50 protein-coding genes and 3 tRNA genes (2 of these 53 only partly in view) are annotated in these 57,223 nt (G+C 72.1%); 21 read left to right on the top strand and 32 right to left on the bottom strand.

Features of this window, described 5'->3' with window-relative positions:
- The 3 genes in view from ABT095_RS22010 to pdhA are tightly spaced (each overlapping or abutting the next) and all read right to left on the bottom strand, a layout consistent with a single transcriptional unit that may run on beyond the window.
- A protein-coding gene (locus ABT095_RS22010) for a dihydrolipoamide acetyltransferase family protein (RefSeq protein WP_350531165.1) crosses the window boundary here: on the bottom strand, window positions 1-1,218 show its 5' portion. 84 nt of this gene lie to the left of the window's left edge; only the first 1,218 of its 1,302 coding nucleotides appear in the window; the start codon lies at window positions 1,216-1,218; its stop codon lies off the left edge, out of view.
- A complete protein-coding gene (locus tag ABT095_RS22005; protein ID WP_350531150.1) occupies window positions 1,218-2,219 on the bottom strand; it encodes an alpha-ketoacid dehydrogenase subunit beta in 1,002 nt (333 codons plus the stop codon). Before ABT095_RS22005 ends, ABT095_RS22010 begins: the two co-directional genes overlap by 1 nt.
- Window positions 2,219-3,358, bottom strand: coding sequence for a pyruvate dehydrogenase (acetyl-transferring) E1 component subunit alpha (gene pdhA, locus ABT095_RS22000; RefSeq protein WP_502884958.1), 1,140 nt, complete (start codon window positions 3,356-3,358; stop codon window positions 2,219-2,221). Before pdhA ends, ABT095_RS22005 begins: the two co-directional genes overlap by 1 nt.
- 229 nt (window positions 3,359-3,587) lie before the next feature.
- Here pdhA and ABT095_RS21995 point away from each other — a divergent pair, with 229 nt between their 5' ends.
- Window positions 3,588-4,052, top strand: coding sequence for an Lrp/AsnC family transcriptional regulator (locus ABT095_RS21995; protein ID WP_350531148.1), 465 nt, complete (start codon window positions 3,588-3,590; stop codon window positions 4,050-4,052).
- 12 nt (window positions 4,053-4,064) lie between these two features.
- Here ABT095_RS21995 and ABT095_RS21990 read toward each other — a convergent pair whose 3' ends face one another.
- Window positions 4,065-4,649 (bottom strand): TetR/AcrR family transcriptional regulator, encoded by a 585-nt coding sequence (locus ABT095_RS21990; RefSeq protein WP_350531147.1) that lies wholly within the window; start codon window positions 4,647-4,649, stop codon window positions 4,065-4,067.
- Window positions 4,650-4,710: 61 nt separating this feature from the next.
- Complete coding sequence (locus tag ABT095_RS21985; protein WP_350531146.1) at window positions 4,711-5,718, bottom strand: glycosyltransferase family 2 protein; 1,008 nt, start codon at window positions 5,716-5,718, stop codon at window positions 4,711-4,713.
- Window positions 5,719-5,927: 209 nt separating this feature from the next.
- Here ABT095_RS21985 and ABT095_RS21980 point away from each other — a divergent pair, with 209 nt between their 5' ends.
- Window positions 5,928-7,157 (top strand): putative hexosyltransferase, encoded by a 1,230-nt coding sequence (locus ABT095_RS21980; RefSeq protein WP_350531145.1) that lies wholly within the window; start codon window positions 5,928-5,930, stop codon window positions 7,155-7,157.
- An 8-nt stretch (window positions 7,158-7,165) separates the two neighbouring features.
- Here the strand turns inward: ABT095_RS21980 and ABT095_RS21975 are convergent, their stop codons facing one another.
- The 4 genes from ABT095_RS21975 to ABT095_RS21960 are packed head-to-tail and all read right to left on the bottom strand — an operon-like array spanning window position 7,166 to window position 10,173.
- On the bottom strand, window positions 7,166-7,870 hold the full coding sequence (locus tag ABT095_RS21975) for a hypothetical protein (RefSeq protein ID WP_350531144.1): 705 nt from the start codon (window positions 7,868-7,870) through the stop codon (window positions 7,166-7,168).
- On the bottom strand, window positions 7,857-8,531 hold the full coding sequence (locus ABT095_RS21970; RefSeq protein WP_350531143.1) for a hypothetical protein: 675 nt from the start codon (window positions 8,529-8,531) through the stop codon (window positions 7,857-7,859). Before ABT095_RS21970 ends, ABT095_RS21975 begins: the two co-directional genes overlap by 14 nt.
- Window positions 8,528-9,589: a hypothetical protein gene (locus tag ABT095_RS21965; protein ID WP_350531142.1), complete on the bottom strand. Its 1,062-nt coding sequence runs from the start codon at window positions 9,587-9,589 to the stop codon at window positions 8,528-8,530. Before ABT095_RS21965 ends, ABT095_RS21970 begins: the two co-directional genes overlap by 4 nt.
- Window positions 9,586-10,173 (bottom strand): WXG100 family type VII secretion target, encoded by a 588-nt coding sequence (locus ABT095_RS21960; protein ID WP_350531141.1) that lies wholly within the window; start codon window positions 10,171-10,173, stop codon window positions 9,586-9,588. Before ABT095_RS21960 ends, ABT095_RS21965 begins: the two co-directional genes overlap by 4 nt.
- Window positions 10,174-10,298: 125 nt before the next feature.
- On the opposite strand from ABT095_RS21960, the gene paaN reads away from it, so the two are divergent.
- The gene (gene paaN / locus ABT095_RS21955) at window positions 10,299-11,999 is read left to right on the top strand and encodes a phenylacetic acid degradation protein PaaN (protein ID WP_350531140.1); all 1,701 of its coding nucleotides are present in this window, start codon (window positions 10,299-10,301) and stop codon (window positions 11,997-11,999) included.
- A 144-nt stretch (window positions 12,000-12,143) separates the two neighbouring features.
- Complete coding sequence (locus ABT095_RS21950) at window positions 12,144-13,622, top strand: FAD-dependent monooxygenase (protein ID WP_350531139.1); 1,479 nt, start codon at window positions 12,144-12,146, stop codon at window positions 13,620-13,622.
- A gap of 91 nt (window positions 13,623-13,713) precedes the next feature.
- Here ABT095_RS21950 and ABT095_RS21945 read toward each other — a convergent pair whose 3' ends face one another.
- Window positions 13,714-14,250, bottom strand: a complete 537-nt coding sequence (locus ABT095_RS21945) for a CGNR zinc finger domain-containing protein (protein WP_350531138.1) — start codon at window positions 14,248-14,250, stop codon at window positions 13,714-13,716.
- 204 nt (window positions 14,251-14,454) lie between these two features.
- On the opposite strand from ABT095_RS21945, the gene ABT095_RS21940 reads away from it, so the two are divergent.
- The 6 genes from ABT095_RS21940 to ABT095_RS21915 all read left to right on the top strand — a co-directional run bounded on the left by ABT095_RS21940 (window position 14,455) and on the right by ABT095_RS21915 (window position 21,510).
- Window positions 14,455-16,881, top strand: a complete 2,427-nt coding sequence (locus ABT095_RS21940) for a protease pro-enzyme activation domain-containing protein (RefSeq protein WP_350531137.1) — start codon at window positions 14,455-14,457, stop codon at window positions 16,879-16,881.
- Window positions 16,882-17,140: 259 nt separating this feature from the next.
- A complete protein-coding gene (locus ABT095_RS21935; protein WP_350531136.1) occupies window positions 17,141-18,118 on the top strand; it encodes a helix-turn-helix domain-containing protein in 978 nt (325 codons plus the stop codon).
- A gap of 113 nt (window positions 18,119-18,231) precedes the next feature.
- Window positions 18,232-18,666 (top strand): VOC family protein, encoded by a 435-nt coding sequence (locus ABT095_RS21930; protein WP_350531135.1) that lies wholly within the window; start codon window positions 18,232-18,234, stop codon window positions 18,664-18,666.
- Window positions 18,667-18,852: 186 nt separating this feature from the next.
- Complete coding sequence (locus tag ABT095_RS21925) at window positions 18,853-19,671, top strand: pyridoxamine 5'-phosphate oxidase family protein (protein WP_350531134.1); 819 nt, start codon at window positions 18,853-18,855, stop codon at window positions 19,669-19,671.
- A gap of 5 nt (window positions 19,672-19,676) precedes the next feature.
- Complete coding sequence (locus tag ABT095_RS21920; protein WP_350531133.1) at window positions 19,677-20,147, top strand: SAM-dependent methyltransferase; 471 nt, start codon at window positions 19,677-19,679, stop codon at window positions 20,145-20,147.
- A 94-nt stretch (window positions 20,148-20,241) separates the two neighbouring features.
- Complete coding sequence (locus ABT095_RS21915; RefSeq protein ID WP_350531164.1) at window positions 20,242-21,510, top strand: peptidoglycan-binding protein; 1,269 nt, start codon at window positions 20,242-20,244, stop codon at window positions 21,508-21,510.
- A 69-nt stretch (window positions 21,511-21,579) separates the two neighbouring features.
- Here the strand turns inward: ABT095_RS21915 and ABT095_RS21910 are convergent, their stop codons facing one another.
- The 5 genes from ABT095_RS21910 to ABT095_RS21890 form a co-directional block, all read right to left on the bottom strand.
- Entirely contained in the window at window positions 21,580-22,209 is a 630-nt protein-coding gene (locus tag ABT095_RS21910) for a TrmH family RNA methyltransferase (protein ID WP_350531163.1), read from the bottom strand.
- A gap of 26 nt (window positions 22,210-22,235) precedes the next feature.
- Window positions 22,236-24,356, bottom strand: coding sequence for an FUSC family protein (locus ABT095_RS21905; protein WP_350531132.1), 2,121 nt, complete (start codon window positions 24,354-24,356; stop codon window positions 22,236-22,238).
- A gap of 10 nt (window positions 24,357-24,366) precedes the next feature.
- Complete coding sequence (locus tag ABT095_RS21900) at window positions 24,367-25,398, bottom strand: HTTM domain-containing protein (RefSeq protein WP_350531131.1); 1,032 nt, start codon at window positions 25,396-25,398, stop codon at window positions 24,367-24,369.
- Entirely contained in the window at window positions 25,395-26,048 is a 654-nt protein-coding gene (locus ABT095_RS21895; protein WP_350531130.1) for a DUF5819 family protein, read from the bottom strand. The genes ABT095_RS21900 and ABT095_RS21895 overlap by 4 nt, the downstream gene beginning before the upstream one ends.
- A 70-nt stretch (window positions 26,049-26,118) precedes the next feature.
- Entirely contained in the window at window positions 26,119-27,291 is a 1,173-nt protein-coding gene (locus ABT095_RS21890) for a rhodanese-like domain-containing protein (protein WP_350531129.1), read from the bottom strand.
- 260 nt (window positions 27,292-27,551) lie between these two features.
- On the opposite strand from ABT095_RS21890, the gene ABT095_RS21885 reads away from it, so the two are divergent.
- A complete protein-coding gene (locus ABT095_RS21885) occupies window positions 27,552-30,263 on the top strand; it encodes an ATP-binding SpoIIE family protein phosphatase (RefSeq protein ID WP_350531128.1) in 2,712 nt (903 codons plus the stop codon).
- Window positions 30,264-30,428: 165 nt separating this feature from the next.
- Here ABT095_RS21885 and ABT095_RS21880 read toward each other — a convergent pair whose 3' ends face one another.
- Window positions 30,429-31,202 (bottom strand): hypothetical protein, encoded by a 774-nt coding sequence (locus tag ABT095_RS21880; protein WP_350531127.1) that lies wholly within the window; start codon window positions 31,200-31,202, stop codon window positions 30,429-30,431.
- Window positions 31,203-31,427: 225 nt separating this feature from the next.
- Window positions 31,428-33,209, bottom strand: coding sequence for a phosphatidylglycerol lysyltransferase domain-containing protein (locus ABT095_RS21875; RefSeq protein ID WP_350531126.1), 1,782 nt, complete (start codon window positions 33,207-33,209; stop codon window positions 31,428-31,430).
- Between the two features lie 210 nt (window positions 33,210-33,419).
- On the opposite strand from ABT095_RS21875, the gene ABT095_RS21870 reads away from it, so the two are divergent.
- Window positions 33,420-34,091 (top strand): response regulator, encoded by a 672-nt coding sequence (locus tag ABT095_RS21870; protein WP_350531125.1) that lies wholly within the window; start codon window positions 33,420-33,422, stop codon window positions 34,089-34,091.
- Complete coding sequence (locus tag ABT095_RS21865) at window positions 34,088-35,284, top strand: sensor histidine kinase (protein ID WP_350531124.1); 1,197 nt, start codon at window positions 34,088-34,090, stop codon at window positions 35,282-35,284. The genes ABT095_RS21870 and ABT095_RS21865 overlap by 4 nt, the downstream gene beginning before the upstream one ends.
- A 53-nt stretch (window positions 35,285-35,337) precedes the next feature.
- On the opposite strand, the gene ABT095_RS21860 is transcribed toward ABT095_RS21865, so the two are convergent.
- Window positions 35,338-38,334, bottom strand: a complete 2,997-nt coding sequence (locus ABT095_RS21860) for a S53 family peptidase (protein ID WP_350531123.1) — start codon at window positions 38,332-38,334, stop codon at window positions 35,338-35,340.
- A gap of 251 nt (window positions 38,335-38,585) precedes the next feature.
- Window positions 38,586-38,669: transfer RNA gene (locus tag ABT095_RS21855), tRNA-Leu, on the bottom strand.
- A 369-nt stretch (window positions 38,670-39,038) separates the two neighbouring features.
- Here ABT095_RS21855 and ABT095_RS21850 point away from each other — a divergent pair.
- The 6 genes from ABT095_RS21850 (at window position 39,039) to pknB (ending at window position 47,276) form a co-directional block, all read left to right on the top strand.
- Window positions 39,039-39,920, top strand: a complete 882-nt coding sequence (locus ABT095_RS21850; RefSeq protein WP_350531122.1) for an FHA domain-containing protein — start codon at window positions 39,039-39,041, stop codon at window positions 39,918-39,920.
- A 12-nt stretch (window positions 39,921-39,932) separates the two neighbouring features.
- Window positions 39,933-40,457 (top strand): FHA domain-containing protein FhaB/FipA, encoded by a 525-nt coding sequence (locus ABT095_RS21845; RefSeq protein ID WP_350531121.1) that lies wholly within the window; start codon window positions 39,933-39,935, stop codon window positions 40,455-40,457.
- Window positions 40,458-40,517: 60 nt separating this feature from the next.
- Window positions 40,518-42,077: a PP2C family protein-serine/threonine phosphatase gene (locus ABT095_RS21840; protein WP_350531120.1), complete on the top strand. Its 1,560-nt coding sequence runs from the start codon at window positions 40,518-40,520 to the stop codon at window positions 42,075-42,077.
- Window positions 42,078-42,134: 57 nt separating this feature from the next.
- Window positions 42,135-43,529 carry an FtsW/RodA/SpoVE family cell cycle protein gene (locus tag ABT095_RS21835; protein WP_350531162.1) on the top strand — a complete coding sequence of 465 codons (1,395 nt, stop codon included), beginning with the start codon at window positions 42,135-42,137 and terminating at the stop codon, window positions 43,527-43,529.
- Window positions 43,526-44,983 carry a peptidoglycan D,D-transpeptidase FtsI family protein gene (locus ABT095_RS21830; RefSeq protein ID WP_350531119.1) on the top strand — a complete coding sequence of 486 codons (1,458 nt, stop codon included), beginning with the start codon at window positions 43,526-43,528 and terminating at the stop codon, window positions 44,981-44,983. Before ABT095_RS21835 ends, ABT095_RS21830 begins: the two co-directional genes overlap by 4 nt.
- Before the next feature lie 223 nt (window positions 44,984-45,206).
- The gene (gene pknB / locus ABT095_RS21825; RefSeq protein WP_350531118.1) at window positions 45,207-47,276 is read left to right on the top strand and encodes a Stk1 family PASTA domain-containing Ser/Thr kinase; all 2,070 of its coding nucleotides are present in this window, start codon (window positions 45,207-45,209) and stop codon (window positions 47,274-47,276) included.
- Between the two features lie 212 nt (window positions 47,277-47,488).
- Here pknB and ABT095_RS21820 read toward each other — a convergent pair whose 3' ends face one another.
- The 5 genes from ABT095_RS21820 to ABT095_RS21800 form a co-directional block, all read right to left on the bottom strand.
- Window positions 47,489-48,211: a class E sortase gene (locus tag ABT095_RS21820; RefSeq protein WP_350531117.1), complete on the bottom strand. Its 723-nt coding sequence runs from the start codon at window positions 48,209-48,211 to the stop codon at window positions 47,489-47,491.
- 22 nt (window positions 48,212-48,233) lie between these two features.
- Entirely contained in the window at window positions 48,234-49,109 is an 876-nt protein-coding gene (locus ABT095_RS21815; protein ID WP_350531116.1) for a class E sortase, read from the bottom strand.
- A 4-nt stretch (window positions 49,110-49,113) separates the two neighbouring features.
- Entirely contained in the window at window positions 49,114-49,764 is a 651-nt protein-coding gene (locus ABT095_RS21810; protein WP_350531115.1) for an aminodeoxychorismate/anthranilate synthase component II, read from the bottom strand.
- Window positions 49,765-49,796: 32 nt separating this feature from the next.
- A complete protein-coding gene (locus ABT095_RS21805; RefSeq protein WP_350531114.1) occupies window positions 49,797-49,967 on the bottom strand; it encodes a hypothetical protein in 171 nt (56 codons plus the stop codon).
- A 74-nt stretch (window positions 49,968-50,041) separates the two neighbouring features.
- Complete coding sequence (locus tag ABT095_RS21800; RefSeq protein ID WP_502884957.1) at window positions 50,042-50,812, bottom strand: DUF881 domain-containing protein; 771 nt, start codon at window positions 50,810-50,812, stop codon at window positions 50,042-50,044.
- A 148-nt stretch (window positions 50,813-50,960) separates the two neighbouring features.
- Between ABT095_RS21800 and crgA the strand changes: the two genes are divergently transcribed.
- Window positions 50,961-51,218 carry a cell division protein CrgA gene (gene crgA, locus ABT095_RS21795; protein WP_350531113.1) on the top strand — a complete coding sequence of 86 codons (258 nt, stop codon included), beginning with the start codon at window positions 50,961-50,963 and terminating at the stop codon, window positions 51,216-51,218.
- A gap of 254 nt (window positions 51,219-51,472) precedes the next feature.
- On the opposite strand, the gene ABT095_RS21790 is transcribed toward crgA, so the two are convergent.
- Entirely contained in the window at window positions 51,473-52,363 is an 891-nt protein-coding gene (locus ABT095_RS21790) for a rhomboid family intramembrane serine protease (RefSeq protein ID WP_350531112.1), read from the bottom strand.
- Window positions 52,364-52,458: 95 nt separating this feature from the next.
- Complete coding sequence (locus tag ABT095_RS21785; protein ID WP_350531111.1) at window positions 52,459-52,983, bottom strand: peptidylprolyl isomerase; 525 nt, start codon at window positions 52,981-52,983, stop codon at window positions 52,459-52,461.
- A gap of 142 nt (window positions 52,984-53,125) precedes the next feature.
- Between ABT095_RS21785 and ABT095_RS21780 the strand changes: the two genes are divergently transcribed.
- Window positions 53,126-53,911, top strand: a complete 786-nt coding sequence (locus tag ABT095_RS21780) for a DUF5324 family protein (protein ID WP_350531110.1) — start codon at window positions 53,126-53,128, stop codon at window positions 53,909-53,911.
- Window positions 53,912-53,971: 60 nt separating this feature from the next.
- Here the strand turns inward: ABT095_RS21780 and ABT095_RS21775 are convergent.
- The 6 genes from ABT095_RS21775 to gyrA all read right to left on the bottom strand — a co-directional run.
- Window positions 53,972-54,044, bottom strand: a tRNA-Ala gene (locus ABT095_RS21775).
- A gap of 110 nt (window positions 54,045-54,154) precedes the next feature.
- Window positions 54,155-54,283, bottom strand: a complete 129-nt coding sequence (locus ABT095_RS21770; protein ID WP_217368170.1) for a DLW-39 family protein — start codon at window positions 54,281-54,283, stop codon at window positions 54,155-54,157.
- A gap of 138 nt (window positions 54,284-54,421) precedes the next feature.
- A tRNA-Ile gene (locus tag ABT095_RS21765) sits at window positions 54,422-54,495 on the bottom strand.
- Between the two features lie 49 nt (window positions 54,496-54,544).
- A complete protein-coding gene (locus tag ABT095_RS21760; RefSeq protein WP_350531109.1) occupies window positions 54,545-55,900 on the bottom strand; it encodes a class I SAM-dependent methyltransferase in 1,356 nt (451 codons plus the stop codon).
- 238 nt (window positions 55,901-56,138) lie between these two features.
- Window positions 56,139-56,849 (bottom strand): DUF3566 domain-containing protein, encoded by a 711-nt coding sequence (locus ABT095_RS21755; RefSeq protein WP_350531108.1) that lies wholly within the window; start codon window positions 56,847-56,849, stop codon window positions 56,139-56,141.
- Window positions 56,850-56,986: 137 nt separating this feature from the next.
- Window positions 56,987-57,223 carry the final stretch of a DNA gyrase subunit A gene (gyrA, locus tag ABT095_RS21750; protein WP_502884956.1) on the bottom strand. It continues 2,361 nt past the right edge of the window, so 237 of the gene's 2,598 nt are visible here — the last part of the coding sequence; its start codon lies off the right edge, out of view; its stop codon occupies window positions 56,987-56,989.

The raw sequence follows: 57,223 nt of genomic DNA, 5'->3' as shown, positions 1-57,223 counted from the left end.
GACGCGGTGGTCGAAGGTGAACGACAGCTGGGTCACCTCGCGGACAGCCAACTCGCCCTGGTGGACCCAGGGTTTGGCGACGATCCGGCCGACGCCGAGCATCGCGGCCTCGGGGTGGTTGAGGATCGGGGTGGAGCCGTCCACGCCGAAGACGCCGTAGTTGTTCAGGGTGAAGGTGCCGCCGGTCAGCTCGGCCAGGGTGGCCGAACCGTTGCGCGCCGACTCGGTCAACCGGCCGAGCTCCTCGCCGAGTTGCTCGGTGGTGAGGGATTGAGCGTTGCGCACCACCGGCACCACCAGACCGCGCTCGCCCTGGGCGGCGAAGCCCAGGTGCACCGCGGAGTGCCGGATGATCCCCGAACCGTCCTCGGTGACACTGGAGTTGAGCTCCGGGAAGCGCGCCAGCGCGACCGTGCAGATCCGGGCGAGCAGCGCGAGGACGCTCAACCGCGGGCCCGGCGTGGCATTCAACTGCCGTCGCAGCGCCATCAGTTCGGTGGCGTCGGCGTCCACCCAGCAGGTCGCGTCCGGGATCTCCCGACGGCTGCGGCTGAGCTTCTCCGCCACGGCCTTGCGCAGCCCGCGCAGCGGCACGATCTCGTCGCCCGCCGCGAGCGGAGCGGCCACCGGAGTCGGCGCGGCGACCTTGGCCGCCACCGCCCGCTCGACATCCGCCCGCATGATCAGCCCGTCCGGCCCGCTGCCGGTCACGGCGGTCAGGTCGACCCCCTGCTCCCGGGCCAGCCGCCGCACCAACGGCGAGATCACCGGCACCACGACGGGCACCACCGGAGCAGCCGGAGCAGCCGGAGCAGCCGGAGCAACGGGAGCAGCCGGAGCGGCCACCGTGGCGGCGACCCCGACCCCGACCCGGGCCCGACGCCCGCCCTTCGAAGGCTCGGCCACGCCGTACCCGACCAGCGGCCGCTCCACCGCCGCGGCCGCCTCCACGACAGCGGCGGCGCCGTCCTCCGGTGCCACCGCCACGGTGATCAGCGGCGCGCCGACGGCGACCTCCTCGCCCACCGCGCCGTACAGCGCGGTGACCACCCCGCCGTACGGGCAGGGCACCTCGACCACGGCCTTGGCCGTCTCGACCTCCACCACCGGCTGGTCGATCGCGATCACCTCGCCGACCTCGACCATCCAGCGCACCACCTCGGCCCCGGTGAGTCCCTCACCGAGGTCGGGCAGCTTGAACTCCCGGACCACCGCCATCATCGACCGTCCTCCCACTGCAGCCGCGCCACGGCGTCCAGGATGCGGTCCACCCCGGGCAGGTGGTGGTGCTCGAGCATGGGCGGCGGGTACGGGATGTCGAAGCCGGTGACCCGCAGCACGGGCGCGGCCAGGTGGTGGAAGCAGCGCTCGGTCACCCGGGCGGCGATCTCCGCGCCGACCCCGCCGAAGCCGGTGGACTCGTGCACCACCACGGCCCGGCCGACCGAGCGGACCACCCGGGCGACGGTCTCGTCGTCGAAGGGCACCAGGGTGCGCAGGTCGAGCACCGCGAGGTCCCAGCCCTCGGCCTTGGCGGCCTCGGCGGCCTCCAGGCAGACCGGCAGCGAGGGCCCGTAGGTGATCAGCACGGCCGAGCGGCCGTCCCGTCGCAGTGCGGCCCGGCCGACCGGCGGCACGGCAACCGACGGATCCCACTCGGCCTTGCCCCAGTAGAGCCGCTTGGGCTCGAGGAAGATCACCGGATCGTCCGAGGCGATCGAGGCCCGCAGCAGGCCGTACGCGTCCTCGACGGTCGCCGGGGTCACCACGTGCAGACCGGGGGTCTGGGCGTAGTAGGCCTCGGAGGAGTCGCTGTGGTGCTCGACGCCGCCGATGCCGCCGCCGTAGGGGATGCGGATGGTGATCGGCAGCGGCAGCTTGCCGGCCGTGCGGTTGCGCATCTTGGCGACGTGCGAGACGAGCTGCTCCATCGCCGGGTAGGCGAAGGCGTCGAACTGCATCTCCACCACCGGGCGCAGGCCGTACATCGCCATGCCGATCGCGGTGCCGAGGATGCCCGCCTCGGCCAGCGGGGTGTTGAGGCAGCGGTCCTCGCCGAACTCGGCGGTCAGACCGTCGGTGATCCGGAAGACGCCGCCGAGCGCGCCGACGTCCTCGCCGAGCACGTGCACCGTCGGGTCGGCCCGCATCTCGTCCCGCAGCGCGGAGTTGAGCGCCTGGGCCATCGTGCTGGTACGGGTCGAAACAGCGGTCGTCATCACGCCTCCACCTCGGCCTCGGCCGCCAGCTCCGCCGCCAACTGCGCTGCCTGCTCACGCAGTTGCGGAGTCATCTCGGCGTAGACGTGGGTGAAGAGCGACTGCGGGTCGAGCACCGGCTCGGCGTGGAACTCGGCGCGCATCCGGGCCGCGAGCGCCTCGGCCTCCTCGGCCGCCTCCTGCACCAGCTGGTCGTCGATCACCCCGGCGGGGCGCAGGTGGCGCTCCATCATCAGGATCGGGTCGTGCTCGCGCCAGGCGGTGACTTCGGCGTCCTCGCGGTAGCGGGTGGCGTCGTCGGCGTTGGTGTGCGCCTCGACCCGGTAGGTGAGCGCCTCGATCAGGGTCGGGCCGCCGCCGGAGCGGGCCCGCTCGACGGCCTCGCTCAGCACGGCGTGCATCGCGGCGGCGTCGTTGCCGTCCACCAGGCGGCCCGGCATGCCGTAGCCGACGGCCTTGTGGGCCAGGCTGGGGGCGGCGGACTGCTGGGTGAGCGGCACGGAGATGGCGTAGCCGTTGTTCTGCACCAGGAAGACCACGGGGGCGTGCAGCACGGCGGCGAAGTTCAGCGCCTCGTGGAAGTCGCCCTCGCTGGTGCCGCCGTCGCCGAGCATGGTGAGCGCGACGACCTGCTCGCCGCGCAGCCGGGCGGCGTGCGCCAGGCCGACGGCGTGCGGGGCCTGGGTGGCCAGCGGGGTGCTGAGCGGGGCGGTACGGGTGGCGACGGGGTCGTAGCCGGTGTGGGCGCTGCCGCGCAGCAGGGTGAGCGCCTCCAGCGGGTCGACGCCCCGGGAGACCACCGCGAGGGTGTCGCGGTAGCTCGGGAACAGCCAGTCCTGCGGGCGCAGCGCGAGCGCGGCGGCCACCTCGCAGGCCTCCTGGCCGGTGGAGGCGGGGTAGACGGCCAGCCGGCCCTGCTTGGTCAGGGTGGTGGCCTGCTGGTTGTAGCGGCGGCCCACCACCAGGCGGCGGTAGAGCTCGCGCAGCAGGGCGGGGTCGGTCTTGGCCTGGGCCTCGGTGCCGAGAATGCGGAGCGGTGAAGCATCGGGCAGCAGCGGGGCCGGGTCGGTCCGCGGGCCGGTCGCTCCGGGCAGCCAGCCCGGAACGGTGTCCGGGTGTCTGTGGTCGAGAACGGTCATCTCGGGCACCTCCGGGGGGTGAGGGGGGTGCGGCAGGGGAGCCGTGGATCAGCTGGGGGTGGAGGTACGCCGGATGGTCGGTCCGGAGTGCTCCTCCCTACCGATTGTTCGGTTGACTGGTCATTCTGGCCATAGTTGCGTCGCGGTGGTGGACATACGGCCGAGTTGACGGTCTCCTGGTGGCATTACGTCCATAGCGGGAGGGTGGGGGGCCATGTCGGGTGAACAGATGTCCAGGTCTGAGCGGTCGGACCGTCTGGACCGGGTGGACCGTGCCATCCTTCGGTTGCTGCAACAGGACGGCCGGGCCTCGATCCGCTCGGTCGCCGAGCGGGTGCACGTGTCCCGGGCGAACGCGTACGCCCGCATCTCCAGGATGGTCGAGGACGGCGTCATCCGCGGCTTCACCGCCCGGGTCGACCACGAGCGGGCGGGCCAGGGCGCAACGGCCTACCTGACCCTCAAGATCGTCCAGAACTCCTGGCGCACCGTGCGCGAGCAGTTGCTCGGCCTGCCCGGGGTGGCGCACATCGCACTGGTCGGCGGCGAGTTCGACGTCCTGCTGCTGGTGCACGCGGCCGACAACCAGGCCCTGCGCGAGCTGGTGCTCGGCCGGATCCAGTCGATCCCGCAGGTGCTCAGCACCCAGACCATGCTGGTCTTCGAAGAGACCGACCAGGTGCCCCCGGTATAGCGGCTCCCCGGCTCAGGCCTTCAGCCCGTCGAAGGCCAGGTGCACGACGGCCTCGGCGACGCCGTCCGTCCCCCGGCCTCCCGGCCGGTACCACTCCACCACCGAGTTGATCATCCCGAACAGCAGCCGGGTGGCCAGCCGCGGCTCAAGGTCCGAGCGCAGCTCCCCCGCGACCACGGCGGCCCGCAGCAGCTCGGCCACCTGGTGGTCGAAGTCCCGGCGGCGCTCCAGCGCCCACTGCTCGGCCGCGGTGTTGCCGCGCACCCGCAGCAGCAGCGTCACGTACGGGAGCTCGGCCAGCAGCACCTCGGTGGTGCGCCGCACCACGTGCTCCAGCCGGTCCACCGGCCGGCCGTCCACCGCGCCGGGCTCGGCCAGGATGCCGAAGAGCGCGTCCAGCGCCCGCCCGACGGCGAGCCGCAGCAGCTCCTCCTTGCCACGCACGTGGTGGTAGATCGAGGACTTCGAGATCCCGGCCGCCCGCGAGAGGTCCTCCATCGAGGTGCCGTCGTAGCCCCGCTCGTTGAAGACCTCGACCGTGACGGCGAGCAGCGAGTCGACGGTGTACGCGGTGCGGGTGGTGTTGGTCTCGGCCATGTGAACGAGTATCCCCGCCCGGCCGACATGACGTCAGCCGGGGCGGGGACAGTGAGGCGGATCAGACGCCCGCGCGCTCGCTCTCGTGGCGCGGGGCTATGACGGTGGCCGAGGCGGCCGGCTCGTCCTTCGCGGAGTCGTAGCCGATGAAGTAGGTCGGCCGCTTCTGCACGGCGGTGTAGATCCGGCCGATGTACTCGCCCAGCAGGCCGACGCAGATCAGCTGCACCGCGCCGATGAACAGCATGGCGACGAAGAGCGAGGTCCAGCCCGGCACGGTGTGGCCCGAGACGTACGCCACGACGGTGAAGACCAGCAGCGCCAGGCAGGCGAAGAAGCTGGTCACGCCCAGCCAGGTGGCGATCCGCAGCGGGGCGGCGGAGAAGCCGGTGATGCTGTCCACCGCGAGGCGGATCATCTTGCTCAGCGGGTACTTGGTCTCACCCGCGACGCGCTCCTCGCGCTGGTAGTACACCTCGCCGCTCGGGAAGCCCAGCCACGGCACCAGCAGGCGGTAGACCTGCTGCTGGTCCGGCAGCGCCTTGAGCGCCTCGACGGCCTCCCGGCTGAGCAGGCGGAAGTCACCGGCCTGCGAGGGCATCTGCTTGCCGACCAGGCGGCGCATCAGGCCGTAGTACAGGCCCGCGGTGCGGCGCTTGAAGCCGGTGTCGGTGGAGCGGTCGTTGCGCACGCCGTAGACGATGTCGAGGCCGTTCCGCTGGGCGAGCTCCAGCATCTCGGCGATCTTCTCCGGCGGGTCCTGCAGGTCGGCGTCGATGCTGGCGACGTACGCGCCGACCGAGCTGTGCAGGCCGGCCGTGAGCGCGGCCTGGTGGCCGGAGTTGCGGCGCAGCTTGACGACCCGCAGCTCGGCCCAGTCCGCGCGGAAGTCCTGCAGGACGGCGGCGGTCTTGTCCTTGCTGCCGTCGTCGACCGCGACGACCTCGTACGTGCAGCCGATGCCGTCCAGTGCCGGGCGCAGGCGCGCGACCAGGGCGGGGAGGGCCTCTTCTTCGTTGTACATGGGGATGACCACGGAGAGCGTGATCTCGGTACGTGCTGAAGTCATCAGGGTTTTCCCCGCCGCAGGCTTAGTTAATGAGCTGGTCGGATTTTACACGCGCCCCGGTGAGAACCCACTGAGAGCAGCACCCCTCGACCACCGCCCATGACCTAGGCTCGTGAGGTCGGCGCGCCATCCTTCGTGGCCAGTGAAGCAACTACGGGCGGGGACGGGATCAGATGAGTTCAATATCCAGCTGTCCGGTGGATGAACGTTTGCCACAGGTAGGCGCTGGTCAGGACGCATCCGGTACCGGCCAGGGCCACTGGGCCCGGCAGGCCGCCCACCGCTTCGGGCCCTCGCTGGCGGTGTACGGAGTGGTCAAGCTGCTCGGCTTCACCGTCTTCATGTACCTACTGAACTCCTCAGGAGATTTCAAGCACAGGGAGCCCCGGTACGGCGGCGGCGCCCACGCCTGGGACGTGCTGCAGAGCTGGGACGGCTGGTGGTACCAGCAGGTCGCCGTCAACGGGTACCGCCCCCAGCTCGTGCTGCTCCCGGCCGGGCAGTGGATGACGCACGACCAGAACTCGGCTGCGTTCTTCCCGCTCTACCCCGGCCTGATGCGCCTGGTCTCCGACTTCACCGGCCTGGGCACCTACGGCGCGGGCATGGCCGTCTCCGTGCTCTCCTCCTTCGTCGCCGCCGCCGGCGTCTACGCCCTCACCGCCAGGCTCACCGACCACCGCACCGGCATCATCGCCGCCGCGATCTGGGGCTTCTTCCCCGGCTCCGGCGCGGAGTGGGCCGTCTACTCCGACTCCCTCTTCGTCGCCCTCGCCGTCTGGGCCTGCCACGCCGTGCTCACCCGCCGCTGGCTCACGGCGGGGCTGCTCACCCTGGTCGCCGGCCTCAACCGCCCGACCGCCACCGCCCTGATCGCCGCCCTCGGCCTGGCCGCCCTGATCGCGCTGTACCAGCGCCGCGACGGCATCTGGCGCCCGCTCGCCGCCCTGCTGCTCGCCCCGCTCGGCCTGTTCGGCTACGTGGCCTGGGTCGGCTGGCGGATGGGCGAGTGGACGGGGTACTTCACCCTGCAGCGCGGCGCCTGGCTGCACTTCTTCGACTACGGGCAGCACACCGGCTCGGTGCTGCGCGGCGTGCTGTTCGGGCACACCGACTACCTCTTCGCCTTCCCCACCGAGGACCTGATCGGCGTCCTGCTGGTCCTCACCCTGCCGGTCCTGCTCTTCCTGCTGCTCCGGCTCCGGGTGCCGGCCTTCCTGGTCGTCTACACCCTGGTGACCGTCGTCCTGGTGCTCGGCAGCCAGCAGATCTTCGGCAACACCTCCCGCTACCTGCTGCCCGCCTTCCCCCTCTTCGTCCCCCTCGCGGTCGCCCTGCGGCGGCTCAGCGTCCCCTCGCTCACCACCGTGCTCGGCTTCACCGCGATCGCCTCCGGCTGGTACGCGGGGTACGTCCTCTTCGAGCTCGGCGTGCCGTAGACCGCCCGCTACTGCGGTGCGACCGGCATCGCGTCGTAGCCGTCGAACAGGTATGCGTACACCTGCGCCAGGTAGTACCCGAGCGCCTTGCGGTCCGGGAACGGCACATAGGTGAGCGCGTACCACCGCTCCACCGGCATCGGCTGCCGGGCCAGGTGCATCAGCCCCACCCGCACCACCTCCCGGTAGTCCGGCCAGGCGCCCTCGAAGGTCTCCTTCAGCATCCCGAGGTCGTCCACCGCCTCCACCCCGAGCACCCCGGCACAGAAGTTCACGAACCGCCGGTCCACCCCCGGCACGTCCAGCCCCAGCTCCGCGAGCGGCACCGTCACCGGGTCCAGCGACCCCCCGGGGTACGGGTACAGCGTGGTGTTCCACAACTCGCCGGGCGCGGAAGGCCCCTGCGGCCCGACCCCCGCCGCCGGCCGGTACACCCCGTACACGTGCGCCTCGGTCAGGAAGTCCCCGTAGACGTAGTTGATCCCCCCGTCCGGCCCGTACGGCTCCGCCGGATCGATCGCGATCGCCGTGGCATTGCCGAGCCCGTCCAGCCACTGCCCGTACACCTCCCCGAACGGCAGCACGGGCGAGAGGTCGCGGTCGCGCAGCGCGGCGGCCCGCAGCGCGTCGTCCGCCTTGACGAGCGCTTCCTCGGTGTCGAACCGGCTGGCCCAGGGGCCGGTACGCGGCGGCAGTTCGTCACGCAGGGGCATGGCGCGGGGGCTCCTCGTCGTAGAAGTACTCGTAGAGATCTACCAGAAACGCATACAGCTCGGCCTCGGACGCGAACTCGGACTCGGTGAACAGCTTCCATTCCTTCACCGAGAACGGCTTCTCCCCGATCAGATACTCCAGACCGGCCCGGACCAGCGGCGCGAGGTCGTCCCTCCGCGCCCAGGTCCAGTACCTGTCCAGATACTTGACCACCCTCGGATGGAACGCCCACATGTAGAATTCCCGGATTTCCTCGCTCTCGCACCACCCGGGAATGTCGCAGGGCGTCGGCTTGAGCAGCGAGATCCACGGCGGATTAATTTCCCTGATGATCTCAGGATCATATTCCGGAACATGTGGAAACTTTTCCGAGCCCGTGAACACGTAGTTGTACAGGTCGAGCAGGAACCCGTACATCGCCTTTTCGGTCTGGAACGACCACCGAGTGAGCCCACTCCAGTCGACCACACCGAACGGCTGCCGCTCGAGGATGAACTCGAAGCTCTGGCGGATCAGCTCGTAGCGCTCGGTTCCCGGAGTCAGCAGCTCGCGCTGCTCGGTCGCACCGTTGATCAGCTCCGGATGGAAGACGATCTCGAACCAGCTACGCAGCCACTCGTGCTCGTTCCACCCGGGGACCGGCCAGTCCTGCGCGCTCATGAGACCGGGTTGTGCGCATTGTCCGGCGCAGGGTACATCGTCCCCAACCTATAACCACCCTTTCCGTCGGGATGGTACCACGCCTCGATATGCGCACCTTCGAAATTCACATCTCGATAATTCGGCCCGGTCGGGCCCATCGGATTCGCGGGGTCAAGATAATATCCCTTGAACTTGTCGCGGTGATCCCCCTTGCCCCACGCCTCCTCCGGGGTCAGAAACGCCGGGTGCGGCGGCCCCTTGCTGAAGTCGATCTTCTGGCGTGCCTGCATCTCGGCGTACATGAACGCCTCTTCGTCCTTGAAGGCCGTCGAATAGTGGTCGCAGGTGTGCTTCATCGGCCTGCCTTGCGGGTCGACCTTCTCGTAGTCGTCGTACCGCACCGCCTCCGGCCGATTCGGGCCGCCTGGGCCGTGCAGCGGATCGATCTTGTTCCTCGACCGCAGGAAGTCGTGCTCGTTCCTCTCCCACACCCACTTGTGCTCCCGCGGCGGGTACACCCGCTGGCCATAGGCGCCGATAGTCGGCTCCCCCGGCGGCATCCGCCTGTGCTCCTGGTAGGGAATCCCCAGCCGGTCCTTCAGCTGCTGGTCCGTCACCCGCAGGTGCCGTCCGGGGCCGTGTCCCTGCTTGGCCAGCTCGTCCACCCGCTCGCGGACCTGCTTGTCGTACTGGTGCTGCAGCGCCTCCCGGCCGGGTATCGACTGGCCCTCGCCAAGCTTCACGCCATGCTTGTTCAAAGACGTACGGTCGGCCCGCAGGCCCTCGCGGACGGCCTTCTCGGCGTCGTCCAGGTTCTTTTTGGTGATCTCCAGACCGTGCCCGAGCGAGCGGTGCTTGCCCGCCATCGCCTTGGACATGTCCTTGATCATCGAATCGACCACCGGCCGGACGGCCTTCTCGACCAGCTTGCCGAACTTGCCCCGCCCCAGCACCTTGCCCTGCGTCGCCGAATCCAGCGCCCGCGAGTGGTGCTCGACCCGGTCGGCGTGCTCGTGCGCCTGCTTGGAGGCAGCGCCCAGATGCTCCGGATGCGCCTTGAACCCACCGTGACTCACACCGGCCCCCCGAGCGCCTTCTCCACACCCTCGAAGACCAACCCGCTCACCGCTTTCTCGATCTCCGCCTGGAACGGCTCGATCGCCATCGAGACCAGCTGCCCGATGATCTCCTGCTCGATCTGCTGCAGGATCGCGTTCACCACCCGCTTGCCGGCCTCGACGATCACCACGTTCGCGGCCTCCGCGAGCCCCAGCGTCGCCACCGCCGCCGCCTGCTCGGCGGCGAACTCGGCGGCCATCGCCACCAGCTCGGCGATCACCGCACCCTTGGCGACCACGATCCCGTCCGCCGCGAGCTCCAACCCCGTCGCCAGCACGCCGCAGCAGTCGATCAGCACCGTGTGGTGCTCCCGCGAGGCCCGGTCCCACCGCTCGACCAGCGCCTCATAGGAGGCCCCCTGGTAACTCTCGGCGAGACCCTGCACCATCTCGTGGGAGTCCTCGTGCGCCCCCTGCAGCCCGGCGGCGAACTCCCGCACATGCCCGGCCCACGCCCGCAGCTCGTCCTCGTCAACGTCCGGCCAGTTCAGCCCGAGCAGGTTCATCACCCAGACAAGCTCACTCGGCAGCTCGATCGACATACCGCACACCCCCCGGCCGATCATCCTTCCAGACGCCCCCCACAAGCCCCCGGCCAGGGGCTTGCACCGACCGATCGTTCGGTTACGCTGGGGTGCGTCCCGTCCGCCCCGCAGAGGAGCGCACCATGACCGCACCGGCCGACCACCCCTTCGTCGCCGAACTGATCGACCGTCACCAGCAGACCCTCACCGGTGCGCTCGACGCCTCCGCCTCGCGCGACTACTGGTCGCCGTACCCGGAGTTCGCGAAGGCCTACGGCGAGACCGGGATGGCCGACGGCAAGGCCGCCTTCGAGGCGCTGCTCGACTCGCCGTTCGCCCTCGAGGGCCACCCCGGCTCCGGCGAGCTGGTGGGCGGGGAGACCTCCCCGTACGGGCAGGCGCTCGGCGTCACCTACCCGCACGCCGAGCCGCAGGCGCTGATCGCCGCGCTGACCGCCGCGCAGCCGGCCTGGGCCGCCGCGAGCCCGGCCGCCCGCGCCGCCGTCTGCCTGGAGATCCTGGCCCGGATCAACGCCCGCAGCCACGAGTTCGCGCACGCGGTGATGCACACCACCGGCCAGGCCTACGGCATGGCCTTCCAGGCCGGCGGCCCGCACGCCCAGGACCGCGGCCTGGAGGCCGTCGCCTACGCGTACGCCGAGCAGACCCGCCTCCCCAAGCAGGCGAGCTGGACCAAGCCGCAGGGCAAGCGCGACCCGCTGAGCATGGTCAAGGACTTCACCGTCGTGCCGCGCGGCCTCGCGCTGCTGATCGGCTGCAACACCTTCCCGACCTGGAACGGCTTCCCCGGCCTGTTCGCCTCGCTGGCCACCGGCAACCCGGTGCTGGTCAAGCCGCACTCGCGCGCCACCCTGCCGCTGGCCCTCACCGTGAAGATCGCCCGTGAGGTGCTGGCCGAGGCCGGCTTCGACCCGAACCTGATCGTGCTGGCCGCCGAGCACGAGGGCGGGACCATCGCCGCGACGCTGGCCACCCGCCCCGAGGTCAAGATCATCGACTACACCGGGTCGACCACCTTCGGTGACTGGCTGGAGGAGAACGCCCGCCAGGCGCAGGTGTACACCGAGAAGGCGGGCGTCAACACCGTCATCGTCGAGTCCACCGACAACTACCGCGGCATGCTGGCCAACCTGGCCTTCTCCCTCTCGCTGTACAGCGGCCAGATGTGCACCACCCCGCAGAACCTGCTGATCCCCCGCACCGGTGTCCGCACCGACGAGGGCTCCAAGACCTACGACGAGGTGGTCACCGACCTCGCCGGCGCGATCGAGGGCCTGCTGAAGGACGACGCCAAGGCCGCCCAGATCCTCGGCGCCGTGGTCAACCCGGGCGTGCTGCAGCGCACCGTCTCCGCCGCGAGCGGCGAGTACGGCGACCTCGCGCTCGCCCCGCGGGTGGTCACCTCGCCGGAGTTCCCGGCCGCGGTGATCCGCACGCCCGCCCTGGTCCGCGCCGACTCCGACAAGCCGGACGACCGCGCCGCCTTCCTCACCGAGTGCTTCGGCCCGGTCAGCTTCGCCGTCGCCGTCGAGTCGGCCGAGGCCGCCGTCGAGCTGCTGCGCCGTACGGTCAAGGAGCAGGGCGCCATGACGGCCGCCGCCTGGACGGTCGACGAGGGCGTGGAGGACGCCGTGGTCGACGCCTGCCTGGACGCCGGTGTCTCCCTCTCGCTCAACCTGACCGGCGGGGTCTTCGCCAACCAGACCGCCGCCTTCTCCGACCTGCACGGCACCGGGGCCAACCCGGCCGCCAACTCGGCCTACTGCGACGGCGCTTTCGTCGCCAGCCGGTTCCGCACCGTGGAGATCCGCCGCCACAGCTGAGCCGCCGCCAGGCGGGTGGGCGGCCCCTGCTCGGGGCCGCCCACCCGCCAGCCTGCGTGAACACCTCCCGCCCGGACCAGGATGATGACAGGCTAGGTACGCCCACGTGGCGTGAACGCTGGTCCGAACACCGGGAGATGGCCGATGGCCGAGAAGCAGCTGACCTCGGATGTGGTGATTGTCGGAGCGGGGCCCACCGGGCTGCTGCTGGCCGGTGATCTGGCCGCCGCCGGACTCCGGGTGACGGTGCTGGAGAAGCGCGCCGCCGAGTCCAACCTGACCAGGGCGTTCGCCGTGCACGCCCGCACCCTCGAACTGCTCGACGCCCGCGGCCTGGCCGAGGACCTGATCGCCACCGGCACCGCGCTGGGTGCCCTCCAGTTCTTCGGCAAGCTCGACCTGCGGCTGAGCGAGCTGCCCACCCGCTTCCCGTTCGTGCTGATCACCCCGCAGTCGAACACCGAACACCTGCTCCAGGAGCGGGCGTTGAAGCAGGGCGTGACCCTGCTGCGCGGGGCCCGGCTGGTCGGCCTGCGCCAGGACGCCCAGGGAGTCGAGCTCGACACCGAGACGGACGGCAAGGTCACCACCCACCGGGCCCGGTACGCCGTCGGCGCCGACGGTGTCCGCAGCACCGTGCGCGATCTGCTCGGCATCCCCTTCCCCGGCCAGTCGGTGCTCAGCTCGGTCATGCTGGCCGACGTCCAGCTGGAGCGGCCCCCGGCGCAACTGCTCACCGCCAACGCCAACGAGCGCGGCTTCGCCTTCCTGGCCCCCTTCGGGGACGGCTGGTACCGGGTGCTCGCCTGGGACCGCGCCCGGCAACTCCCGGACAGCGCACCCGTGGTGTTCTCCGAGCTGGTGGACATCACCCGCGAGGTGCTGGGGGTGGACCACGGCCTGCGCGACCCGCGCTGGATGTCCCGCTTCCACAGCGACGAGCGCCAGGCCCCGAGCTACCGCTCCGGCCGGGTGCTGCTGGCGGGCGACGCCGCGCACTGCCACTCCCCGGCCGGCGGGCAGGGCATGAACACCGGCCTGCAGGACGCCGCCAACCTGAGCTGGAAGCTGGCCGCCGTACTCAACGGATGGTCACCCGACGCCCTGTTGGACACCTACCAGACGGAGCGTCACCCGGTCGGCAAGGCCGTGCTGCGCAGCTCCGGCGCGCTGGTGCGGCTCGCGCTCGGGCAGACCGGCCCGCGCCGGCTGCTGCGCTCGGCCCTGACCGCCGGCGCCGGGCACCTGGGCCCGATCACCGCCAAGGCCGCCCGTACCGTCTCCGGCCTGGCCGTCGCGTACCCGGCGGGCAACGACGCCCACCCGCTGACCGGCCGCCGCATCCCGGACCTGCGGCTCGCCGTCGACACCCCCGGCGCCCCCGACCGCCTGTACGCGGCGCTGCGGGCCGGCCGGTCCGTGCTGATCAGCAACGACGAGCTCTCGGTGGCCGAGCCCTGGGAGGACCGGCTCACCACCGCCGCCCCGGCCGATCCGCACGGCAAGCTCCGGGACACCGTGCTGCTGGTACGCCCCGACGGCTACGCCGCCTGGGCCGCGGTGGACCCGAGCCGGGGCGAGATCCGCGCCGCCCTGGCCCAGTGGCTGGGCACCCCGGCCTGACGCCCGTCAACCGGAACGCCCGATTCTGAGAACCGGGCATGAGAGCCGCTGCCGACAATTCCGGCACGTAACGCACACAACCGGGGGCGGTTCAGCTGCCCCCGGTCACCTTCTCGTAGTGCCGCGCGGCCTTCGCGCGGTTCCCGCAGGTGGCCATCGAGCACCACCTGCGGCGCCCGTTCTGCGAGGTGTCGAGGAAATGCAGCACGCAGCCCGGGCCGGCGCACTGCTTGATCCGCCGCTCGCCCTGGCGCACCAGCGCCAGGTAGTCGTCGGCCGCCAGCCAGGCCGCCAGCCACTGCGGGCCGTCCGCCTCGACGGACTCCGCCGGACCGGCCGGGCCGAGCGAGCGCCGCACCCGACCGCGCCCGAGCACGGCGTTCAGCGCGGCGGCGTCACCGCCACCGAGCGCTGCGGCCACCGCCTCCCGCGCCTCGCGGGCCGCGGCCAGCGCCGCCTCGCTCACCTCGCAGCGCTCGGCCAGCCCGGCCGAGGAGAGCCAGATCTCGTAGCCGGCCAGGTCGGTCAGCAAGTCCTGGGCGGCGGCGCCGCTGCGCCACCGGGTGTTCAGCAGATCGATCGAGAGCGGTTCACCGGTGAGGGGTCGCGGGTCACGTGGGTCTGCCATACCTGGGAGTGTAACGCCGCGGGGGAGCTCCGTTTCTTTATTCACTGTATGGAGAATCGCGCATTCTGTTCATGAATCGCCATTCCACACTTGACTGTTTTTTAGCAACCAATTGCTCAGTCATGGGTCATTTCCTGTGAGGTTTCTGGAAGCTTCTTCTCAGCGTTTCAACCCCGGAGCGCCCCCACACAATCCGGAGGACCCGTGCGACCCCGCTCGCTCGCTCTCGTCTCGGCCCTCGCCGTGCTGCCCCTGACCGTCGTGTCCCTGGGTGCCAATGTCGCGGCCGCCGTGCCGACCCCGAACGCCTCCGCCTCCCGGGTGGCGCTCCCCAACACCGTGACGCCGGCCGTCGCCCACTCGGCGAAGACCGCCACGCTCCCCAGCAACACCCAGATCTCCGTCGCGATCAGCCTCAAGCTGCGCAACGAGGCCGCGCTGGACGCCTTCCTCAAGGCCGTCTCCACCAAGGGCAGCCCGGAGTTCGGCCAGTACCTGACCCCGGCCCAGTTCACCGCCCGCTTCGGCCCCACCCAGGCGGACGTGGACCAGGTCAAGTCCTACCTGGCCGCCCAGGGCCTGACCGTCGCCTCGGTCAGCGCCAACCGCCAGGTGGTCAACGCGCACGGCACCGCCGCGCAGATCTCCAAGGCCTTCGGCACCCAGGAGAGCGCCTTCTTCGACGCCTCGAAGAACCGTTCCTTCTTCGCCAACGAGGGTGCGGCCACCGTCCCGGCCGCCCTCGCCGACATCGTCAACGGTGTCAGCGGCCTGAACAACTACACCGTGCGCACCACCCGGGTGGCCAAGCCGCAGAACGTGGTCCCGCACGCCACCCCGAGCGGCTTCGGCCCGAGCCAGTACGACGGCGCCTACAACCTGAACAAGGTCGGCACCGACGGCACCGGCGTCAAGATCGCCCTCTGGGAGTTCGACGGCTACAAGTCGACCAACCTCAAGACCTACGACACCCAGTACGGCCTGACCGGCCCGACCGTCACCACCGTCTCGGTGGACGGCGCCAACTACGACACCACCCCCGGCGAGGGCCAGGGCGAGGTCGAGCTGGACTCCGAGATCGTGCGCGGCGTGGCCCCCAAGGCGACCCAGCTGGTCTACGAGGCCCCGAACAGCGACCAGGGCGAGATCGACATGGCCGCCAAGATCGTGGCGGACAACCAGGTCTCGGTCATCTCGATCTCCTGGGGCTCCTGCGAGCCGGACACCACCGCCGCCTCCATGACGGCCGTGAACAACTCCTTCAAGCAGGCCGCCGCCCAGGGCATCTCGATCTTCTCGGCCTCGGGTGACGACGGCTCGCGCGACTGCACCCGCTCCACCAGCGGCTCCACGGTCAAGGCCGTCGACTTCCCGGCCTCCAGCCCGTACAACACCGGCGTCGGCGGCACCAACCTGAAGGTCTCCGGCAGCACGTACTCCTCCGAGAGCGCCTGGTCCACCGCGGGTGGCGGCGTCTCGACCCAGTACGCCAAGCCCTCCTGGCAGACCGGCACCGGCGTCTCCGGCACCATGCGCACCGTGCCCGACGTCTCCTCCAACGCCGACCCGCAGAGCGGCTTCGCGATCTACACCCAGGGCTCGACCAGCGCCGGGTGGCAGGTCTACGGTGGCACCTCCGCCGCCGCGCCGCTGTGGTCCGGCTACGCCGCGCTCTACAACCAGAAGGCCGCCGCCGCGGGCAAGGCCAACCTGGGCGAGGCCAACCCGAAGCTGTACTCGATCGCCAACAGCAGCAGCTACGCGTCGACCTTCCACGACGTCACCTCCGGCGCCAACCAGGACTTCTCCACCAAGACCGGTTACGACCAGGTCACCGGCTGGGGCACCCCGGTCGCCGACGCGCTGGCCACCGCCCTGCTGAACAGCGGCGGCACCCCGACCGGCAACACCGTCACGGTGACCAACCCGGGCACCCAGAACGGCACCGTCGGCACCGCCGTCAGCCTGCAGGTGAGCGGCTCCGACTCGGCCACCGGCCAGACCCTGAGCTACTCGGCCACCGGCCTCCCGGCCGGCCTGTCGATCTCGTCCACGGGCAAGATCACCGGCACCCCGACCACCGCCTCCTCGGGCACGGTCACGGTCACCGCCACCGACACCACCGGTGCCACCGGCTCGGCCTCCTTCACCTGGACCGTCACCGGCGGCTCCACCGGCTGCACCCCGGCCCAGCTGCTCGGCAACGCGGGCTTCGAGACCGGCACCGCCGCCCCGTGGACCACCACCTCCGGCGTCGTCGACAACAGCACCTCCCAGGCCGCCCACTCCGGCTCCTGGAAGGCCTGGATGAACGGCTACGGCTCGGCCCACACCGACACCGTCTCGCAGACCGTCACCGTCCCGGCCGGCTGCAAGGCCAGCTTCAGCTTCTGGCTGCACATCGACACCGCCGAGACCGGCTCCACCGCGTACGACAAGCTCACCGTCTCGGTGAACGGCACCGCGCTGAAGACCTACTCCAACGTGGACGCGGCCACCGGCTTCACCCAGCGCACCTTCGACCTCTCGGCCTACGCGGGCCAGAGCGTCACCATCAAGTTCAACGGTGTGGAGGACTCCTCGCTCCAGACCAGCTTCGTGATCGACGACACCGCGCTGAACGTCTCCTGACGTACGGCCAGTGACAGCTGCCGGTACGGGCTCCACAGCCCGTACCGGCAGCTGTGTTTCCAGTGTGTTTAATCTTGTCGTGACCACTGTCATAGGTCCAGGTGGATGACGTAGCCTCTCGACCGTGCGTAGGGTTCCGACAACTCGGTGGCCGATTCCCTGACGCATTCTCGTTGGGCTCATCCCACCGAACTCGCCTGGTGGGGAGGGTTGTCGCATGGCCTCACAGCAAGCACAGCACACCGGTCGGCTCAGACTCGTGGGCCATCGGCACGATGCCGAGGCGGTCGCCGACGCGTCCGTGCCCGGCCGGCCGCCGGTGGCCGCGCCCCTGGCCGCCCCGCCCGGCGGCGGCTTCGCCGAGACGCTGCACGCCTCGATCGAGGCCAGCGGCCTCAGCCTGGACCGGCTCAGAGCCGCCCTGGCCCAACAGGGCGTCAGAGTCAGCGTCACCACGCTGAGTTACTGGCGCCGGGGCCGCAGCCAGCCCGAGCGGGCCACCTCGCTGCGCGCCGTCCACCTCCTGGAGGAGCTGCTCGGCCTCCCGCACACCACCCTCTCGACCCTGCTCGGCCCGCCCCGCCCGCGCGGCCGCTGGGTCACCCCCGCCGCCGCCGACAGCCTCCCGGTCGAGGAGATCTGGCCCGGCGAGCAGGAGATCTACGGCGTCTTCGCCGAGCTGGACGCCCCGCCCACCGGCGAGCTCGAGCGGCTCAGCATCCACGACTCCTACTACGTCGACGCCGAGCGGCGCGGCACGATGCTGCGGATGCGGCAGGTCGTGCGCGCCACGGTCAGCGGCGTCTCCCGCTGCCTGGTCGTCCACAAGGCCGACGAGGAGGCCACCGGCTGCCCGGAGATCACCTCCGTCCGGCACGCCCGCCTGGGCAGGGTCCGCCGCCGCCCCGAGAGCGGCCTGCTGGTGGCCGAGCTGCTGCTCGACCGCCCGCTCGGCGCGGGCGACAGCACCGTCATCGAGTACGAGGTCGAGATCCCGCCCGGCGCCCCCGCCACCACCTACGCCCGGCGCTTCGCCGTGCCGGTCCGCGAGTACGTCCTGCAGGTGCACTTCGACCCGGCGGCCGTGCCCGTCCACTGCGAGCAGTACCAGCGCGAGCCCGGCCTGGACGAGGACAACCGCCGCCGCCAGCTCTGGATCGGCGCCTCGGCCAGCGCCCATGTGCTGGCCCTCGACCAGCCGCCCGGCCAGGTCGGTATCCGCTGGGAGTGGGAGTGACCCCCTTCTAACCCTTACAGAACTCCACAACGGTTGATCTCGCCCTCTCTAACCACTACTGTCATCAGTACCGGTTAGAGAGACCGGGCCACGCCAACCTTGGAGCCGTACGGATGTCTTCCCTGCAGACCGGCCACATCGGGATCAACGTCACCGACCTCGCCCGCTCCGTCGCCTTCTACGAGCAGGCCTTCGGCCTGACCACCACCGTCAAGGCCGAGGACCACGCCTTCCTCGGCGCCGGCGGCCGCACCCTGGTGACCCTCTGGCAGCAGTCCACCGGCACGTTCGCCACCGACCGTCCCGGCCTGCACCACCTCTCCTTCCAGCTCGACACCCTCGACGAGGTCCTCGCCGCCGAGACCGTCCTCAAGCAGCTCGGCGCCACCTTCACCCACGACGGCGTCGTCCCCCACCGCGAGGGCTCCCCCTCCGGCGGCATCTTCTTCACCGACCCCGACGGCACCCGCCTGGAGATCTACACCGCCCACGCTCTGACGGAGGCCGTGGCGGCCCCGTCAGACGCCCCCACCTGCGGGTTCTTCTAACTCAAAGGGCGAGTTGCACTATTCAGGGGCGCGAGGAACTGCGCGGCCAACCCCGCACCGCGCCGCAGCAAGGCACCCGCCCCGCTTGCACTATCCACCCACGTGCAACTGACTCCATGCGCAGCGCAACAGCTACGCCTCTCCCGACTTCGCGCAGTTCCCCGCGCCCCTGGACGGTGTACCCACATGCCCACTGCTGCCCAAGCCGCCCGAGCGATCCGCGACACCATCCCCGCCGTGGCCGCCCGCTTCCTCGAAGAGCGCCGCACCCTCGTCCTCGCCGCCGCCGACCCCACCGGCCGTCTCTGGATCACCCAGCTGGCTGGCCCGGCGGGCTTCCTGCGGGCGCCGGACGAGCACACCCTCGCCGTCGCCGCCCGCCCCACCGCCGCGGACCCTCTCGCCGGGGCCTTCTCCGGCCCGGTGGAGGTCGGCACCATCGCCCTCGACTCCGCCGGCCGCCGCCGGATGCGGGTCAACGGCCTGGCCGTCCCCACCCCCGGGGGCCTGCTGATCACCCCCGAACAGGTCCTCGCCAACTGCCCCAAGTACATCCAGCGCCGCACCCCGGTGGACACACCACCGCGAACCCCCCGCCTGCTCAGCGACACCGACAGCCTCAGCACCGCCCAGCGCCTGCTCGCCACCACCGCCGACACCTTCTTCGTGGCCACCGCCGACCCGCTGGGCAAGGCCGACGCCTCCCACCGCGGCGGCCTGCCGGGCTTCCTCACCTCCCCGGCCCCGAACCTCCTGCGCTGGCCCGAGTACCCGGGCAACCAGCTCTTCATGACGCTCGGCAACCTCGAACTCAACCCGGCCGCCGCCCTGCTGCTCCCCGACTGGGAGACCGGCTCCGCCCTGCACCTCTCCGGCACCGCCAGGGCCGACCACGAGGGCGTCGAGTTCACCGTCGAACGCGCCGTCGAGATCGCCCACGCGACCCCGCTCACCTGGAGCGCCCCGGAATTCTCCCCCGCCAACCCGCCCGCGCCCCGATACTGACCCGCATGACCGAGATCGTTCTGGAACCCATAGCCACCGTCCGCAGCAGCGACCGCACCGAGGTCGACGACCGCTTCGAGTGGGGCGAGGTCGCCGCCGTGATCCGGCTGGACGAGACCCGCTTCACCCCGGACGCCATCTCCGGCCTGACCGACTTCTCCCACCTCGAGGTGGTCTTCCACTTCGACCAGGTGCCCCTGACGAAGATCGAGACCGGTCACCGCCACCCGCGCAACAACCCCGACCTCCCGCTGGTCGGCATCTTCGCCCAGCGCGGCAAGAACCGCCCCAACCGGATCGGCGTCTCCCGCTGCCGTCTGGTGAAGACGGACGGCCTGGACATCCACGTGCTCGGTCTGGACGCCGTCGAGGGCACCCCCGTGCTGGACATCAAGCCGTACATGGCGGAGTTCGCCCCGCTCGGCGAGACCCGGCAGCCGGCCTGGTCCACCGAACTGATGCGCGACTACTACTGACGAGATTTTCCCTTTATATGACCTTTGTCCTGATTCGCCCTCATCTCACGGTGGAACACATCCTCCCTCTCTAGAGGAGGACAACCCCGTGCTGATGGAGTTCACCGAGATAGCCCCGGACGCGAGCTGCGGCTGCGGCGACTGCGCCGCCCGCCGCAGCTCCCGCCCCCGGCCCGCCGCCCGTGCGCCCCGCCGGGCCCGCCGCGCCGCCCTGCTGATGGCCGCCGTCGGCACGGTGCTCGGCACCGCCGCCACCGCGAGCGCCACCGCCGCCCCCAGCAGCAGCGCCAGCGACACCGACACCCCCCAGGGCGAGGTCAGCCCGCTCTTCGGCGGCAACGGCCACGGCCTGGCACCCCACACCCGCGGCGCCGCCGCCGCGACCACCCGCACCGAGATCATCGCCCGGGCGCAGCGCTGGGTGGACCTGCAGGTGCCGTACAGCATGGGCAGCTACTGGACGGACGGCTACCGCCAGGACTGCTCGGGCTTCGTCTCGATGGCCTGGGGCCTGGGCAGCAGCCAGACCACCTGGACCCTGCCCGACTTCGCCGACCGAATAGCTCCCGCCGACCTCCAGCCGGGCGACATCCTGGTCTACAACAACAGCGACAACCCGCAGGGCGGCTCGCACACCGTGATCTTCGGCGGCTGGCAGAACTCCGCCCACACCCAGTACCTCGCGTACGAGCAGACCCGCCCGGCCACCCGCCGCCGCACCACCCCGTACGCCTACTGGAGCCACGCCGACTCCTACGTCCCCTACCGCTACCGGGGCCTGGCGGCCGGCACCGCCGACCTCTTCCCCGGCACCGACGCCTTCGGGCCCGGCCGCAGCAACGACTACGTCAAGCGGCTCGGCGAGATGCTGGTGCAGCGCGGCGGCGCCCGCTTCTACGGCGAGGGGCCGGACCCGAGCTGGGGCGAGGCCGACCGGCGGGCCACCGAGGCCTTCCAACTCGCCCAGGGCTGGCAGGGCTCCGAGGCCGACGGCTACCCGGGCAAGGACACCTGGAACCTCCTGGTCACCGGCGGCGGCCACGACATCCCCCCGGCCGCCGCCGCGCCACCCCCGGCACCGACCCCCGCACCGGCCCCCGCACCCCCGCCGGCCACCATCCCGCCCTTCCCCGGCACCGCCGCCTTCGGCCCGGGCCAGTCCAACGACGCCGTCCGGCAGCTCGGCGAGCAACTCGTCCGCAAGGGCTTCAGCCGCCACTACACCGAGGGCCCCGGCCCCACCTGGTCCGAATCCGACCGCCTCAACGTCGCCGACTACCAACACTCCCTCGGCTGGCAAGGCTCAGAAGCCGACGGCTACCCCGGCCCGGACACCTGGAAGCACCTTTTCTCTGCAACCTGAGGTTGCACTGTCAGGGGCGCGAGGAACGGCGCGGCCAACCACCCCGTTCCCGCGCCCTAGGAACCCCGGTCAGTTGCACTGTCTGCCGTACTGACGGATCCACGCGTGCATCGCAATCGCCGCCGCGGCCCCCGCATTGATCGACCGCGTCGACCCGTACTGCGCGATCGAGCACACCGCCGTCGAGTGCTCCCAGGCGGCCTCGGTCAGCCCCGGGCCCTCCTGGCCGAACAACAGCACGCACCGCTGGGGCAGCTCGAAACTTTCCAGCGGCACAGCGCCCGGCAGGTTGTCGATCCCGATCACCGGTATCCCCCGGGCCGCCGCGAACGCGGCCAGCGAGGCCACGTCCGAGTGGTGCCGCACGTGCTGGTACCGGTCCGTCACCATCGCCCCGCGCCGGTTCCACCGCCGCCGGCCGACGATGTGCACCTCCTCGGCCAGGAAGGCGTTGGCCGTCCGCACCACCGAGCCGATGTTGAAGTCGTGCTGCCAGTTCTCCACGGCCACGTGGAACCCGTGCCGCCGGGTGTCCAGGTCCGCCACGATCGCCTCGTGCCGCCAGTAGCGGTACTCGTCGACCACGTTGCGCCGGTCCCCGCCCGCCAGCAGCTCCGGGTCGTACTGCTCCCCCTCCGGCCACGGCCCGGGGTACGGCCCCACCCCGATCTCCCGCTCAGGATCCTCGTCGTACTGCATCCCCACCTGGGGCTCACCTTCGCTGCTCACGCCCCCGAGGGTACGGGCCGCCGCGGCCGCACCGCCTTCTCCAGCTCCCCCAGCGCCTGCATCACCAGCCGGCCCCCCGCCCGGGCCACCCGGACCGCGTCGTCCCCCGGCAGCTCCGCCAGCCGCTCGTCCCACCTGCGGTAGGTCTCCCGCAGCCCCTCGAAGTCCGGTGGCTGGCCCACCAGCAGGGCCCCGGCCGCGATCGCCGTCGCGTACCGCACCTCCTCGGCGAACTCCGCCGCCCCCGGCACCGGCTCCCCCGTCTTCTCCGGCAGGTGCGCCTCCATCAGCACCACGCTGCGCCCGAGCAGCCCGACCGCCGCCCGGGCCCGGTCGATCTGCTTGCGGGAGAGCTCGGGGGAGTGCGCGTCATGGCGGACCGGCTCGGCGTCCGCCCGCTCGATCGCCTGCAGCAGCTCCGAGCGGGCCTCCCGGGAGTCGAGCAGCGCCTTGCGTACGTCCCCGCGGCCGCGCCGCTCGGGCTCGCCGAAGACGCCGAGCACCGCCCCGGCGTACCGCCCGGCGGCGGCCAGCCACTCGGCGAGGCGCTCGGCCAGGCGGGCCGTCTGCCAGGTGGGGAAGAGCGCGTAGGCGAGCAACGCGACCGCACCGCCGACCAGGGTCAGCCCGACCCGGTCGGTGGCGGTGCGCATCGGGTCGCTCGGCTGCAGCCCGAGCAGGAAGACCACGTAGCTCGACACACAGGCGGTCATCAGCGCGTAGCCCGTGCGCAGGGTCAGGTAGGCCCCGCCGATGAAGACCACGGCGAGCGCGGCCGAGAGCCACTCGCCGGGGTGCAGCAGCTGGACCACCGCCGTGCTGAGCGCGACCCCGACGACCGTCCCGGCGAGGCGGGCGACGCCCCGGCTGTAGGTCTGGGCGAAGTCGGGCCGCATCACCATCGCGGCGGTCATCGGCGCCCAGTAGCCGTGGTGCACCCCGAGCAGCTTGGCCGTCAGGTAGGCGACGGTGACCACGCCGGCGAGCCGGACGGCGTGCTGGCAGACGGCGGAGTGCGGGCGCAGCTGGCGGCGGACGGCCTGCCAGGCGGCGGGCAGCACCCGGAAGAGCGGTGGGCGGCGCAGGCCGGGGCCGAGGGCGGGGGAGCTGACGGTCTCCTGGTCCTGCCGGTCGAAGGTGTCGGCGGCCCGGCGCAGCAGGGTGAGCAGTCGGCGGGCGGCGCGGCGGGCCGGGCCGGTGAGCCTGGCCTCCTCGACGTCATCGGCGGCGAGCAGGGTGAGCAGGGGGGCCGAGCGGGTGGAGCGCAGCGGTTCGGCGTGCCGGACGGCGCGGGCCACCGCGTCCAGCGCCTCGGCGCAGGCGCCCAGGATCTCCCGGGCCCGGTCGCGCTGCGGGCCCTCGGCCGGGGCGCCGACCTTGGGGTCGGCCAGGGCCGCGAGGGCGGGGCGGATGCGTTCGGCGATGCCGCGCAGTCCGGCCAGTTCGGGCGGCCGGTGCCGGGCCTGCCAGGGCGTCAGGGTGGCGGCCTGGCGGGCCAGGATGAACGGCTCCGGGTCGACGTGCGCGGTCGGGTCCTGCCGCAGCCGCCGGGCGTAGTCGGCGAGTGAGGCGTAGGTGTCGGCGAGGGCGTCGCGCTGGGCCCGCCAGCTGTCCAGCGGCCAGAGGGTGACCACCAGCGCCTGCACCCCGCCGCCGAGCGCGCAGAGCAGCCCGTGGCCGAGCGCGGTGGGCACGCTGACGGGCAGTTGGACGACCACCAGCATCACCGCGACGGTGGTCGCCGCGACCACCCCGCTGCTCGGCCCGATCGCCCAGGCCATGCCGGCGCCGAAGGCCCAGACGGCGAGCAGTACGGGGAAGGCGCCGGGCACCCCGACGGCCAGGTACCCGAGGAAGGTGCTGACGCCCAGTCCGATCCCGGCCGCCACGGCCAGCGAGACGCGCGGGCGGAAGCTGCGCTGGAAGGTCGCCGTCCCGGCGATGAAGGCACCCATCGCGGCCGAGGTGGCGGGCGCCGGCCCGGCCAGCGCCAGGGTGGGGAAGACCACCAGGGCCACCGCCACCGCCCCGCGCAGCGCGCGCTTGGGGCTGCTGAGCGTCCGGTCCAGGTGCAGCCCGGCGCGTACGGTGGCACGGAGCGCCGCAGACCAGGACATATCGGCCAGTCTAGGGGAGCCTGCTCCGAACCCGGCGGTCGACCGTCAGCAGCCAGGCGGTCGGCAGGAAGACGGCGTCGGCCGCCAGCATCGCCAGCGAGAAGAACGGCAGCCCGAGCAGCACCGCGATCCCCAGGTGCTCGGCCATCACCACCACCAGCAGCACGTTCTTCAACCGCCGGTCGGCCAGCGTGAACGGGAAGGCGACCTGCAGCAGCACGGTGCCGTAGGAGAGCAGGAAGACCACCAGCAGCGAGCCGCCGAGCAGCCCGCTGAGCTCTGGCCAGGGGGTGAACCAGCCCAGGTGCAGCGGGTAGTAGAGGGCGGTGCCGTCCTGCCAGCGGGCGCCCTGCACCTTGTACCAACCCGCCGTCGCGTAGACCAGCACCACCTGAGCGGCGATCAGCAGCAGCCCGCAGTTGTGCAGCATGGTGGCCAGCGCGTCCAGCACCGCCCGGGGCTCCCCCTCGGGCCACCACCGTTCGACGGCCCACCAGATCCCGGCCACCGCCCAGAGCAGCCACAGCCACCACGCCCCCGGCGCCACGAAGGCGAGCGCCGTCCCGAGCAGCACCCACAGCCAGACCTCCCCACCACCGCCCTTGACCGAGCGCCGGGCGTCCAGCGACCAGACCAGTGAGCAACGCACCGTCAGCAGGTACAGCGCCATCAGGTGGACCAGGTTGTCCCCGCCGTCGCCGACCAGCACGTCCCGGTTCTGCAGCGAGAGCACGGTGACGGCGAACAGCGCGGCGCTCGCCCGGGTGCGCCAGCCGAGCACCAGCAGCAGGGCGGCCAGGATCGCCAGGTGGTAGACCAGCTCGTCCCACAGCCGGCCGTGCTGCCAGGCCACCACGGTGAAGGCGTGGGTCTGGGCCAGCAGCCGCCCGGCCAGCTCGTCCGACCAGGGCGCGCGGTCGCCGTACAGCACCCGCCGGTTCGGCCACTCGCGCAGCAGGTACGCCAGCCAGGCCAGCCCGGTGCCGATCCGCACCGCGGCAGCCTGGTACCGGCCCAGCGGGCGGCCGTAGAACCAGGTCACCCGAGCCCCCGCAGGTCGTCCTCGCCCACCGGCCACCAGGGCAGTACGCGGTCCGGCACCGCCTCCGGGGTCTGCTGGGAGCTCCAGCCGGGCGGGCCGATCGGCAGGGTCCGCAGCCGGAACTGCACCTGCAGCACCCGGTCCGGCGCCACCGCGGCGGCGCCGGACCGCTCCAGACCCGCTCTCTTCAAGTACTGCTCGGCGATCCGGCCGCGTTCGTCCGAGGCCCGGCCGTCCCCGTCCGGGTGGGTGCTCGCGTAGAACTCCCAGGCCCGGCGCAGCAGGTTCTGGTTCACGTGGCTGGGGGCCGGGTCGTGGCGGACGGCCGCGTAGTCCCGGGCGGTCAGGTCCACCCAGTCGAGGGTGCGTATGTGCTGGTCGGCCGAGATGGTCTGCAGCCGGGCGTCCAGGTGGAGCTCCTGCTGGAGCGGGTCGGGCGCGAAGAGCCGCCAGTTCTGCTCGAACTCGGGGTAGACCACGGCGTCGACCTGCCGCCGGTAGCGCTCGGAGAGCACGTTGGCGGGGGCGACGTGCAGGAAGAGCGCGGCCAGGAAGCCGAGCGTGCCGAGCACCAGGGCGGCTCCGGAAAGTGCGAGCACCGCCTTCGCGGGCCGGGACCAGACCCGTCCGCTCTCGTCCTGCGGGGCCACGGCGGCCTCCTTCAGAGCTGCCCGGTGTGCCCGGTCATCCTGCCGCACCGGGCACACCGGCAACAGAGGCTCAGAGGACGAAGGCGTCCCGGCCGTCGGAGCTCACCATCGGCCGGCCGGCCGCCTCCCAGGCGAACATCCCGCCGTCCACGTTCAGCGCTTCGCGGCCCTGGGCCACCAGGTACTGCACGACCTGCGCCGAACGGCCGCCGACCCGGCACATGACGTAGAGCTTGGCCTCGGGCAGCTCGCCGATCCGCTCGACCACCTCGCCGATCGGGATGTGCAGGGCGCCCTCGACGTGGCCGGCGTCCCACTCGTCCTGCTCGCGGACGTCGAGGAGCTGGGCGTCGGCGGGCACCGAGGCGGCGTCGGTGCTGGGCAGCTGAGTGAACATCGTGGTGGTCTCCCGAGATCCGTGGTGGTGGGCCCCATTGTCGTACGCGGGGGGGCTCTGCCCGTCCAGCTCGGCCAGCAACCGGGCCAGCTCGGCCTGCCGCCCGGCGGCCTGGCCGAGGAGTTGCTCGGCCAGCTCCTCCAGGAGCCGCTCGGGCTCGGCCGGCGCCAGCCGCAGCAGCTCGCCCATCGGCGTGCGCTCCAGGCGCACCTGCTCGGTGGCCAGCGCCCCGATCCGCCCGCGCAGCCACTCCAGCCGCTCGTGCAGCCAGGCCAGGCGGTCCGGCGCCTCGGGGGCGGGGGCGCTCTCGGGGGCGGTGCGCCACTCCTCGGCCAGCTCGGCGAGGCGGGCACTGTCGTTCTGGGCGTAGGCCTCGTTGACCCGGGCGATGAAGGCCGAGCGGCGCTCCTGCTCGGCGGGCTCGGTGCTCAGGTCCGGGTGCGCCCGGCGGGCCAGCTCGCGGTAGATCCGCTGGGCCTCCTTGTCCGGCTTCACCCTGCGCTGCGGCTCCTCGGGAGCCTGCTCGGCGGCGGCCACCGCCTCCCGCAGCGCGTCCAGGTCGGGCTGGTCGGCGACCCGCTGCCGGGCCTCCTCGGCCCGCCGCAGGTCCGCCGGATCGCCGCTGCGCAGGGCGACGGCCTCGGCGATCAGCGCGTCCAGCTCGTCGAGCCGGGCGTAGAGCGGGCCGAGCAGCTCGTGGTGGACCAGCGCGAAGTTGTCGATCTCGACCCGCAGCGTCTCCACGTCGACGTCCAGGGTCAGCCAGGCCAGCTCGGTCGCGGCGACCAGCTCCTCCAGCTGCTCCCGCTCGGGGTCGGCCCACAGGGCAGGGGTCTCGGCGTTCACCCGCGCCAGCCTACCGGGGCGCCCCGCCACCCGTTCGGGCTACCGCCGGGCGGATAAACCCGGAGCTCACGGGGGCGCACGGAGAGTGACACACAACTCGTAACAGCGAATCTCCTCGATTGGCTACCAGTCACGCCCCTCTCCGTGCTTCGCTTGAAGGCGCACACGAGCCGGGCCGTCACTGGTGCGGGCGCGGGCGGGCGCGATCAGGGAGCAGACCTCAGGAAGGCGCAGCGGCCAGGCGGGAGCAGACCGGATCCATGGCGGACGAGCCCAACTCCACACCGAGCACGCCCAGCGGCGCCGCCCCGAGCCCGGCCCGGCTGCCTCCGGGCGCCCGGCCCGCCGGGGTGGTCGCGCTGCTGCGGGTGGCCGCCGTCCTGGTGGACGGGCAGGGCCGGATCGACCGGTGGAACCGCGCCGCCGAGGAGCTGTTCGGCCACCGCGCCGAGGTGGCCCGGGGCCGCGCCGCCACCGGCCTGCTGCCCGCCGTGGAGCCCCGCCCGGAGACGGCCGCCCCGCTGCCGCCCGGCCAGGGCCGCCGCTGCGACGCCTTCGACACCCTGGCCCAGCTAACCCGGCCCGAGCAGCAGCCCTGGGCCGGGGCGATGGCCGTGTTCGACCGCGAGGAGCGGCTGCGCGACATGCTCTGGTGGGCCTACCCGCTGGGCGGGCAGGGCCTGCTGGTGCTGGCGGCCGACGCCCGGCCGCTGCGCGCGGCCGGCCCGCGGATCGCGCTCGGCGAGCGGCTGCTCCCGTACGCGGCGGCGCAGGCCCCGCAGGGCGGGTTCCACCGCGTCGCGGCGGCCTTCACCCCGGCCGGGCCCGGCACCGTCGAGGCGCTGCTGCCGCGGACCTCGGCCGAGTGCCGCGCCGAACTGCTCCGGCAGCTGGCCGGCACCGGCGCCCCCGCCCTGTGGGTCGACTCCGCCACCCGCCTGCCGGTGCTGCCGTACGAGCCGGCCGGCTCCGGGGTGGCCCGGGTCGCGGCCGGGCTCGGGCGCAGATACCCGACGGCGCAGCAGCGCGCCGTCCAGCCCCGGGCCGCCCGGCGTCCGCCGGAGCCCGCCCGCCCCGCCGCCGGCCAGCCCGCGCCGGGCCAAGCCCCGCTGGGGCTGCTGCCCGGCTCCGGGGTGCCCGGCCAGCGCGAGGCGGGCCCCGCCCGCCGCCCGGCCGCACGCCCGGGCGGCCCCTCCACCGCCCCGACCTCGGGAGGCCCCACCATCGAACCTTCCGCCAACGGCCACGCCCCGGCGCTGGCCGCCGCGCTGCCCGCCCAGCCGTCCCCGGCCGTCGAGGTGCTGCACAGCAGCCCTGCGGCGGGGGAGCAGCTGGCCCTGCTGAGCGAGGTCGGCAGCAGCGTCGGCACCACCCTCGACCTCGACACCACCGCCCGGGAGCTGTGCGAAGTACTCGTCCCCCGGGTCGCCGACTTCGCCTGTGTCGACCTGCTGGACGACCTGATCTCCGACGCCGAGCTGCCGTCGGGCCGCCCGGACGACGCCACCTCGCTGCGCCGGGTGGCCCGCGCCTTCAACGCGGCCTCCGGCGAGTGGGCGCACGTGCAGGAGGAGGGCGCGCTGATGTTCATGCCGCGCTCCACCCCGCCGGGCCTGGCCCTGCAGGAGAACTCCCCCGTCCTGGTCGGCACGCTGACCCCGGACGTCGCGGTGGAGTACGCCATCTCGCTCGGCAGCCAGGACTTGGTACCGGTGGTGGCCGGCCGCTCGATGCTGGTGCTGCCGCTCTCCGCCCGGGGCACGGTGCTGGGCATCCTCAAGCTGCTCCGGCTCTCCGACCGCGCGCCCTTCGACCGCTCGGACGCCGCGACCCTGCGCGAGCTGGCCGCCCGGGCCGCCCTCTCGCTCGACAACGCCCGGCTGCACCGGGCCGAGTCCAAGGTCGCCACCACCCTGCAGCGCTCCATGATCCCGACCCGCCCGCCGCAGATCCCCGGCGTGCAGGTCGCCCACCGCTACATGCCGGGCGACCGCCGCGCGGAGGTCGGCGGCGACTGGTTCGACGCGATCCAGCTTCCCGGCAGCCGGGTCGCCCTGGTGGTCGGCGACGTGATGGGCCACGGCCTGCACTCGGCGGCCGCGATGGGCCGCTTCCGCACCGCGATGCAGACCCTGGCGGCCCTGGACCTGCCGCCGGGCCAGCTGCTGCGCCACCTGGACAACCTGGCCCACAAGCTCGGCGACGACCACCTGGCCACCTGCCTGTACGCGGTCTACGACCCGATCAACCGCACCTGCGAGCTGGCCAGCGCCGGCCACGTCCCGCCGGTGCTGGTGCACCCGGACGGCAGCGGCGAACTGCTCGAGATCCCGGCGGGGGCGCCGATCGGGGTCGGCGGAGTGGCGTTCGTGTCGAAGAAGATCGACGTGACGGACGGCTCGATGCTGGTGATGTGCACCGACGGGCTGGTCGAAGTCCGGGGCGGGGACATAGGAGCAGGGCTCGCGGCGCTGTGCGGCAACCTGATCGACCCGAAGCAGAGCCCCGAGGAGGCCTGCGACGTGGTCCTGGACCGGCTCCACTCGGAGGACCGGCAGGACGACATCGCCCTCCTGGTGGCCCGCTTCGACGGCGTGCCGCCGACCGAGGTGGCCACCTGGCAGCTGGCGGTCTCCAACCGCGAAGTCCGGCGGGCCCGGGCGCTGGTCCGCGAGCAGCTGGCCGCCTGGCAGCTCACCGCCCTGACCGACACCGTCGAGCTGCTGGTCTCCGAACTGGTCACCAACGCCGTCCGGGTCGCCCGCGACCACGTCCAGCTCCAGCTGATCCGGGTCGACAAACTCCTGGTCGAGGTCAGCGACGACAACCACAACCTGCCCTCGCTGGAGCCCGCCGACGCCGGCGACGAACACGGCCGCGGCCTCAACCTGGTCAGCAAACTGGCGGAGCGCTGGGGCACCGCACGCAAGGCGGTGGGCAAGGTCGTCTGGTTCGAGATGACCCTGCGCTAACCCTCCGGGGGCGCGGGGAACGGCGCGGCCAACCACGCGCCTCGCCGTACCGGCCGCCATGGCTCAGTAGCACTGTCAAGGGGCGCGAGGAACTGCGCGAAGTCGGAAGGCGACAGGCCGTCGTCTCCCGCTCTCGCGCGGTTCCTCGCGCCCCTGACGGTTGCTCTAGCGTGCGACTGCGGTCCGCCGTCGGGCCTCCGTCGCCACGGACGTCGCCGCGCCGACGCCGGCCAGCACGCGCGGCCAGAAGTCCCCGAAGACCTCCACCGAGACGGCGATCAGCACCGCGAAGACCAGCGCCACGATGTGCTCGAGCCCCGCCAGGTTCGGCTTCAGCACCGCCTCGATGCCCATCGAGAGCAGCACCGCTCCGCCCGTCCACCACGCCCGCACCCGGAACGCGATCACCACGGCGAGCGCCACCACCGCGGCCGACGGCCCGGTGTCGCGGACGTACGCCACCCACTTGGGGAAGCCGAAGATGTGGTCCGGCCCGAGCGCCACGCCGATCCGGGCGAACAGCGTGCCGGCCAGGGTGCAGGCGTAGCCGACGAGCAGCGTCAGCCGCCGCCCCAGCACGATCTCCGCGACGCCGAACACCAGCAGGACCTGGGCCAGCGCACCCCACACCGGCAGGTCGAGCGCCGGCACGTACAGCGAGAGGGGGGTGCGCAGCAGCTCGACGCCGAGCGGTTCGCCGGCCTTCACCACACCCAGGTGGGTGACGAAACGCTCCCCCCCTGGCAGGTGCTGCACGATGCTGAACACCAGGATCAGGATCGTCGCCGCGGTGGCCAGCGGAATCGCGGCGAACTTCTTGCGGACCAGCTCGTCCCGGACGGCTCCGTAGAGAGCCCCCCACTCGGCGACGGCGGCCGCTCTGGCGTACGCCAGCGGGCCCTTTCGTCGCACGCCCCCCGCGTGGGTTGTCTGCTGCACGACTGCTCCCCGTCTCCCTTTCGCGGTCCGACACGTTTCGTACCCGGAACCATCCACCCCGGATGGTTCCGCGGGTCACTACATCCACACTAAGGACTCGCTATACGGAATGCCTCAGCTTAAAAGTCGAATCCCGGCTCATCCTGGAGTCTGACAACCCCCTGGGAACAACCCCCCGGATGCCGGAGCCCGCGCGCGGCACCCCTCCGCCCCCCGGCGGAGGGACTACCCCTTCCCACTGCGCTCCGCCACCGGCATACCGCCCTCGGCCGGGCCGGCCGAGCGGACATGCCGACGACGGAACAGAGCGGGGAGACTCGGTGCGGTGATGAAGCCCTCCGCACGGGCGCTGGCGATACCGATCCGCGGGATCTCGCTGCTCTTCTGGAACAGCAGGTAGCGCGGCTCCCAGATCGGCCGGTACTTCGCGTTCGCCCGGTAGAGGGACTCGATCTGCCACCAGCGGGAGAAGAAGCCGAGCACCGAGCGCCACAGCCGCAGCACCGGGCCGGCCCCGAGCTTCGAACCGCGCTCGAAGACGGAACGGAACATCGCGAAGTTCAGCGAGACCCGCTCCAGCTCGACCTGCTTCGAACCCTGAAGCAGTTCGATGACCATGAATTCCATCAGGCCGTTCTCGGTGTCCCGGGCCCGGCGCATCAGGTCCAGCGACAATCCCTTGTCGCCCCAGGGCACGAAACTCAGCAGAGCCTGCAGCTCACCGGCCGAGTCGTGGCATTCGAGCATCACGCAGCGGCCGTCGCCCGGATCACCCAGGCGGCCCAGCGCCATCGAGAAGCCGCGCTCGGTGGCGCCGTCCCGCCAGTGGTCGGCCTTCTCCACCAGCTCGGCCATCTCGGCCTCGGGGATGTCCTCGTGCCGGCGGACCCGGACGGTGTACCCGGCCCGCTTCACCCGGTTGTACGCCTGCCGGACCACCCGCATCGCGCGGCCGTCCAGCGAGAACTCGTCCAGCTCGACGATCGCCTCGTCACCCAGCTCCAGCGCGTCCAGGCCGTGCCGGGCGTAGATCACCCCGGCCTCCTCGGAGGCGCCCATCACGGCCGGCACCCAGGCGTGCTCGCGCGCCTCGGCCAGCCAGCCCTCGATCGCGCCGGGCCACGCCTCCGGGTCACCGATCGGGTCGCCCGAGGCGAGTGAGACACCGCCGACCACCCGGTAGGAGACCGCCGCCTTGCCGCTGGGCGAGAAGATGACCGCCTTGTCCCGGCGGAGCGCGAAGTAGCCCAGCGAGTCCCGCTCGCCCTGCCTGTCCAGCAGCTCGCGCAGCCGGACTTCGTCCTCCGGGCAGAGCAGCTCCTGCCCGCGCGGGCTGCGGAAGGCCACCCAGATCACCAGCAGGAAGAGCACCGCGCCCATCGCGTTGATGAAGGCGTTCACCCAGGTCGGCACCGAGATGACGTCCATCGCGTGGTCCGAGGGCTGCAGGGTGACCATCCGGAAGAACGCGTAGGTGAACCTGTCCCAGAAGCCCGCGCCCGAGATGGTGTTGGTCAGCTGCACCAGGAAGCCGCCGACCACCCCGCCGAAGGCCAGGCCGCCGATCACGGCCGCCACCCCGGTCTTGGGGTTGGACGGGTCTCCCTTGGAGATGAACTCCCGGCGCCCGACCAGGCAGGCCAGGAAGAACAGCACGGTGAGCGCCGTCGAGAAGTAGTTGAAGGGGTGCTGGCGGAACTCGGGCAGCGTCATCGCCGCGACGTACAGCACCGCGAAGAAGCCCGACAGCGCCGTGTTGAAGATCCACGCCGCCCGCTTGCGACGGCGCATCGCGACCGCCAGGGCCAGCGAGAGCACCACGGAGGTCAGGCCCGCCGTCAGCAGGTACGGAGTGAAGAACTCGCCCTCGTTGTGGTGCTGCACCTGGTGCCGGAACGGCACCGCCAGCACGGCCACGAGGTTCAGCAGAGCCAGCAGTCGCAGGTACCAGACGGTGAGCGCCGCTGCGCGCAGCCGCCAGCGGGCGAGCTTCTCGGTGGAGGACACAGCTCAATTCCAAACGATCAGATGTGGGGGCGCATCCGCACCACCCGCCGACTCAATGGTTGCTCACCCCGGATGAGAATCGCGTGAACCGGTCAGCGGATTCCGCCCCCGCCGATCGGCGGGGGCGGCCCACCCGCCGGGCACAGGTCTTAGGCTCAGGTCACGCCCCAGCAGCGTCAGACAGCCGGCCGTACCACCGAGGAGAGCCCCATGACCCCGATCCGCGTCCTCATCGTGGACGACGAGGTCCTGGTCCGGTCCGGACTCGGCCTCATCGTCGGTTCCGCCCCCGACCTCGAGGTGGTGGGGGACTGCTCCGGCGGCCAGGCCGAGCTGCTCGCCGCCCAGCTGCGCCCGCACGTGGTGCTGCTGGACATCCGGATGCCCGACCTGGACGGCATCTCGGCGCTGCGCAGACTGCGCGCCCTGCCGCACCCGCCCGCCGTGGCGATGCTCACCACCTTCGACACGGACGAGTACATCGGCACCGCACTGCGCTCCGGCGCGTCCGGGTTCCTGCTCAAGGACACCGCCCCCGAGCAGCTGGTGCACGCCGTGCGGGTGCTCGCCGCCGGGGGCAGCGTGCTCTCCCCGACGGTGACCCGCACGGTGATCGGCGGCTACGTCGAGGGCGGCGGCCCGGACGCCGAGGCCGCCGCGCTCACCCGCACCCTGACCGGCCGCGAGCTGGACGTGCTGGCGCTGCTCGGCGAGGGGCTCTCCAACGCCGAGATCGCCGACCGCCTGTTCCTGGGCACCGGCACCGTCAAGGACCACATCAGCGCCATCCTGGGCAAGCTCGGCGCCGCGAACCGGGTGCAGGCCGCCGTGGTCGCCAACCGGGCCGGTCTCGTCCGCACCACTGAGCAGCCCGAGGCATGACCTCCACCGGGCTCGCGCCCGAGACCGCGGCACCGGCCGGCCTGGCCGGGGCCACCGCGCTGACCGCCCGGCCCGGGCGCCCGGCTCGGCCGGCCTGGACCAGCGCCCCCTGGTTCCTGCTCACCGTGCCGGTGCTGCTCGCCGCGGTGGACGCCGCACTGGTCGCCAAGGGCGCCGCCGGCTGGGAGATCGCGCTGTCCGGGCTCGCCACCGCCGCCCTGCCGCTGCGGCGGCGGTGGCCCGTACCGGTGCTGCTGCTCGTGCTGCCGGGCACCTTCTTCACCTACATCTGGATCGCCCCGGTGGTCGCCGTCTACTCGGTGGCCGCCCAGCTGGGCCGCCCCCGGGTCACGGCGGTGTGCGCCACCGCCTTCGCCCTGGTCGAGTTCTTCCACTGGCCGCTCTCGGACCACCCGCTCGCGTTCGACCGGGACAACGCGCTGTACGCCATCCAGAGCGTGATGCTGGCCGCCGGGCCGGCCGCCCTCGGCCTGCTCTCCCGCACCCGGCACGAGCTGGCCGTCCGGCTGGACGAGCTGACCCGGGGGCAGCAGCGGGAGAACCGGCTGCTCACCGAGCGGGTGCTGGTCACCGAACGGGCCCGGCTGGCCCGGGAGATGCACGACGTGGTCTCGCACCAGGTCAGCCTGATCAGCGTCCAGGCGGGCGCGCTCCAGGTGAGCACCCCCGACCCGGCGGCCAAGGACGCCGCCCGGACCATCCGGGAGCTGTCGGTGCGCACCCTGGAGGAGCTGCGCCAGATGGTCGGCGTGCTGCGCGCGTCCGGGGTGCGGCCCGGGGTGCCGCTCGCCCCGCAGCCCCGGCTGGCCGATCTGCCCGGCCTGGTCGAGGGCAGCGGGCTGACGGTGGCCACGGCGCTGGACCCGGGCTGCAAGCCCTGGCCCGAGGCGGTCGAGCGGGCCGCCTACCGGACCGTCCAGGAGGCGCTCACCAACGTCTCCAAGCACGCCCCGGGGGCCCGGGTGGAGGTCAGGGTCAGCGCCCCTGGCCCGTGCCTGCTGGTCGAGGTCGAGAACGGCCCGCCGACCCGCCACCCCCGCCACCCGCTCCCCGGCGGCGGCCACGGCCTGGTCGGCCTGCGCGAGCGGGCCACCCTGCTGGGCGGCACCCTGACCGCCGCACCCACCCCGGACGGCGGCTTCCTGGTCCGCGCCGAACTCCCGGCGGCCTGACAGCACGAAGGCGCCCTCCCCCGTGACGGGGAAGGGCGCCCGGGTGGCAGCGGTCAGTTGCTGTAGTAGCCGAACAGGTCGACGACCACGTCCGTGGTGTTGCAGACGGCCGCCATGTCCACCTGGCCGTCGTGCACCGGCACGGTCACCTGGTTGGCGACGGTCCGGCCCGCCGTCCAGTTCAGGTTGGACGCCACCGGACGGTCGCCGCCGTGGGCCCAGGCGGTCAGGTAACCCGCGCTGGTGGTGTTGGTGACCGTGACGTTCAGCACCGCGGAGGTCGCCTCGGCCGGCACCCGCAGGTTCGGGGCCGTCAGACCCACCGTCAGCAGCTGGTTGTTGGTCAGCGCGCCGTGGCCCTGCCGGGTGTCGATCTGCCGGGTCGGGTTCACCGCGTGGAACTTGCCGCCGGTGGCCGTCGGGGAGAAGTAGCCCGCGATGTCCACCACGACGTCCATCGAGCCCCAGGAGCCGTTGTACAGCTCGATCCTGCCGTCCGAACCGATCGGCACGATCACCGCGTTCGGCACCACCTGGCCGGTCGTCCAGTTCAGGTTGGAGGCCAGCGGGCGGTCCACGCCCGACGGGTACACCGTCAGGTAGCCGCCCGAGGCCGTGTCCACCGCCGTCACGTTCAGCACCGCGGCGGTCGCCCCGGTCGGCGGCACCCCTCCGGCGCCCGCGATCTGCAGCGACACACCGGTCTTGGTGGCCACCGTGCCGTGCCCGGTGTGGTCACGGGTGTCCAGCAGCCGCTTCGGCGCCAGCGGCGCGAGCTGCGAACCGCCGCCGGCGGTGGTGTAGTAGCCCGCCACGTCGGCGACGAAGTCCGAGCCGCCCCAGGAGCCGTTGAACAGCGACACGGTGCCGTCGGCGCTGACCGGCACGGTGACCAGGTTCGGCACCACGGCGCCCTGGGTCCAGTTCAGGTTGGACGACAGCGGACGCTGGGTGCCCGCCGGGTAGGCGGTCAGGTAACCCGCCGACGCGGTGTCGACCACGGTGGTGTTGAGCACCACGGCGGAGACGCCGCTGGTCGGCACCCCGCCCTGGCCGCCGACCTTCAGGTTGACCGAGGCCATCGCGCCGACCTGGCCCCTGCCGGTGCCGTTACGGGTGTCCAGGATGCGCTTGGGCGGCACCGGCACGTAGGTGGCGGCCGGCGGGCAGAGGGCGTCCACGACCTGGGCGCCCTTGGGGGTGCCCAGACCGGTCGCCATGTCGTAGCCCGGGCCGGCGGCGAACTTGCCGCCCTGGTAGCCGATGTCGTTGTTGCCGGAGGTGATGTCGGTCAGCGGGCTCCGGCCGGCGCGAGCGGCCTGGTAGAGCGGCTGGTTCAGGTTCCCGACCCGGCCGGAGCACTTGCCCGAGGCGTTGACGTGCGCCGTCAGCGCGGCCCACAGCGGAGCGGCGCCGGAGGTGCCGCCCATCGGCTGCCAGTCGCCCAGCGCCGGGCCGGTGGTGATCAGGTAGCCGGTGCCCGGGTCGGCGACCGCCGAGACGTCCGGCACCTGACGGCAGGTGTTGCTCTGCGCCGCGGTGGCGTCCTGGCAGAACCGGTTGTCGAAGCCCGGGGCGGTGAAGCCGGCCTGGAAGTTGCTGGAGTTGCGCAGCGACCACAGCGAGATGGCACCGCCCGAGGCGTTGCCGCCGTGGTTCCAGACGGTCTCGCTCGGCGAGCCGACGCCGCCCGCGATGGTGGTGCCGCCGACTCCGGTCACCCAGGGCTGGGCGGCCGGGTCGTCCGCGCTGGCGTGGAGACGGTCCGCGTCGCTGACGTTCGTCGCCCGCTTGCAGTCGCTGGAGCCGTCGTCGCCCGAGGCCGCGAGGACGGTCTGCCCCTGCGCGGCGGCCTGCAGGAAGAGCTGGTTCTCGGCGTCCACGACCGCCTGGGCGCCCAGGTAGTCGCAGGAGCCCCAGCTGGAGGAGACGACGTCGGCCTTGTTGTCCGTGACGATCCGGCGGTAGACGTCGAGCCCCTGGTCGCTGGTGGCGCCGTCCGGGCCCTGGTAGAACATCACGTTCGCCTTGGGGGCCAGGCCGATGACCGTGTCCAGGTCGAGGGCGGCCTCGAAGCCGACGCTCTTCGTGTCGGCCGGGGCCGGGGTGCCCGCGTTGACCAGCACCGTCTGGACGGCGGTGTTGGTGCCGTAGCAGCTCTGGTAGGAGGCGAGCGCGTCCGCGGAGTAGGACTCCAGCGAGAAGATCGCGACGGTCGACCCCGCGCCGCCGTCACTCAGGCCGGACATGCCGTAGACCCGCGCCAGCGAGTCGGGGCTGAAGTACTGCTGCCCGTCGGTGACGCCGTAGGCGGTGGAGAGGTGGTCCCGGACGCTCGCGCAGAGCTGCGGGTAGTTGGAGGCGACCCGCGGGCTGTAGCCGCCCTGGGCCGGCGCCGCGGCGGCCGGGCCGGCGGTGGCGGCCTTGAGCGGGGCCGTGACGTGGTGGGGGCGCAGCTTCGCCACCGAGTTCAGGCCGGCCACGGCCGTGACCGCGCCGACGATGTCGCCGCGCAGGGCCGGGGCGGTGGTGTTCTGGAAGCCGGTGGTGCCGTCGGCCAGCCGGTACCCGGCCATGCCGATGTCGAAGGCCTTCTTGGCACCCGCGACGGTGGTGTGCACCGGGATGGTCAGCCGGTCGGCCTGCAGGGCGCCGGGCTTCAGGCCCGCGTCCTCGAGCGCCCGGGTCACCTTGGCGACGGTGGCCGCGTCCGCGCCGAAGCGCTGCGCGAACTCACCCGTGGCCAGGTAGTGGTGGTACTGCGCCGAGGCCGGGTCGGTGACGGCGGCGGCCAGCGCCTTGGCCCCCTCCGCGTCGTGCAGCGCGAGGGTGACGGACAGGTCGAGCGGGGTGTCGCCGGCCGGGTCCGCGATCTTGGTCGCGTCGGCGGGCACCTTCGGCACCGAGTTGCTCAGCCGCTGCACGGCGGTGGCGTCGGCGGAGGCGGCCAGGGCGGTCGGCAGACCGGCGGCGGCCACCAGAGCGGTGACGGCGGCGAGGGTGGTCGCGCGGGCGACCGGCCTCGGTATGCGGGGCGAAGGCTCGGGCATCCGCATTCTCCTCGGGACGGCGTGACAAGCGATGGTGGAATCAACCGCCGGGGGGAGAGAGGCGAATCGGTACCGGAAGCACCGAACCTGGCATCTCTCTCCGGACCCGCCAGCGGGATTTCCTGGTCAGCTTTTTATCAGCCTGGGAAGACAGCCCCATCGGGAGGGCGGCTCCTGCGCCGAGGCAGCCCCGGGAGCCGGCGGAACGACAAAAAAGCCCCGCAGATCCTAAGATCTGCGGGGCTTCGCTGTGCGCGAGGGGGGAGTTGAACCCCCACGCCCTTTCGGGCACTGGAACCTGAATCCAGCGCGTCTGCCTATTCCGCCACCCGCGCAAGGGTGTTTGTCGTTGTGAACCCTACCTGACTTCCGCCCCGCTCCGAACCACTCGGGCTCTTCGCTGGTCTTCCGTCCGGCTGCCTTGCGGCCGCCCCTTCCGACGTGGAAAACATTAGCACGGCCTGCGGGTGATCCCGAAATCCGTTCCGGCGGCCCCGCAACCGGAGGCGGGCAAACGGCCCAGGGAGGGGTGAGCGGGCCCGTCCCTGGGTACCCCCGGTGGAGCCCTGTGCCACGCCTCACCCCCGGGCCCCGCCCGCGCGGGGAACCGTACGGATGGCCCGGGCGTGGATACGATCAGTACGGAAGTACCGCCAGCAGGGCCCGCCGAGGGCCCGTCCGAAGCCCCAGGAAGGGGGTGCCCCATGGGAGTCCTGAAGAAGTTCGAGCAGCGACTTGAGGGTCTCGTCAACGGCACCTTCGCCAAGGTCTTCAAGTCCGAGGTCCAGCCCGTGGAGATCGCGGGCGCGCTGCAGCGCGAGTGCGACAACAACGCCACCATCTGGAACCGCGACCGCACCGTGGTGCCCAACGACTTCATCGTCGAGCTGAGCGCGCACGACCACGAGCGGCTGAGCCCCTACTCCGGCCAGCTCGGCAACGAGCTCGCCGGGATGGTCCGCGAGTACGCGGAGGCCCAGCGCTACAGCTTCATGGGGCCGCTGCAGGTGACCCTGGAGCGGGCCGACGACCTCGACACCGGTCTGTACCGGGTGCGCAGCCGCACGCTGGCCGCCGAGGAGCCCCCGGCCCCGCCGCAGCAGCCGCAGCAGCCGCACCAGCAGCCCACCGGCTACGGCCGCCAGCCGACCCCGCCGGCCCCCGGCGCCCCCTGGCAGCAGCAGAGCGCGCCCGGCTACTCCGCGCCGCCGCCGCCCGCCGCACCCCCGAGCATGCCCCCGACGGCCCCGCCGGTGGCCGGCGGCAACGTCCGGCCCTTCCCCGGGGCGGGCCACACCGGGGCCGCCACCCGGCGCTGGGTCGAGGTGAACGGCGCCCGGCACCAGATCACCGGGAACGCCTGCGTGCTCGGCCGCTCCACCGAGGCTGACGTGCGGATCGACGACCCGGGCGTCTCCCGCAAGCACGCCGAGATCCGCCCCGGCACCCCCGCGATGGTGCTCGACCTCGGCTCGACCAACGGCATCGTGGTGGACGGACAGCACACCCAGCGCGCTACGCTCCGCGACGGCTCCAGGATCGTCCTGGGGAGCACCACCATCGTCTACCGACAGGTCGAAGGGTAGAGCGGTCCCCCCATGTCAGAACTGACCCTGACGGTCATGCGGCTCGGCTTCCTGGCCGTGCTGTGGCTCTTCGTGATCGTCGCCGTGCAGGTGATCCGCAGCGACCTGTTCGGCACCAAGGTGAACCCGCGCTCAGCCCGGCGGGCGGCCGCGCCCGCCGCCGGCCCCGGCCGCCAGGCCGGGCCGCCGCCGCCCCAGCAGCCCACCGCTGCGACCCAGGCCCAGCCCCGGCAGCGCCGGGGCGCGCCCACCCAGCTCGTGGTGGTGCAGGGCTCGCTGGCCGGCACCACGGTGGCGCTCCAGGGCCAGACCATCACGCTCGGCCGGGCGCACGACTCCACCATCGTGCTGGACGACGACTACGCCTCCTCCCGGCATGCCAGGATCTACCCGGACCAGGCTGGGCAGTGGACGGTCGAGGATCTAGGCTCCACCAACGGCACCTATCTGGACCGGCAGCGCCTCACCGCGCCCACCCCGCTCCAGCCGGGGATGCCGATCCGTATCGGCAGGACCGTCATCGAACTGCGGAAGTAGCCAGCGCATGAGGGACAGCACACCGACCAAGTGCGGCAATCAGAGGGAGACCCGGTCCGTATGAGTCTCGTGCTGCGGTTCGCCGCCGGTTCCCACAAGGGCCTGATCCGGGAGGGGAACGAGGACTCCGGCTACGCCGGGCCGCGGCTGCTGGCCGTGGCCGACGGCATGGGCGGGGCGGCGGCCGGTGAGGTCGCCTCCTCCGAAGCGCTCGGTTCGATCGTCCGGCTGGACGAGGCCGCGCCCGGCGCGGACCTGCTGACCCTGCTGAACTCCGCGGTGCAGGACGCCAACGAGCGGCTGCGCCAGCTGGTCGAGGAGGACCCCCAGCTCGAGGGCATGGGCTGCACCCTGACCGCGCTGCTGTGGACCGGCGAGCGGATGGGCCTGGTGCACATCGGCGACTCCCGCGCCTACCTGCTACGCGACGGCCGCCTGGACCAGATCACCCAGGACCACACCTGGGTGCAGCGCCTGGTCGACGAGGGCCGGATCACGCCCGAGGAGGCCGAGACCCACCCCCAGCGCTCGCTGCTGATGCGCGCCCTGGACGGCCGCGGTCAGGTCGAGCCGGACCTGTCGATCCGCGAGGTCCGGGCCGGCGACCGGTACCTGATCTGCTCCGACGGCCTCTCCGGCCCGGTCTCCCACCAGACCCTGCAGGAGACCCTGGGGAGCTTCTACTCCCCCGAGCAGACCGTCCAGGAGCTGATCCAGCTCGCCCTGCGCGGCGGCGGCCCGGACAACATCACCTGCATCGTCGCGGACGTCATCGAGGTCGGCCACACCGATACCCTGAGCGGTCAGCTCGCCGGCGTACCGGTGGTGGTCGGCGCGGTGGCGGACACCCCGCCCGGGCACCACGACCACCTGATGGCCGACCACGCGGCCGGCCGCGCGGCGGGCCTGGGCCGCCCCCAGCAGGGCCCGCAGGCCCCCCAGGGCGCCTTCGGCCCGGCCAGCGGCTACGAGGGCGGCCAGCCCGGCTTCGGCCCCGCCGAGGCCTACGGCGAGCCCTACGGCTACGACCAGGGCTACCAGGAGGGCTACGGCGAGCCGTACCCGCCGGCCCCCGAGCCCGCGCGCGGCGCCCCCGCCGAGCCGTACGACGAGGACTACCTCCCCGCGCCGCGGCGCGGCCGCCGCTGGCTGAAGGTCTCGGTCGCGCTGACCGTCACGCTCGGCCTGCTCGGCGGCGCCGGCTACTTCGGCTGGCGCTGGACCCAGAGCCAGTACTACGTGGGCGCGGACGGCGACGTGGTCGCCGTGTACCGGGGCGTCAACCAGAGCCTGGCCGGGCTGAGCCTCTCCTCGGTGTACCAGAGCTACGGCGACGTCGAGCTCAAGTACCTGCCGAGCTACCAGCGCACCCAGGTCAGCAACACCATCCAGGCCAGCAGCCTGGACGACGCCAAGGCCCAGGTGCAGCAGCTCCAGGCCCAGGCCGCCGTCTGCAAGAAGGTCGGCGCGGCCGGCACCACCACCCCGGGCACCAGCCCCAGCCCGAGCGCGAGCCCCTCGGCCGGTGCCACCCCGGCACCGAGCGCCACCCCGCCGCAGAACCCGCAGCTCACCCCGGCCGAGCAGCAGCTGGCGAGCAACTGCCCGCCGGGCAAGTAGGACGGTCTCTTGAGCACCCTCGACCTGAACGGCAGCCCCTCCCCGGCCACCCGCCGTCTGCGCCGGCGGACGGCGGCGGACAGCGCGAGCACCACCCCCAACCGGCGCAACACCGAGCTGGCCCTGCTGGCCTTCGCCGTGGTGGTGCCGATGCTGGCGTACGCCAACGTCGGGCTCGCGATGGACAAGAAGCTGCCCGCCGGGATGCTGGAGTACGGCCTCGGCCTGGGGGCGCTCGCGGCGGTCGCGCACCTGGTGACGCGCCGGTTCGCGCCGTACGCCGACCCGCTGCTGCTGCCGCTGGCCACCCTGCTCAACGGGCTCGGCCTGGTGATGATCTGGCGGCTCGACAAGGCCGGGAAGCTGCTGGCCAGCAACTACCCCGCCGCCGCCAACCAGCTGATGTGGTCCGGCCTGGGGGTCGCGTTCTTCATCGTGGTGGTGGTCTTCCTGAAGGACCACCGGATCCTGCAGCGGTACACCTACATCTCGATGGCCGTGGCCCTGGTGCTGCTGGCCGCGCCCGCGTTCTTCCCCGCCCGGAAGGAGGACTACGGCGCCAAGATCTGGATCCACCTGGGCAGCATGTCCTTCCAGCCCGGCGAGTTCGCCAAGATCATCCTGACCGTCTTCTTCGCCGGCTACCTGATGGTCAAGCGGGACGCGCTGGCGCTGGCCAGCCGCCGCTTCATGGGCCTCTACCTGCCGCGCGGGCGCGACCTCGGGCCGATCATCGTGGTCTGGCTGCTGTCGATCCTGATCCTGGTCTTCGAGACCGACCTCGGCAGCTCCTTCCTGTTCTTCGGCCTCTTCGTGGTGATGCTCTACGTCGCCACCGAGCGCACCAGCTGGATCGTCTTCGGCCTGCTGCTCTCGATCGGCGGGGCCGCCGTGGTGGCCTCCTCCGAGGCGCACGTGAAGACCCGCATCGACGCCTGGCTCGACCCGATGGCCGCCTTCGCGCCCAAGCCGCCGCAGGGCTCCACCGAGCAGATCGGGCAGACCCTGATGGCCTTCGGCTCCGGCGGGGTCACCGGCTCGGGCCTCGGCCAGGGCCGCTCCTGGCTGATCCAGTTCGCCGCCAAGAGCGACTTCATCCTCGGCTCCTTCGGCGAGGAGCTCGGGCTGACCGGCATGATGGCGCTCTTCCTGCTCTACGGCCTGGTGGTCCAGCGCGGCCTGCGCACCGGCCTGGCCGCGCGCGACCCGTTCGGCAAGCTGCTGGCCGTCGGCCTCTCCTCGGCCTTCGCGCTGCAGGTCTTCGTGGTCGCGGGCGGGGTCACCGGCCTCATCCCGCTGACCGGCATGACCATGCCCTTCCTGGCCCAGGGCGGCTCCTCGGTGGTCGCCAACTGGGCCCTGATCGCCCTCCTGATGAAGATCAGCGACAGCGCCCGCCGCCCGGCCGCCGACCCCGTGCCGATAACGACCTCTGGGGACACTCCCTCGTGAACAAGCCAATCCGCCGGGTCTCGGTCTTCTGCCTGGTCCTGATCCTCGCCCTGATGGTCCGCACCAACTGGGTGCAGGGCGTGCAGGCCGACACCTGGGCGAGCAACAGCCACAACGACCGGAACAAGTACGACCGCTACGCCTACCCGCGCGGCAACATCATCGTGCAGGGCAACCCGGTCACGAAGTCCGACTTCGTCAACGGCCTGCGCTACAAGTACAAGCGCGCCTGGATCGACGGCCCGATGTACGCCCCGGTCACCGGCTGGTCCTCGCAGGCCTACGACTCCAGCCAGCTGGAGAAGCTCGAGGACGGCATCCTGGCCGGCACCGACTCCCGGCTGTTCCTGCGCAACACCCTGGACATGCTGACCGGCAAGCAGAAGCAGGGCGGCGACGTCGTCACCACGATCGACGCCAAGGCGCAGAAGGCCGCCTTCGAGGGCCTGGGCGACAAGAAGGGCGCGGCCGTCGCGATCGACCCGGCCACCGGGAAGATCCTGGCGCTGGTCTCCACCCCGTCCTACGACCCGTCCACCTTCGCCGGCGGCGCGGCGGACGACGCCAAGGCGTGGACCACGCTCAACGCCGACCCGAACAAGCCGATGCTCAACCGCGCGCTGCGCGAGACGTACCCGCCGGGCTCGACCTTCAAGCTGGTCACCGCCGCGGCCGCTTTCGAGAACGGCGTCTTCCAGGGCATCGAGGACAAGACCGACACCCCTGACCACTACATCCTGCCGGGCACCAACACCGAGCTGAAGAACGCCAGCGCGGACGAGCCCTGCGCCGGCGCCACCGTGCAGACCGGCATGGACTACTCCTGCAACACCGTCTTCGGCAAGATCGGCGCCGACCTGGGCAAGGACAAGCTGCGCGCCCAGGCCGAGAAGTTCGGCTTCAACAACCAGCAGCTGGACGTGCCGATCCGGGCCGCGGCCAGCTTCTTCCCGCCGAACTCCTCCCCCGACGGCACCGCGATGGACGCCATCGGCCAGCACGACACCAGGGCCACCCCGCTGCAGATGGCCATGGTGGCCGCCGCGATCGCCAACAACGGCAGCCTGATGCAGCCGTACCTGGTCGAGGAGGAGCGCTCGGCCAACCTCACCACCATCTCCAAGCACTCCCCGAAGCAGCTCAGCCAGGCCGTCAGCGCCGGCACCGCGCAGAAGCTGCAGCAGCTGATGGAGAGCGTGGTCAAGGAGGGCACCGGCCAGAAGGCCCAGATCGACGGCCTGACCGTCGGCGGCAAGACCGGCACCGCCCAGCACGGCCAGGACAACAGCGGGCTGCCGTTCGCCTGGTTCATGTCCTACGCCAAGGGTGCCGACAACAAGTCCGTGGCGGTGGCCGTGGTGGTCGAGGACGGCGCCGCCGAGCGCAACGAGATCAGCGGCGGCAGCCTGGCCGCGCCGATCGCCAAGTCCGTGATGGAGGCCGTCCTGAAGTAGGCGGGCCTTCGGTACCGGTCTGGTCTCAGCTGGCGGCCCGGCACGGCTCGGCCGGGCCGGGGCGGTAGCGTATCCGCAGCAGCGGGTGTGCCCGCAGCTCGCCCGCGGCCCCGGCCGTGGGGCCGAGGTCACAGAACCAGCGTGGTGTCGGCCGCGTCCAACAGTGCGTGCGGGGACACCTACGTCACATCCTCACCGGCCGGTGAGGGAGAGGGTCGGAACTATGGAAGAGCCTCGTCGCCTAGGCGGCAGGTACGAGCTCGGCGGCGTCCTCGGGCGCGGCGGCATGGCCGAGGTGTACCTCGCCCATGACACCCGGCTCGGCCGTTCCGTCGCAGTGAAGACGCTACGGGCCGACATGGCCCGTGACCCGTCCTTCCAGGCCCGCTTCCGCCGCGAGGCACAGTCCGCGGCCTCCCTCAACCACCCCGCGATCGTCGCCGTCTACGACACCGGCGAGGACTACATCGACGGCATCTCCATCCCGTACATCGTGATGGAGTACGTCGAGGGCTCGACCCTGCGCGAGCTGCTGCACTCCGGGCGGCGCCTGCTGCCCGAGCGCGCGCTGGAGATGACCATCGGCATCCTCCAGGCGCTCGAGTACTCGCACCGGGCCGGGATCGTCCACCGCGACATCAAGCCCGCCAACGTCATGCTCACCCGGCAGGGCAACGTCAAGGTCATGGACTTCGGCATCGCCCGCGCCATGGGTGACGCCGGCATGACGATGACCCAGACCTCCGCCGTGATCGGCACCGCCCAGTACCTCTCCCCGGAGCAGGCCAAGGGCGAGCAGGTCGACGCGCGCTCGGACATCTACTCCACCGGCTGCCTGCTCTACGAGCTGCTCGCCGTGCGGCCCCCGTTCGTCGGCGACTCGCCGGTCGCGGTGGCCTACCAGCACGTCCGCGAGGACGCACTGCCGCCGTCCACGTACGACCCCGAGCTGCGGCCCGAGATCGACGCGATCGTGCTCAAGTCGCTCACCAAGGACCGCGACTACCGGTACCAGAGCGCCGACGAGATGCGCGAGGACATCGAGCGCTTCCTCGACGGCCTCCCGGTCGTCGCCGCCCAGCAGGCCGCCTACGGCATGGGCGCGGCCGGCTACGGCTACGACCAGCAGCAGGGCTACGCCCAGCACGACCCGTACGGCCAGACCAACCTGCTGCCCCCGCAGGGCGCGGCCGGTCCGACCACGATGATGCCCCCGGTCGGCTCCCCGCAGCCCGGCTACGGCTACGACCAGCAGCCGGCCTACGGCGGCGGCAGCGGTGACGGCGGCGGCTACGACGACGGCTACGACCGCGGCGGGCGCCGCGGGCAGGAGCCGCCGAAGAAGAACAACACCTCGTGGATCATCCTGGCCGTCGCGGCCGTGCTGGTCCTGGTGGGTGCCTACTTCGTCGTGCAGGCCATGGTGAAGCCGGGCGGCGGCAGCAACGCCAAGGTCACCGCGCCCAACCTGACCGGGAAGAGCTACGCCGACGCGGAGTCGGCGCTGACCTCCCTGAAGCTGAAGATCCACAAGGGCGACGCGGTGCAGTGCCAGGACAGCACCGTCCAGAAGGACCAGGTCTGCTCGCAGAACCCGACGCCGAACACCCAGGTCGACAAGGACAGCACCATCACGGTGCAGCTCTCCTCCGGCCCGTCCTCGGTGGCCGTCCCCAACGTGGTCGGCCAGACCAAGGACGACGCGACCAAGGCCCTCACCAAGGCCGGTTTCGTCATCGGCACCACGACGTACCAGCCGAGCGACTCCGTCGCGCAGGACTCGGTCGTCTCGCAGGACCCGAGTGGCCAGGCGGCCACCGGCGCGACGGTCAACCTGGTGCTCTCCGGCGGCCAGAACAAGACCACCGTGCCCGGCGTGGTCGGCCAGGACGCCGCCAGCGCCCAGAGCACGCTCGAGGGCGCGGGCTTCACGGTCCAGACCAAGAACACCCCGGCGACCGACCCGGCCAAGGTCGGCCAGGTGGCCGCCCAGAACCCGCCGGCCAACTCGAAGGCGGCGCCCAACAGCACCGTCACGATCACGGTCTACAAGCAGGCGGACAAGGTCGCCGTGCCGATCCTGGTGGGCAAGACCTTCCAGCAGGCGACCGACCTGCTCAGCTCCAAGGGGCTCAGCGGAATCGTCGTGGCCGGTCCGCAGGACGGCAACGCCGTCATCATCAACGTGGACCCGCCGGCCGGGACGATGGTCGACCCCAAGACCCAGATCAAGCTCTACACCATGCCCGGCAAGAAGGACGGCGGCTCCTCGCCACCGCCCGCCGGCAACTGACCACGCCCCACCCGGAGGGGGTCACCGCGCACGCGGTGGCCCCCTCCGTTGTGCACAGGCTTGTCCACAGGGCGTCAAGTAGCTGTGGGTGACACAACGGTGCGGGTCAGTGGGCTGGTTGGCCGCCGTTGTCCCCAACTGTGCCCGAGTTATCCACAGGTTGTGCGGAGGCCGACCGGATCTGTGCCAACTCGCCCACCGGACGGCCGGATTCAGCGCAGCTCCGGCGGGGGAGTGCGCTTCGCATCCACCGGGTCGACCCGCACCAGGCTGCCCCACACGGCCATCCGGTAGCGCGAGGTGTACACCGGCGTGCAGGTGGTCAGGGTGATGTACCGCCCCGGCCGGTCGTAGCCGGACTCGGCGGGGACGGGCGCGATGATGCCGGTGTCGTAGCGCGAGGTCTGCGGCAGCGTGGCGTCCACCCGGTAGACGTACCAGCTGTCCCGGGTCTCGACCACGATCGCGTCGCCCTTGGCGACCTTGTCGAGGTCGTGGAAGCGGGCGCCGTGCCCGTCCCGGTGCGCGGCGAGCGCGAAGTTGCCCTCCGGGGCCCAGGGCATCGCCGCCTGGTACGGGTCCTGGTAGACCCCGGCCACGCCCTCGTTGAGGACTTCGGGGGTCGTGCCCAGCCGGATCAGCGTCTGGTCGCCCTTGCCCATCGCCGGCACGTGCAGGAAGCCGAGACCATCCCCCGCCGCGTACACCGGCGGCGGCGAGGCCGGGGTACCGGGAGTCTGCGGGGCCGCCGAGGCCCACTCCCGGCGCAGGTCTCCCCCGGCCCGCCCGGCCCGGTGGTCGGCGAGCACGTCCGTCCACCAGAGCGAGTACGCCACGAAGAGCGCCAGCACCACCCCGGCGGTGATCAGCAGCTCGCCGACCACCCCGAGCAGCACCGACCCACGGCCACGACGCCTGCGTAATGCCCTCGCCACACCGACCGCCTTGCTGTGCCGCCTACCCGAGCGCCGGGGGCTGCCCCTGGCTCCTCGGCCGTTCCTCGACCATCTTGCCAAAGACGATCAGCCGACCCCGGGCACTGAACTCCGGCGTGCAGGTCGTCATGGTCAGGTACCGCCCGGGGCCGCCGAACGGCGAGCCCTTCGGCACCGGAAGGATCACCGACACGTTCGAGGGAGGCGTCTCCGGGATGCCGCCCGCGACCTCGTACGTGTAGTACGTGGTGGCCGTCTCGACCACCACCTTGTCCCCCGGCACCAGCCGGCCGAGCTGGCGGAACGGCTGACCGTGCGTGGTGCGGTGCGCCGCGACCGCGAAGTTGCCCTGGTCACCCGGCATCGCCGTGCCGGTGTAGTGCCCGACCAGGCCCTTGTCGAGCACCTGCTGCTTGCCGGTGCCCTCGGCGACCGGGTAGGTCAGCCCCAGCTTGGGGATGTGCAGCACGGCGAAGCCCTGCCCGGGCGCGAACGCACCGGCAGCCTTGCCCGTGGGGGCGCCAGGCGCGGGCGTACCGGGCCGCTGGGCGGCCCACTGCTGCTCCAGCTTCGCCCGGGTGCCGTCGGCCGAGGCGTCGGCCTGCACGTTGGTCCACCAGAGCTGGTAGGCCACGAAGAGCAGCATCACCGCTCCGAGCGTGATCAGCAGCTCCCCGGCCAGCCGGGCCGCCACCACCCGCTTGGCCTCCGGCCGCCGCACCCGTGGCCCGCGCGGGCGCCCCGCGGCCCGCCGCCGCCCGGAGCCGCCGCGCAGCGGGGCCCGCCCGGGCTGCGCGGCCACCCGGAGCCGGAGCGTCTCCTCGGGCTGCTCGGCGGGCTCGTAGACGCCCCAGTCCCCCGGCTCGGCCTCCACGACCCGGCGCTGTCCCCCCGTCACCGCGTCAGCCCCGGCCGATCACCGGCGCGAGCCCGGCCGAACGGCCGACGGCCCCGGCGTCGCCGCACTCGGTCAGCCAGTTGGCCAGCATCCGGTGGCCGCCCTCGGTGAGCACCGACTCGGGGTGGAACTGCACCCCCTCCACCGGCAGCTCCCGGTGCCGCAGGCCCATGATCACGCCGCTGCCGGTCCGCGCGGTGACCACCAGCTCGGCCGGCACCGTCGCGGGCTCCACCGAGAGCGAGTGGTAGCGGGTCGCGGTGAGCGGCGAGGGCAGCCCGGCGAAGACGCCGAAGTCCTCGTGCTCCACCAGCGAGGTCTTGCCGTGCAGCAGCTCGGGCGCCCGCCCGACCACCGCGCCGTACGCGACCGCGATCGACTGCAGCCCGAGGCAGACCCCGAAGACCGGCAGCCCGATCGACGCGCAGTGGTGCACCATCTCGACGCAGACCCCGGCCTCCTCGGGCGAGCCCGGCCCGGGGGAGAGCAGCACCCCGTCGAAAGCCTCCCGGGTGGCGTGCCCGACCGTCACCTCGTCGTTGCGCACCACCTCGCAGGTGGCCCCCAGCTGGTAGAGGTACTGGACGAGGTTGAAGACGAAGCTGTCGTAGTTGTCGACCACGAGGATGCGGGGCGAGCCGGCGAGCGAGGTCATGCGCGTACTACTCCTGGAGTGCTGAGGCCCGGTCATCCGGTGCCGCTCTGGTCGACCGTGACGTCGCCGAAGGGCAGCAAGGGCTCCACCCACGGGAAGACGTACTGGAACAGGACGTAGACCGCCCCGGCGAGGAGCAGCAGCGCGAGGATCGTCCGGACGAGGAAGTTGCCCGGCAGGTGCCGCCAGATCCAGTCGTACATGGCGCTCCAAGTGGTTCAGGTCGCAGTCAAGACTAGGGCCAGTCCGGCCGGGGCCGCAGGTGACTTCCCCCCGCTCAGCCTCCGGTGGCCGCGTGCAGGTCGACGCTGCCGCCGTAGCCGGGCACCTGGAGGTCGGTGCTCTCCTGCACCTTCCAGCCGAGCCCGTAGGCGGCGACGTACTGCAGGTAGTTGCGGATGGTGGGGTCGTTGTCGACGGCCGCCCGCAGCCCGTCCGTCCGCCCGACCGCCTTGACCACGTACGGCGGCGAGTAGACCCGCCCCTGCAGCAGCAGGGTGTTGCCGACGCAGCGCACCGCGCTGGTGGCGATCAGGCGCTGGTCCATCACCTGGATGCCCTCGGCACCGCCGCGCCAGAGCGCGTTGACCACCGCCTGGATGTCCTGCTGGTGGATGACCAGGTCATTGACGCCCGGCTCGGGCACGCCGGGGATGCGGGCGGTGGCTCCGGGCGGGGCGTCGTTGAGCGTGACGGTCAGGCCGGGGCCCTGGAGCGCCTGCAGCCCGGCGGCCTTCTGCAGGGCGTCCAGCTGGGCCGTGTCGGCGGGGCTGCGGCTCTGCTCCTTCACCAGGGCGTCCGCGCGGTCCTGGAGGGCGGAGAGCTGGGCCTGGTCCTGCTGGTTCTGGGTGGACCGCTGCTGTATCACGTCGGACAGGTGCAGCAGGGTGTTGTCGGTCCGCAGCGAGGTGCCCTGGGCGGTCTGCGCGCTGATGTAGAAGAGCAGTCCGGCGAGCGCGAAGACGGCGCAGGTCAGGGCACGTCCGACAATTCGGGTGCTCGCGCGGCGCCCGGAGCCGGGGTGCGGAGGAATCGTGGAATTAGGCACCGTACCCTTATCTCCTTCAGACCCGGCGAGCCACTACGCTAACGGACGCCGGTGGCATGTGCGGAGCGCCCGACACTTGACCGGCCCCCACAGCCGCCCCGCCCAGTGCACCCTGCGCGGTCACAGCGCATCGACAGGAGAGCCCCTCGTGCCGAAGTCTCGACTCCGCAAGAAGTCCGACTACACCCCGCCCACCAGCACCACGGCCACTGCCGTGAAGATCGGTACCGGCCGCAGCTGGGTCGCCCCGCTGATGCTGGCCTTCTTCCTGATCGGGCTGGTCTGGATCGTCACCTACTACGTGACCAGCGGCACCTGGCCGGTCCAGGCCTGGGGCAACTGGAACATCCTGGTCGGATTCGGCTTCATCGCCGCCGGCTTCGGCGTCTCCACGCAGTGGAAGTAGCCGGTCCGAGGCGCTGAACCCCTCGTCTGCTGGTGCGGCCCACCGGTCGCACCAGCAGACGATGTGTTTATCCACACAGTTATCCACAGTGGGGAAAAGTCCTCCCGCCCTGTGGATAACTTTTCCGCCATCCGGCCCTGAGCACGCCGTGATTCTCGCCATGCCCACAGGTGGACGCGCGTAGCACGGTTCCTCTCCAGGGGGTCGTGGAACCACCCGTGCACAACCCCGCGCACACTGTGGACAACCACGCACTACCCCAGGCGGACGTTCTCCAGGACCACCAGCAGGACGGCGGCCCCCAGCACCGCGGCCACCGTCAACCCCTGCAGCAGGTTCCGGTTCGCCCGGGGGGCGTACATCATCCCGGCGCCGATCGCGGTGCCCGCGATCAGACCGCCGAGGTGCGCGCGCCAGTCGATGTTCGACATCGAGAAGGTGATCACCAGGTTGAACGCCAGCAGCGCGAGCACCGGCCCGAGCGGAGTCCTGGTCACCTTGAACAGCACCGCCGTGGCGCCCAGCAGCCCGAAGATCGCGCCCGAGGCGCCGGCCGAGTAGGTGCTGCCGTCGGTCAGCAGGTAGGCGAAGGCGTTCCCCGCCAACCCCGCGACCAGGTAGAGCCCCAGGTAGCGCAGCCGCCCGAGCACCGCCTCCAGCTGCGGGCCGAGCACCCAGAGCGAGACCATGTTCATCGCGATGTGCAGTTCCCCGTTGTGCACGAAGACCGCCGAGAGCAGGCGGTACCACTCCTGCGGCCCGGCCGCGACCCCCATGGCCGGGTGCCAGAAGCCCTCGTAGAGGCCCTCCGGCCAGCTGAACAGGCTCAGCGTCAGCTTCCACTCGGGACGCACGTACTGCGTGAGCACGAAGACCAGCAGGTTGATCCCGATCAGGATCTTGGTGACCAGTGCGCCGTCCGCCGCCGGGCGGCCGCCGAAGCGGGTGGTGGCGGCCCTGGTCTGCTGGTGCCCGCCGCGCACGCAGTCGGGGCACTGGAAGCCCACCGAGGCGTTGGTCATGCAGTCGGGGCAGATCGGGCGCCCGCAGCGCGCGCAGCCTATGCCGGTCTCGCGCTCGGGGTGCCGGTAGCAGCCGGGCAGGGCCGGACTCCCCTCGGCCTGCGGCCGGGCCTGCTCGTCCATCCCGTTGTCCCCTTCTCATGGCTGATCCCGGTGTCAGACCCGTATTCGGGATGCCACCGGGACCGCCAGGGTACCGCCGTACGGCGTCAGGGCACTCAGCCCTTGGTGATCTCCACCGACTCGATCACGACATCGTTGACCGGGCGGTCGTTGCGACCGACCTGGACGTTGTTGATCTCGTCGACGACCTTCTGGCTGGCCGGGTCGGTGACCTCGCCGAAGATGGTGTGCTTGCCGGTCAGCCAGGTGGTCGGCGCGGCGGTGATGAAGAACTGCGAGCCGTTGGTGCCCGGGCCGGCGTTGGCCATCGCCAGCAGGTACGGCTTGGTGAAGGCCAGGTCGGGGTGGAACTCGTCGGCGAACTTGTAGCCCGGGCCGCCGGTGCCGTTGCCGAGCGGGTCGCCACCCTGGTTCATGAAGCCCGCGATGACACGGTGGAAGATCGTGCCGTTGTACAGCGGCGCGTTGGTCTTCTGGCCGGTCTTCGGGTCGATCCACTCGCGCTCGCCGGTGGCGAGCTCCACGAAGTTGGCGACCGTCTTCGGAGCGTGGTTCGGGAAGAGCTCCACGACGATGTCGCCGCGGTTGGTCTTCAGGGTGGCAAGGAGCTTCTCAGCCACGGTGTGCCTTCCTTCTGTCCTAGGTGCTGCCGGTCTCTCTGACCCCGGAATCATCCCATGATCCACCTGCCCGGGGCGGAGCCTCCGTCGGAGCAGGCGCGCCGCAGACGGCTCAACCCGGCGCGCCGGGCGTCAGATAGGGATGCATGATCTCCAATCAGGTGCAAGGGTGCATAACGGACGCCGCACAGGCCGTGCAGCAGGACGCACCGAGGAGGAGAAGCCAGTGACCCACTCAGCCCGTGAGACGGCCGACCGGACCAAGGACGCCCTCGCGCCCTACGCCACCCAGGCCAGGGACACCGCCACGCAGCTCGCGCTCGAGGCCCGCCACCGGATCGGCCCGGCCGTCGAGGCCCTCGGGCCGCGCCTGGAGCAGGCCTTCGCCGCGCTGCCGCCGCAGACCCAGGCCAACACCATCAAGGCCGTCCACCGGGCCCAGGAGGCCGCCCTGGCGGCCAAGCTCTCGGCGGCCAGGGCGGCCGAGAGCACCAAGGGCACCGTGGGGCCCAGGATCAGCGAGGCGCGGGCCGTCCTGGCTCCCGCCGCCCTGACGGCCCAGCAGCGCGGCAGCGCCGCCCTGACGGCCCTTCAAGGGCATGTGAGCGCCGCCGAGATCAGCGCGCTGGCCGCCCGCAACGCCAAGAAGGAGCAGCGGCGCGGCAAGGGCACCGGGCTGGCCGTGGCCGGCCTGCTGGCGATCGGCGCCGGGCTGTGCGCCTGGCAGTGGTGGCGCCGCCAGTCCAGCCCCGAGTGGCTGGTCGAACCCCCGGCGAGCATCGGCACCGCCCCCGTCGCCGAACCGACCCCGGTGAACGGCTCCGCCGCCGCCTCCGAGGAGGCCTCGGCCGAGGAGCACCCCAAGCCGCACCCCCCGAAGCCCGGTGACGACCGCCCGAAGCCGCACGACCCCCGCAAACCGCACTGACGGCGGCCCGGAAAAACGACCGGCGCCCCAGGCCTCGAAGGCCTGGGGCGCCGGTGCACGTGGAGCTTAGGAGACTCGAACTCCTGACATCTGCCTTGCAAAGGCAGCGCTCTACCAACTGAGCTAAAGCCCCGTGCGGTTGTGCTGCGCCCTAGCGTACCTGCTCGCGGGCGCGGCTGTTGAGCAGGTTTCCGCCCACGGCGCGCATGGCGCCGTGGGCGGGGGACCGAGTCGGTCGTTGCCTCAGCGCGCGGCGGGCACCGGGTCGGTGGCCTCGGTCCACAGGTCCTGCTCGGCCTTGTCGGCCTGGACCTGACGGTAGACAAAGAGCCCGCCGAGGGCGAGCAGTGCGACCAGGAGGAGCTTCTTCACCGCGGGACCTCGTCCTTCTTACTTGCGTGGATAGACCGCCTTGCGGCCGATGATACACACCGGTAACCCACCCTCGGGCAGGACTGCGGTACGACGAAGGCCCCCGGTCACTCTCGTGACCGGGGGCCTTCTTGCAGGTGGGCCTAACAGGACTTGAACCTGTGGCCTCTTCCTTATCAGGGAAGCGCTCTAACCGTCTGAGCTATAGGCCCTTGCCGCACTGAAAGATTAGCGGACCGATGGCCGATCTCCCAAATCCGTTCAGGCGGCGGTGCCGGCGGCCTTGCCCGAGCGGCCCAGCTCGGAGGCGGTGGGGCGGGCCAGCCACTGCTCCCGGGTGGCCGGCAGACCGCTGCGGCCGGACTGCTCGGTGCGCACGGCGAGCACCTGGTTGATGCCGATCCGGTTCTCCTCGAAGGCCAGCGCGCAGGCGGCCATGTACAGCCGCCAGACCCGGGCCCGGCCGCTGCCGACCAGCCGGACGGCCTGCGCCCAGTTGGCCTCGAGGTTGGCCACCCACTCCCGCAGGGTGAGCGCGTAGTGCTCGCGCAGCGACTCCACGTCCCGGACTTCGAAACCGGCCTCCTCGATCAGCGAGACGGTGGAGCCGACCGGGGAGAGCTCGCCGTCGGGGAAGACGTACCGGTCGATGAAGGCGCTCTGCACGTGCGGCTGGCCCTGCCGGTTCGGGCGGCGGGAGATCTGGTGGTTGAGCAGCCGCCCGCCGGGCGCCAGCAGCCCCAGGAGGCCCGAGGCGTACGTCAGGTACTCGCTGCTGCCCACGTGCTCGGCCATGCCGATGCTGGAGATGGCGTCGAAGGGCCCGTCCGGGATCTCCCGGTAGTCCTGCAGCCGGATGTCGATCCGGTCGGCCAGACCGGCGTCCGCGACCCGCTTGCGGGCGTAGGCGACCTGCTCGGTGGAGATCGAGACGCCGACCACCTCGACGCCGTAGTGCTGGGCCGCGTGCAGCGCCATCGAGCCCCAGCCGCAGCCGACGTCCAGCAGGCGCATCCCCGGGCGCAGGCCCAGCTTGCGGCAGATCAGGTCGAGCTTGGCGGCCTGGGCGGCCTCCAGGCTCCGGGCGGCCGGCTCCCAGTAGGCGCAGGAGTAGACCATCGAGGAGCCGAGCACCAGCTCGTAGAAGTCGTTGCCCACGTCGTAGTGGTGGCTGATCGCCTGGCGGTCCCGGCCCCGGCTGTGCAGGCGGCCCTGCTGGCGGGCCTCCTCCGGCGGCGGAGCGGGCTGCAGGCCCAGCGCGCCGGTACGCAGCGCCGCGGCCAGCAGACGCCGCCCCTCGGGCCCGGTGATGTCCTTCAGGCCGAGGTGCTGCCCGGAGGCCTCCTGCTGCTCGGTGAAGGCCGCCACGGCGTGCAGCACCTCGTACAGGTCCGACTCCGGCGCGAGGTCCAGATCGCCCGAGACGTAGGCCCGGGCCAGGCCCAGCTCGCCGGGCTGCCAGATCAGGTGCCGGACGGCCCGGCGGTTGCGCAGCACCACCAGGGGTGCCTCCGGCGCGCCCGCCTCGCTGCCGTCCCAGGCCCGCACCCGGAGCGGGATGCGCGCCCCGAGCAGCTCCTCGAGTGCCCCGACCAGTTGCGTTGCGACCTTTGCCATGGTGTGCCTCCCGCGAAAGTTGCCACCCGTCACCGGCCCCGACGTGGCGTCGCGGACAGCTAATCCGACGGCTGCCACGGCCGTGCCCGTCGGCACGCCGTGGCGTCGGTGCTGTCACTCGAACGCCCGCAGGCCCCGAAGGCAGTCAACGGCCTTCGGGGCCTTGGGATTCCGGAGATGGTGCGGTGCGCGGGATGCTGTGTCAGGTCCGGCCCGTCCCGGGAGGTACCGGAGGGACTCAGTCCTCTTCGGCGAGGGTCAGCTCGACACCGCCGGTGAAGCCGGCGGCGGTGTTGTAGATGAAGGCGGAGAGCGTCGCCAGGGCGGTCATCAGGACCACGTCCACCACGGCGATCAGGGTGGTGAACATCATGACCTTGCCGAAGCCGATGTAGTCCATGATGTTGAGCCCGCCGGAGGTGTCCGAACCGGTGACCTCCTTGAGCGTGGTGCTCAGCGAGTCGAACACGCCCAGGCCGTCCAGGGTCATCCACAGCACGGCGGCCGCGACGATGATGATCACGCCGACGGCCAGCGAGAGCAGGAAGCTCACCTTCATGACCGACCACGGGTCGGCCTTGGTGATCCGCAGCCGGGCCTTGCGGACCCGGCCGAGCCCGCCGCCCTGGGTGGCCTGGCCGGCCGGCGCGGCGGCCGGGCGCCGGGGCGCGGAGGTGCCCTGGGTCACCCGGGTGCCGCGCGCGGGGGTCGGCTGGCCCTTGGCGTACGTGGTCGGCTGCGAGAAGCCGGCCTGCGGCGGCTGGGCGGGCGGCTGCGGGACACCCGCGCCGTAGCTCGGGCCGCCACCCTGCGACGCGGCCACCGGCGGCATCAGCGAGGTGGACGAGGCAGGGTGCTCGGCCGGAGGCTGCGGTACGCCGCCGCCGTACGGCATCCCGCCCGGCAGGCCGCCCGCGGCTCCTCCCGCAGCACCCGTGGCTCCACTCACGCTGGTCCTCCCGCAGTCACCTGCCAGGCCGGCCTTCCGCCCTGGCTCCATGCAATGCCCCCGGGCCGTGTTGCCCGGACGCGGTCGGTGGCCGGTGCCCACCCGCGGGGGCGGGCACCGGCCACCTGGGCAGAGGGTCAGGCCTGCTCGGCCGTGCCCTCCGCCGTGGTCGCGTTCTCGGCCGAGGCCTCGGGGGCAGTGCCCTCGTCCTCGCCCGTCTCCTCGTCCTCGGCCTCCGCGTTGCGGGCCATGCCCACGACCGCGTCCTTCTTCCCGAGGTTGATCAGTTGGACGCCCATGGTGTCACGTCCGGTTTCACGAACGCCCGAAACCCTGGTGCGGATCACACCGCCGGAGAGGGTGATCGCCATGAT

The sequence above is a fragment of the Kitasatospora sp. NPDC002227 genome (assembly GCF_040296285.1).
In the GTDB taxonomy this organism is placed as follows: Bacteria; Actinomycetota; Actinomycetes; order Streptomycetales; family Streptomycetaceae; genus Kitasatospora.
This window is presented reverse-complemented; position numbering and strand designations above follow the sequence as displayed.

Excerpts from the sequence above, each read along its gene's own strand:
- ABT095_RS22005 (WP_350531150.1), bottom strand. The coding sequence starts at position 2,219 with ATGACGACCGCTGTTTCGACCCGTACCAGCACGATGGCCCAGGCGCTC.
- pdhA (WP_502884958.1), bottom strand. The coding sequence starts at position 3,358 with ATGACCGTTCTCGACCACAGACACCCGGACACCGTTCCGGGCTGGCTG.
- ABT095_RS21995 (WP_350531148.1), top strand. The coding sequence starts at position 3,588 with ATGTCCAGGTCTGAGCGGTCGGACCGTCTGGACCGGGTGGACCGTGCC.
- ABT095_RS21990 (WP_350531147.1), bottom strand. The coding sequence starts at position 4,649 with ATGGCCGAGACCAACACCACCCGCACCGCGTACACCGTCGACTCGCTG.
- ABT095_RS21985 (WP_350531146.1), bottom strand. The coding sequence starts at position 5,718 with ATGACTTCAGCACGTACCGAGATCACGCTCTCCGTGGTCATCCCCATG.
- ABT095_RS21975 (WP_350531144.1), bottom strand. The coding sequence starts at position 7,870 with ATGCCCCTGCGTGACGAACTGCCGCCGCGTACCGGCCCCTGGGCCAGC.
- ABT095_RS21970 (WP_350531143.1), bottom strand. The coding sequence starts at position 8,531 with ATGAGCGCGCAGGACTGGCCGGTCCCCGGGTGGAACGAGCACGAGTGG.
- ABT095_RS21960 (WP_350531141.1), bottom strand. The coding sequence starts at position 10,173 with ATGTCGATCGAGCTGCCGAGTGAGCTTGTCTGGGTGATGAACCTGCTC.
- paaN (WP_350531140.1), top strand. The coding sequence starts at position 10,299 with ATGACCGCACCGGCCGACCACCCCTTCGTCGCCGAACTGATCGACCGT.
- ABT095_RS21950 (WP_350531139.1), top strand. The coding sequence starts at position 12,144 with ATGGCCGAGAAGCAGCTGACCTCGGATGTGGTGATTGTCGGAGCGGGG.
- ABT095_RS21945 (WP_350531138.1), bottom strand. The coding sequence starts at position 14,250 with ATGGCAGACCCACGTGACCCGCGACCCCTCACCGGTGAACCGCTCTCG.
- ABT095_RS21930 (WP_350531135.1), top strand. The coding sequence starts at position 18,232 with ATGTCTTCCCTGCAGACCGGCCACATCGGGATCAACGTCACCGACCTC.
- ABT095_RS21925 (WP_350531134.1), top strand. The coding sequence starts at position 18,853 with ATGCCCACTGCTGCCCAAGCCGCCCGAGCGATCCGCGACACCATCCCC.
- ABT095_RS21920 (WP_350531133.1), top strand. The coding sequence starts at position 19,677 with ATGACCGAGATCGTTCTGGAACCCATAGCCACCGTCCGCAGCAGCGAC.
- ABT095_RS21915 (WP_350531164.1), top strand. The coding sequence starts at position 20,242 with ATGGAGTTCACCGAGATAGCCCCGGACGCGAGCTGCGGCTGCGGCGAC.
- ABT095_RS21910 (WP_350531163.1), bottom strand. The coding sequence starts at position 22,209 with ATGCAGTACGACGAGGATCCTGAGCGGGAGATCGGGGTGGGGCCGTAC.
- ABT095_RS21905 (WP_350531132.1), bottom strand. The coding sequence starts at position 24,356 with ATGTCCTGGTCTGCGGCGCTCCGTGCCACCGTACGCGCCGGGCTGCAC.
- ABT095_RS21885 (WP_350531128.1), top strand. The coding sequence starts at position 27,552 with ATGGCGGACGAGCCCAACTCCACACCGAGCACGCCCAGCGGCGCCGCC.
- ABT095_RS21870 (WP_350531125.1), top strand. The coding sequence starts at position 33,420 with ATGACCCCGATCCGCGTCCTCATCGTGGACGACGAGGTCCTGGTCCGG.
- ABT095_RS21865 (WP_350531124.1), top strand. The coding sequence starts at position 34,088 with ATGACCTCCACCGGGCTCGCGCCCGAGACCGCGGCACCGGCCGGCCTG.
- ABT095_RS21860 (WP_350531123.1), bottom strand. The coding sequence starts at position 38,334 with ATGCCCGAGCCTTCGCCCCGCATACCGAGGCCGGTCGCCCGCGCGACC.
- ABT095_RS21850 (WP_350531122.1), top strand. The coding sequence starts at position 39,039 with ATGGGAGTCCTGAAGAAGTTCGAGCAGCGACTTGAGGGTCTCGTCAAC.
- ABT095_RS21845 (WP_350531121.1), top strand. The coding sequence starts at position 39,933 with ATGTCAGAACTGACCCTGACGGTCATGCGGCTCGGCTTCCTGGCCGTG.
- ABT095_RS21840 (WP_350531120.1), top strand. The coding sequence starts at position 40,518 with ATGAGTCTCGTGCTGCGGTTCGCCGCCGGTTCCCACAAGGGCCTGATC.
- pknB (WP_350531118.1), top strand. The coding sequence starts at position 45,207 with ATGGAAGAGCCTCGTCGCCTAGGCGGCAGGTACGAGCTCGGCGGCGTC.
- ABT095_RS21810 (WP_350531115.1), bottom strand. The coding sequence starts at position 49,764 with ATGACCTCGCTCGCCGGCTCGCCCCGCATCCTCGTGGTCGACAACTAC.
- ABT095_RS21805 (WP_350531114.1), bottom strand. The coding sequence starts at position 49,967 with ATGTACGACTGGATCTGGCGGCACCTGCCGGGCAACTTCCTCGTCCGG.
- ABT095_RS21790 (WP_350531112.1), bottom strand. The coding sequence starts at position 52,363 with ATGGACGAGCAGGCCCGGCCGCAGGCCGAGGGGAGTCCGGCCCTGCCC.
- ABT095_RS21780 (WP_350531110.1), top strand. The coding sequence starts at position 53,126 with ATGCATGATCTCCAATCAGGTGCAAGGGTGCATAACGGACGCCGCACA.
- ABT095_RS21760 (WP_350531109.1), bottom strand. The coding sequence starts at position 55,900 with ATGGCAAAGGTCGCAACGCAACTGGTCGGGGCACTCGAGGAGCTGCTC.